Below are 57,671 nucleotides of genomic sequence, written 5' to 3' on the forward strand. Positions count from 1 at the left end.
CGACCTGGGAGTATTCCGTCGAGGATTGGCGCCGGGTCATCGACATCAACATCAACGGCGTCTTCTTCTGCAACAAGGCGCTGGTCCCGCATATGCTCGAACGCAATTACGGCAGGATCATCAACATCGCCTCGATTGCCGGCAAGGAAGGTAACCCGAACGCCTCGGCCTACAGCACCTCCAAGGCGGCGGTGATCGGCATGACCAAATCGCTCGGCAAGGAACTGGCCAAGACCAAAGTAACGGTGAACTGCGTCACGCCGGCGGCCGTGCGCACCGCGATCTTCCAGCAGATGAGCCAGCAACACATCGACTTCATGCTGTCCAAAATACCGATGGCGCGGTTCGGCGAGGTCGAGGAGGTGGCGGCGCTGATTTGCTGGATCGCGTCCGAGGAATGCTCGTTCACGACGGCGGCCGTCTTCGACGTCTCCGGCGGCCGGGCGACCTACTGAGGCGGGGCCGGACGCAAACCGCCCGACCGGATCGCGGCGCCTCAGTCGTGAAGCTCCCGCGAGATCGGCGGGCCGATCGAAAAGTCGCTGAATGTCACTTCGAAGCCCTCGCGCTGCGGCGAACAGCACATCATGCCGACATCGACCGTTTTCGACGGCGGGAAATAGGCAAGCCGCACCGGTTTCCAGTGCTTGTCAGATGCGTCGCGATACTGGACGCGGATCGTCTCGGCATGGCGGGTCAGGCGGATCCTGACCCCGCCGGGGTCGGCGGGAATGCTGGCCAGCGACCAGTCGGAGGCATCGTTGGTGACGACGACGGAAAAATACATCAGCCCGTCGGTGTATTCGATGCCGGCCTTGATCCAGTGCGTCTCGCTCAGGCGGACCATAAGCCCGGCCTGATCGTAAAGCACCTCATAGTGCCCCTTGACCGTGACTTCGGCGCTGAAATCGCCCTCGACCTCACGATAGAGGAAATGGCCATTGTCGCGCCAGAAGCCGTAGAACGTCTCGCGCCAGAAGTCGGTCTCCTCGCCGGTCCGTACATGCACCGTATTGTTGCCGAAGGCGTGGTGCGGCGGCGGATTGAGCCAGGTCAGGTCCGTATTCTCAGATGCCATCGACTTGCTCGCTGCCTGGCTGGTCTGCCGCCTTTTCTTAGCCGGCAAACGTGTAAGCGGTCTTCACCGTGGTGTAGAACTCTGCGGCATAGCGGCCCTGCTCGCGCGGGCCGTAGCTCGATCCCTTGCGCCCGCCGAAAGGCACGTGGAAGTCGACGCCCGCCGTCGGCAGGTTGACCATGACCATGCCGGCTTCCGAATTGCGCTTGAAGTGCGTGGCATGCTTGAGGCTCGAGGTGCAGATGCCGGAGGTCAGGCCGAACGGCGTGTCGTTGGCCACCGCCAGCGCCTCGTCATAATCCTTGACGCGGATGACATTGGCGACCGGGCCGAAAATCTCCTCGCGCGAGATGCGCATGGCGTTGGTGGTTTCGGTGAACAGCGCCGGCTGCAAATAGAAGCCGCGGGTTTCGCGATCGAGCCGCTCGCCGCCGAAGGCGAGATCGGCACCTTCCTGACGTCCGATGACGATATAGTCCTCGTCCTGTTTGAGCTGGCTCTGGTCGACAACCGGTCCGATCTGGGTCTTGGCATCGAGAGCATCGCCGACGACCAGCTTGGCCATCCGGCCCTTGAGCGCCTCGACGAAGCGGTCGTGGATGCCGTCCGTCACCACCAGCCGGGACGACGCCGTGCAGCGCTGGCCGGTCGAGAAGTAGGCACCGTTGATGGCGCAGTCGACGGCGACGGCAAGGTCGGCATCGTCGAGCACGACAAGCGGGTTCTTGCCGCCCATTTCGAGCTGGAACTTGCGCATGTGCTCGACGCTGGCGGCGGCGACGCGCTTGCCGGTGCCGACCGAGCCGGTGAAGGTGATCGCGTTGAGGTCAGGACTGTCGAGCATGGCCTGGCCGACCACCGAACCTTTGCCCATCACCAGGTTGAGCACACCCTTGGGCAGCCCGGCGCGGTGCAGGATGTCGACAATGGTCCAGGCGCTCTCCGGAACGAGTTCCGCCGGCTTGAAGACGATGGTGTTGCCGTAGGCCAGCGCCGGAGCGATTTTCCAAGCCGGAATGGCGATCGGGAAATTCCACGGCGTGATGATGCCGACGACGCCGACCGCTTCGCGGGTGATCTCGACGCCGACGCCGGGCCGCACGCTTGGTACCAGCTCGCCCGACAGGCGCAACGCCTCGCCGGCGAAAAAATCGAATATCTGGGCGGCCCGCACAGTCTCGCCGATGCCCTCGACCAGCGTCTTGCCTTCTTCGCGCGCCAACGCCCGGCCTATTTCATCTTTCCGCGCGGTGATCTCGTCCGACGTCTTCCTCAGCACCGCATGGCGTGCCAGCAGGCCCGATCGAGACCATGCCGGAAATGCCGCTTTCGCCGCCGCGATGGCCTGCCGAGCATGCTCCGCGCCCCCCGATGCATATTCGCCGACCACGTCGTCGAGATTGGACGGGTTGATGTTGCGGGAGCCGGCATCGCCTACCCACTCGCCATCGATGAGGTTCTTTCGAAACGGGATCATGTTGCTGTCTTCCTTGTCGTCCTTCGATCGCCGTCTATCTGGACCACCGACCGCCGCACCGCAAGGCCGAAGAAGGCAAACTTCTCCTTCTCGAAAGGCATGTGATAGGTGTCGGGGGCGGGAAAAGACGATTCTGGTGTGATGCGACGCGGATCGCACGGGAGGTAAAGTATCATGTCCGACAGCGCCTTGCCGCTGGTGATCAGCGCACCCGAACCGCGCACGCTCGACCTGATCTTCACGCCGGCTGCGCTGGCGAAATTTCGATCGAAATACCGCATCGTCGAAACATCGCCCGAAGATGTCGCAGCCTTGCCGGCTGATGTGCTTGCCGAAACCCGCTACATCGTCGGCCAGCCGCCGATCACGCCGGAGACGCTGGAGAAAATGAAGGCGCTGCGCTGCGTCTTCAATGTCGAGAGCAACCTTATCGACAACATGCCGTACGAGGCGCTGTTTTCGCGCGGCATCCATGTCGTCACCACCGGGCTGGTGTTTGCAGAGCCGGTGGCCGAGCTCGGCCTTGCCATGGCGCTCAACCTCGCCCGCGGCATCGTCGACGCCGATCTCGCATTTCGTCAGGGCAAGGAGCTGTGGGGCGGCGACGGCAACCGGACGGCGCGGCTTCTTTCCGGCGCGGATGTCGGCATTATCGGCTTCGGCGATCTTGGCCGTGCGCTCAACCGGCTGCTGTCAGGCTTTCGCACGCGGACAAAAGTCTTCGACCCGTGGCTGCCGCCGTCGATCCTGATCGAAAACGGCGTCGAGCCGGCCTCTCTCGACGACGTTCTGTCGAACAGCGATTTCATCTTCGTCGTCGCTTCGGTGACCAACGAAAACCAGGGTTTCCTTGGTGCCGAGGCGTTTGCCAGGATGCGCAAGGGAGCCGCTTTCATCCTGCTCAGCCGAGCCGGCGTGGTCGATTTCCCGGCACTGATGGACGCCGTCCGCAGCGTCCATATCGTCGCCGCCAGCGATGTTTTTCCTGAGGAGCCTCTGGCCCAGGATCACCCGGTCCGTACATTGCCGGGGTTCCTGCGCTCCGCCCATAGGGCCGGCGCGCTTGACATCGCCTTCAAGCGGATGGGCGACATGGTGCTGGAAGACATGGACCTGATCGACCGCGGCCTGCCGCCGATGCGTTCGAAGCGGGCCGAGCGTGAGACCGTTTCGCGAATGCGTTCGAAGCCGGTCGACAAGAATTAAGCCGCCTGCCGACGGTCGCACATGCTCAGACGGTGAAGGACCAAAACAGGCAGGCCAGTGTCGCTGCGGCGAAGACGACGAAGAACAGGCTTCTCAACAAGATGTTGCGGCGCAGCTCGTTGATGAACACATGGCATCCGACGACGGCTGCGACAAACAGGAAGCGCCAGTTCAGCAGTGCGGAGAGCACATCGCGCTGACCGAAAGCAAATCTCGCGGCGAGACATCCAACGATGAGCGCAAACAATACGATGACCGTCCAGAAGATCGCATCGGCGGCATGTGTCAGGACGATGCCAGCGAGCCTGATCGGCAGAATCATCATCAGCAGTGCGCTGAAAAAATAGATCGCCGCGAGCGGAATGAACGTCCCCGCATCGGCGACGTCGCTCAAGCGCTTGGCGCCGATCGCGCCATAGGGATAGCCATGCCTGGCCACCATCAGGCTGAGCGCCATCAGCAAGGCCGTCAGCACGGCGGCAAGCGCGAATGAGGTCAGGGCTTTGTTCATGGGGTTCCCGTTCCGAGCGAATCGAAGTCAGAACGTTGGTAGCCCATGGTTTGTGAATTGCTAGTAAGCATCATGTAGCGGCACGGCAGAGTTTCTCGGCGCATCACTCCGCAGCTTGCAGACGCCGCCCGTCGATAATGGTCTTGATCTCGGCGCGGCAAGAGCCGCAATTGGTGCCGGCGTGAAGGACGGCGCCGATTGCCGCGACGCTGGTACAGCCGCCGCGTACCGCTTCCGCGATCTGGTTGGCACCGACCCCGAAACAGGCGCAGACGATGGCACCGCGGTCGACGCTGTTGCCGCCCGGCCGCCCGGCGACAATCGCCAACCGCGCCTGCCGATCGGCATGGTCAGCACCAAGTTGTTCGACCGCCCAGCCGCGCGACACCGCTACCGGGGTAGGCGCCAGATAGAGCGCGCCGACCAGCCGACTGCCCGCGAAACGGGCGAAGCGATGGTGCCCGCCGGCGATGTCGTGATAGGCGAGCGTCTCGCCTTCGAGGCCGAACAGCGAGGCGGCAAACCCGATCCAGTCACGGCTGTCCTGCAGCGCAATTTCAAGCCGCCAGCCGGCGGGGCAGCGGGCGAGGCTCCAGTAATCGGCGTCGATCGATGCGGGCCGTTCTGCAAGCACGGCGAAGCCGAAGGCAGTGGCGGCGGCGAACCGCTGGATTCGGGCGGCAACGTTCTTCGAGGCCGGCTGACCTGAAATCGCATCGGTCGTCGGCGGGACAAGTGCATCGACACGCGCGCGGGCGGAGATCTGATCGGTCCAGTGCATCGGAACGAATACAGAGCCTTGGCGTTGGCGCACCGTCACCAGCGCGCGAACCAGCACCTCGCCATGGCCAGTCGAGACGCGCACGATGTCGGCATCGCCGATACCATAGTGCTGCGCATCCGCCGGGTGGATTTCGACGAACGGTTCGGCCATGTGCTGCGACAGGCGCGGGCTCTTGCCGGTCCGCGTCATGGTGTGCCAATGGTCGCGGACGCGCCCGGTGTTGAGGACGAGCGGGTAGTCCGGGTTGGTGCGGGTTTGTTCGGCTGGGCGGATGGCAATGAAGCGCGCCTTGCCGTCGGGCGTGTAGAAGCCGCCATTGGCGAAGAAGCGGATGCTGGCTGAGCTATGTCCAGCCTGAACACCCCCCTCTGGCCTGCCGGCCATCTCCCCCTCAAGGGGGGAGATTGGCGGCTTTGCCGGCTGCGCCCACTCATCAACCTGGGAGACTGGCGACAGCCGAGCAGCAGGCTGATCTCCCCCCTTGAGGGGGAGATGGCCGGCAGGCCAGAGGGGGTCATCTGCGACGGCCTCCACCTCGGTGGGGCGACCCGGAGAGGTCGAGACTTCACCACCGACCCCACCCCGTCCCGCTTGTTTCGCTTTGCTCAACGCGCGTGCCGACCCTCCCCTCAAGGGGGAGGGTGAGGCCGGCGCTGGCCATTGGAACGGCAGAAGATCCTCATAGGCCTCTGCACCGATATCGCCATACGCGCCTATATCAAAATCGCGAACGCCATCATTCTCGAAGCCCGACAGCGCCGCATGCTCGGCGAAGATGTCGGCCGGCGACACATGCGAAAACGCCTCGCCGAAGCCCATCAGCTTGGCAACTTCAGCGATGATCCACCAATCTGGCCTTGCCTCGCCGGGCCTGGCCAAAAAAGCCCGCTGGCGCGAGATGCGGCGCTCCGAATTGGTGACGGTGCCATCCTTTTCGCCCCATGCGGTGGCTGGCAGCCGGACATGGGCGTGGCGGACTGTGTCGGTCTTGGCCAGCACGTCCGAGACCACGACAAACGGGCAGGCCTTGATCGCCGCCTCGACGGCATCGGCGTCCGGCATCGAATCGACGGGGTTGGTAGCCATGATCCACAGCGCCTTGATGCGTCCGTCGGCCACCGCTTGGAACATCTCGACCGCTTTCAGGCCGGGTTTTTCGGCGGCGGTTGGGGCATTCCAGAAGCGCTGCACGCGTTCGCGGTGCTCGGGGTTTTCGATCTCCATGTGGGCGGCCAGCATGTTGGCCATGCCGCCGACCTCACGGCCGCCCATGGCGTTGGGCTGGCCGGTCACCGAGAACGGCCCGGCGCCGGGCTGGCCTATCCGGCCGGTGGCCAGATGGCAGTTGATGATGGCGTTGACCTTGTCGGTGCCCGAAGACGACTGGTTCACGCCTTGGCTGTAGACGGTCACCGTCTTCGCCGTCGCGGCAAACAGGCTGTAGAAGCGGGCCAGTTCGTCCTCACTGAGACCCGTGGCAGCCGCGATGCCGGCAAGATCGAGCGCCGAGGCGGCGAAAAGCGCTTGCCCGAAGCCGGTCGTGTGCGCCGTGATATAGGTGCGGTCCAGCGCGTTGTGCTGGCCGAGATAGGCGAGCAGCCCGGTGAACAAAGCGACGTCGCCGTCGGGCGCGATCGCCAGATGCATGTCGGCGATGTCTGAGGTCATGGTGCGGCGAGGGTCGATCAGCACCACCTTCATCTCGGGCCGCTTTTCCCGGGCGGCGGCAATGCGCTGGTAGAGTACCGGATGGCACCAGGCGAGATTGGAGCCGACCAGCACGATCAGGTCGGCAAGTTCCAGATCCTCGTAATTTCCCGGAACGGTGTCCGAGCCAAAGGCGCGGCGGTGGCCGGCGACCGACGAGGCCATGCACAGGCGCGAATTGGTGTCGATATTGGCCGAGCCGATAAAGCCTTTCATCAGCTTGTTGGCGACGTAATAGTCCTCGGTCAGCAACTGGCCGGAAACATAAAAGGCGACCGAACCGGGGCCGTGTTCGGCAATGGTTTGCGAGAAGGTCGAAGCGACAAGGTCGAGCGCTTCGTCCCAGTCGGTGCGGCGACCGTGGATCTCCGGGTATAGCAACCTGCCGTCGAGGTCGATGGTCTCAGCCAGAGCCGAGCCTTTGGAGCAGAGCCGGCCGAAATTCGCCGGGTGGTCCGGGTCGCCACGAACGGTTATTTCACCGTCCGCGGCGACCTTCGCCAGCACGCCGCAACCCACCCCGCAATAGGGGCAGGTGGTCCTCACCTCGCGCGCTTCATCAATCTGCATGGTTCACGCCGCGCGGCTGGCCAGCGCTTCCAGCGCAATGAACAGCCGCTCGCCGTCGATCCGCACCGCAATGGTGCGCACCGCGCCCTCGTCCGCGCCGAGCGCCCTGCCTGTCTCCAGCGAGATCACCCAATTGTGCAAGGGACAGGTCACCGCCGTGCCATGGACGATGCCCTGGCTGAGCGGCCCACCTTTGTGCGGACAATGGTCGTCGATGGCGAAGACTCGATCGTCGGCCGTGCGGAAGACGGCGATCTTGCCTTCGGGCGTGGCGACGCAGCGCGCGCCGCGACGCGGAATGTCCGAGAGCGTGCCTATCGATACCCAGTTCATGTGGCTATTCCTCTTTTGCGCGTGTTCTTGTCCGAAAACGCATTCCACTTTTCGGGAACACGCGCCTACTCCGCCGCCTGGGCAAAGCCGACCGAAGCCATCGGCCGGAATTCATGCTTGTCCTTGCCGGAAGCACGTTCCGACCATGGGTCGACCTGGGCGAATCTCTGCGAAAAGACGAAGCGGTCGAAATAGGCTTTGCGCTTCTCGCCATCGTCCATGATCTGACGCTTGATCTCAGCTATGCCGACGCGCTTGGCCCATTTGTAGATACGCTCGAGATAGCGGCCCTGCTCGCGATACATCTGCGTCAACGCAACGATATGCTCCAGCGCCTCGTCCTCGGTCTTGACCATGCCGAGCACCTCGGTGCCCTTGATGTCGAGGCCGGCAGCACCGGCGAAATGGATCTCGTAGCCCGAGTCGACGCAGATGACGCCGACATCCTTGCAGGTCGCCTCGGCACAGTTTCGCGGACAGCCCGACACCGCCATCTTGACCTTGGCCGGGGTCCACGAGCCCCACATGAATTTTTCGATACGGATGCCCAAGCCGGTCGAATCCTGCGTGCCGAAGCGGCACCAGTCCGAGCCGACACAGGTCTTCACCGTGCGCAGTCCTTTGGCATAGGCGTGGCCGGAGACGAAGCCAGCCTGGCCGAGATCGGCCCATACCGCCGGCAGGTCTTCCTTGCGGATGCCGAGCATGTCGATGCGCTGGCCGCCGGTGACCTTGACCATCGGGATCTCGAACTTGTCGACGACGTCGGCGATGGCGCGCAATTCGGCGGCATTGGTGACGCCGCCCCACATGCGCGGCACTACCGAGTAGGTGCCGTCCTTCTGGATGTTGGCGTGGACGCGCTCGTTGATGAAGCGCGACTGGTAATCGTCGGCGTATTCGTCGGGCCAGTCGCAGACGAGATAATAGTTGAGCGCCGGCCGGCATTTGGCGCAGCCGCAGGAGGTTTTCCACTCCAGCTCCTGCATGACGGCGGGAATGGTCTTCAGGCCCTTGGCCTTGATCAGCCGGCGGACCTCGTCATGGCCAAGCGCGGTGCAGCTGCACATCGGCTGGACCGCCGCGGGGTTGTATTTGTCGCCGATGGTCAGCACCATCAGCTTTTCGACCAGCCCGGTGCAGGAACCGCAGGACGCCGACGCCTTGGTGTGGGCGCGCACATCGTCGAGCGAGGTCAAGCCCCTGGCCGTGATCGCGCCGGTGATCTTTCCCTTGCATACGCCGTTGCAACCGCAGATTTCCGCATCATCCGGCAAGGCTGCAACGGCCGCCATAGGGTCCAGGGGGGCGCCTCCCTGGTAGGACTGGCCGAAGATGAGCGTATCGCGCATCTCGGATATGTCGGTCTGCTTCTTCTTGAGGTCGTTGAACCAGGCGCCGTCCGCCGTCTCGCCATAGAGCACGGTGCCGATAATGCGGTCGTCCTTGAGTACCAGGCGCTTGTAGACGCCGGCCGCGGCATCGCGCAGCACGATCTCCTGGCGGTCATCGCCCTCGGCGAAGTCGCCGAGAGAGAACAGCTCGATGCCGGTGACCTTGAGCTTGGTCGGCGTGTCCATGTGGACGAAAGCCGCCGCCTCATTGCCGGCCAGATGGCTAGCGGCGACGCGCGCCATCTCGTAGAGCGGCGCGACCAGCCCGTAGACCTGGCCGTTGACCTCGGCGCATTCGCCGATTGCGTAGATATCGGGATCGTTGCTGCGCATGCCGGCGTCGACGACGATGCCGCGATTGACCGCAATGCCGGCTTCCTTCGCCAGCGCCGCATTCGGCCTGATGCCCACCGCCATGACGACGAGCGTTGCGGGAATGACTGTGCCGTCGGCAAGCTCCACCCGCTCGACCTTGCCGTTGCCGGTGATCGCCTGGGTGTTGGCCTTGGTGATGACCTTGATGCCGCGCTGCTCGACGGCGCGCTGCAGGAGATATCCGGCGGCCGGATCGAGCTGACGCTCCATCAGCGTCGGCATGACGTGCAGCACGGTGACGTCCATCCCTTGCGCGTTCAGACCCGCAGCCGCTTCCAGGCCGAGCAGGCCGCCGCCGATGACCACCGCCTTGGCCCGCGACTGGGCGGCAAGCATCATCGCCCGGACGTCGTCGAGATCGCGATACGTGAGCACGCCGGGCAGATCATGGCCTGGCACCGGAATGATAAACGGCACCGAGCCGGTGGCGATGACGAGCTTGTCGTAGGGCTCGGTCACGCCATGATCGGAGGTGACGGTCTTTGCCTGCCGGTCGATGGCGACGATCTTGTGGCCCTTGTAGAGGGTGATGCCGTGCTTGATGTACCAGCCGTCGCCATGGATGATGATCTCCTCATAGGCCTTTTCGCCCGACAGAACCGGCGAGAGCATGATGCGGTCGTAGTTCACGCGCGGCTCGGCGTTGAAGATGGTGACCTGGTAGCGCCCAGGCGCCTTTTCCAGGAGGTGCTCCAGCATGCGCCCGGGGGCCATGCCGTTGCCAATGATAACGAGTTTCTCGGTCATGTCCTGATCCACTCCGGTCTCACTCAGCCGCGTAGGAAAGGCCTGAGGCTTCGTCAGACGCCGTGCGCTCCATCCGCCGGATGGAAAAATGCATCCAGGCAAAGCAGGTGGCGACGATGACGAAGAGCAGCATGAAGCAGCTCGACCAGACGCCGGTGAGGTCGTTGAGCGCTCCGAAGACGATTGGCAGGATAAAGCCGCCGAGCCCGCCAATCATGCCGACAACGCCGCCGACCGCGCCGACACTCTGCGGATAGTAAGTCGGGATGTGCTTGTAGACGGCAGCCTTGCCAAGGCTCATGAAGAAGCCGAGCACACAGGCAACGGCTATGAAGGCGAGCGGGCCGACCTCGAAATGGAAGGCGATCGGCCCGCTGACACCGCGCACGACGTAATCTGCCGAGGGGAGAGACAGAACGAGAGTCGCGGCGGCACTGACAGCGAAGGTCCAGTAGAGCACGGTGCGGGCGCCGATCCGGTCGGAAAGCACGCCGCCGTAGGCGCGGAAAATACTTGCTGGAATTGAATAGGCCGCCCCGATCATGCCGGCGGTCGCAAGCCCGAAGCCGTAGACGCCGATCAGGTAGCGGGGCAGCCACAGCGAGAGCGCCACGAATGCACCGAAGGCGAAGAAATAATAGAAGGCGAAGCGCCAGACCTGCAGGTTCTTGAGCGGGGCGAATTCCTGCAAGAAGCTTCTCGCGGGCGCTGCCTTGCCGGCGCGGCGCTCGCGGATGACCGGATCGTCGCCGGTCGTGAACCAGAAGACGGCGGCCATGACGACGAGTGCTGCCGCCCAGATCAGCGCGACCGACTGCCAGCCCCAGGAGAGAAGCACGAACGGTGCCAGGAACTTGGTGACCGCGGCGCCGACATTGCCGACACCGAAAATGCCAAGCGCCGTACCCTGCTTGCCGGCCGGGAAGAAGCGCGAGACATAGGCGACACCGACGGCGAAGGAACCGCCGGCGAGCCCAACGCCTAGTGCGGCGACCAGCATCTGCCCGTAGGTGTGCGCAAAAGCGAGCAGAAAGGTCGCGACCGCCGCCGCAAGCATGGTCGCGGTGTATACCAGCCGTCCGCCAAAACGGTCGGTCCAGACACCGAGCACCATACGGACGAGCGAGCCGGTGAGGATCGGCGTGCCGACGAGCAGGCCGAACTCCGTCTCGTTCAGCCCCAGCTCCTGCTTTATGCGCACGCCGATGATTGAAAAGATCGTCCACACCGCGAAGCAGACGGTGAAGGCGATGGTGGACATGGCAAGCGCCTGCCGGGGAGCGCTGTCCTGGCTGGGCGCGGCTGGGAGATTTGCGGTCATTTTCTGGCTCCGGTTTGCGGCGTGGGAGGCACCGCCCTTGTCTGTTCGTTCGCGACTGTCAGCGGCGCAGCATCGGCGAACTGGTTGAAACCGAGCTGTGCGCGGTCACTTCGAGACCCTTGCCGTCAGTCTTGGTGCCGGCGGGAAAGAGGAGGAGCGCGGCGGTGAACAGCGCCGCCGTCAGCGCGCTGACGGCCAGAAAATCGCGGCGCGTGAAGTCCGCGAGGGACGCGCCAGTTCCGATCCGTTTCGTCATCGTCGTCTCCGGTTGGGCGCCGCTTGGGACCAGCGCCGTCGATTGCGTCAAAACAAAAAAGCCGCCGGCCAGGTCTTCGCGTCCGGGATTCCGGGAGCGCGTGTGGACCTGAGCGGCAGCTTTGCCTGTGGCGCCCGCCATTGGACGCCGTGTCACTTGGCCCTTGCGGACCCTACATTTTGGAAAGCAGGAAGCGTGCCAATTCGACAGCGCTCTTAATTATCGAATGAAATCAATATGAACCGCAGCCGCGCGACTTTTGACCAAGCTCGGCAGCGGATCAAAGATTAGTCAAAATGCCTTGCACAGCAGCATAATGTTTGTGCAATGCGGTAGATTGCCCACTGCCGATGCAGTTGCCAATGATGATGACGAGTTTTCCTGTTATGGCCTTACTCCGCGGCTTCGACGAAGCGGTGGCGTTCGTAGAGGAATTTCAGCACCGCCTCGCGGCAGCGCAGGAAGGTGCGGTCGGAGGAAAGCTCGATGCGCCGACGCGGCCGGGCCAGCGGCACGGCAAGAACCTCGCCGATGGTGGCCGCCGGGCCGTTGGTCATCATCACGATGCGGTCGGACAACAGCACCGCCTCGTCGACATCATGGGTGATCATGATCGTCGTCGAGCCGAGCCTCGAATGGATATCCATCACCGCGTCCTGGAGATGGGCGCGGGTCAGCGCGTCGAGCGCCCCGAACGGCTCGTCGAGCAGCAGGATCTTCGGCTCCATGGCCAGCGCCCGGGCGATGCCGACGCGCTGCTTCATGCCGCCCGAAATCTCGGCCGGACGTTTGTCCTTGGCATGCGCCATCTGCACGAGATCGAGATTGCGCATGATCCATTCATGCCGCTCGGCCCGGCTCTTGCTCCGGCCAAGGACCTTCGTGACTGCCAAATTGATGTTTTCGTAGACGGTGAGCCATGGCAGCAGGCTGTGGTTCTGGAACACCACGGCGCGTTCCGGGCCGGGACTATCGACCTCCTTGTCTTCGAGCAGAACCGCGCCGGCCGAGACCTTGGTCAGGCCGGCGATCAGGTTGAGCAAGGTCGACTTGCCGCAGCCGGAATGGCCGATGATCGAGACGAATTCGCCCTTGTCGATGGTCAGCCGGATGTCCTTCAGCACGTCGCTGACCTGGCTGCCGCGGGCGAAGGATTTGTCGATGTGGTCGAGTTTCAGATAGGCCGTCATCGTCCCTCTCCTCACTTTGCCGTTGTGCCGCGGGTGACGAAGACGCTGACCGTCGCGACCAGGCGATCGAGGCAAAAGCCGGTGACGCCGATATAGGCGAGTGCGACGATGATGTCGGGCAGCCGCGACGAATTCCAGGCATCCCAGATGAAGAAGCCGATACCGACGCCGCCGGTCAGCATTTCGGCGGCGACGATGGCCAGCCACGACAGGCCGATGCCGATGCGCAGGCCGGTGAAGATGTAAGGTGCCGCGGCCGGCACCATGATCTTCACGAAGAATTCGAGCTGGTTGAGCCTGAGGATGCGGGAGACGTTGCGATAGTCCTCTGGAATGTTACGGACGCCGACGGCGGTGTTGATGATCACCGGCCAGATCGAGGTGATGAAGATGACGAAGATCGCCGACGGGCTGGAATCGCGGAACGCCGCCAGCGACAGCGGCAGCCAGGCGAGCGGCGGTACCGTGCGCAGGATCTGGAACACCGGATCAAGGCCGCGCATTGCCCAGATCGACTGGCCAACCAGCGCGCCGAGCGCGACGCCGACGACAGCCGCCAGGCCAAAGCCGATGGCGACGCGCTGCAGCGAGATCAGCACCCGCCAGGCGAGTCCGATATCCTGCGGGCCATTGTTGAAGAACGGATGGGCGATCAGGTCATAGGCCTCGTTCCACACCTGGCTCGGCGGTGGCAGGCTGGCTGTGGGCGACGAACAGGCGACCTGCCAGACGACGAGCATAATGGTGATGACGATGACCGGCGGCACCAGCGTGCTGGCCAGTTCGGCGGCGATCGCGGCCGGGTCGAAGCGGCGCCGCGCCCTGGCGGTCAAGGCGATGATTTCGGCGGGCTTGGCCGGTGCGGGGAACGGCTTCACCTTGCGGTCCTCGATGGCTTGGATAGACATTTCTCGAAAAACTCCTTGGCGGCAGGTGCAAGGCAGGCGGCGCTGCCACCGCCTGCCGCGCATCTATGTCAGGCTCAGGCCGACACCTTGATCTTCAGGCTGTCGAGATAGGCGGACGGGTTGGCCGGATCGAAGATCTTGCCGTCGAAGAAGGTTTCGGTGCCGCGCGATGATGAGGCCGGGATATCTGCCGCGGCGACACCAAGATCCTTGGCCGCCTCGCGCCACAGATCCTCACGGTTGACCTGGTCGACCAGCGCCTTGATGTCGGTGGTCGGCGCGAACTTGCCCCAGCGTATGTTTTCGGCGAGAAACCAGGAGTCGTGGCTCTTAAAGGGATAGGACACGCCGCCCTGCCAGAACTTCATGTAGAGATCGGTGCCGTTGGCGACGCGGCCATTGCCGTAATTGATGTCGCCCTTGAGGCGGCCGATTATGTCGGCGGTCGGCACGTTCATCCATTGCCGCTTGCCGATGATGGCGGCCATCTCGTCCTTGTTTTCTTTTGCCTCGCACCATTGCTGGGCTTCCATGACGGCCATCAGGATCGCCTTGGTGGCGTTCGGATACTTGTCGATGAAGGCGGCGCGCAGGCCGAGCGCCTTTTCCGGATGCCCCTTCCATAGCTCGCCCGTGGTGGCGGCGGTGAAGCCGACGCCCTGGTGGACGAGTTGCTCGTTCCACGGCTCGCCGACACAGAACACGTCCATGTTGCCGACCTTCATGTTGGCGACCATCTGCGGCGGCGGCACGACGATGGTCGATACGTCCTTGTCGGGATCGATGCCGCCGGCGGCCAGCCAGTAGCGCAGCCAAAGATCGTGCGTGCCGCCCGGGAAGGTCATGGCGGCCTTCACCTCCTTGCCTGCGGCCTTCTTGGCCGCGAAGGCGTCCTTCAGCTTTGAGGCGTCGAGGCCGACGCCGGTGCCGGCATATTCCTGGGCGACGGAAATGCCCTGGCAGTCGTAGTTGAGGCGGGCCACGATCGCCATCGGCAGCGGCTGCTTGTTTTGCGTCACCTTGCCGGTGTGCATCAGATAAGGCATCGGCGTCAGGATATGGGCGCCGTCAATGCCGTTGGCTTCGCCGCCGAGCACCAGATTATCGCGCGTCGCCCCCCAGGAGGCCTGCTTGAGCACCTCGACATCGGGCATGCCGAATTTCTCGAACAGGCCTTTCTCCTTGGCGATCATCAACGGTGCTGCATCAGTCAATGCGATGAAGCCGAGCTTGGCGCCCGTGACTTCCGGTACGGCGGTCGCCGCATGGGCGCCGGAGGGCAGCAGCGCACGCGTCGCGGCCAGCGTTGCCGCGGTGGCCGCGCTGATCCTCAGGAAATCGCGGCGGCTGATCGCCGTTTGGACGGAATGGCTATTGGTGCTTTTCGTCATCGTCATCTCCGGTTGGGCGCGGCTTGGGATCGGCGCCGTCGATTGCGTGTTCGACCAAAACAAAAAAGCCGCCGGCCAGGCCGCGCGCATCCGTCCATCCGGGATCGCGTGTTGACCTGAGCGGCAGCGTTGCCTGTAGCGCCCGCCATTGGACGCCTATTTCGTGACCCCGAGAAGAGTCTGCCTATTGCAACGCAGGAACCGTGCCAGTTTCGGAATGGATGACAAACGTCAACGAGATCAATGACATGCCAAAATCGTCGGCGCGCCGGCCCGCTGGGCGAGCAAGCCAAAGATTGTTCATTAGCGCAGTTGCACGCACATTTTTTGTGCAGCGCACAAGAATGCCGCCGAAATGATCAGACTTCGGCACGCGCCAATTTCTGGCCGGCAATGTAGGCGTCGATCTCGTCGGGATCGAAGATCTGGCCATCGAAGAAACCATCGGGACCGAGCACCAGGCTTGCCCCCGCCGAACCGACCGGAGTCGCGGCCTTCAGCGCGCCCTCGACCTTGGCATTGGCACCGGGAAGCGCTACGCCAAGCGGCTTCAACGCCGAGCGGTAGAGATCGGGGCGGTAGCAGTCGCGGGCAATAGCGAGGTTTTCCGGCGTGTGCGCGACATGCCCCCAGCGCACCATCTGCGTGTAGAACCACAGCGCATGGCTCTTCCACGGGAAGTTCGCCGCCTTGTTGAAGGGCAGAAAGAAGTCGCCGACACTCAGTTCGGCGCCGCCGCCGAGCGCCAGATGGCCGCTGAGGATCGGCATCTGCAGCGCCGGCGCAAGCCCGAGGAAGGCCGGCTGCGCCATCAGGGCCGCGAGTTCGCCACGGTTTGCCGGATCCTGGCACCAGCGCGCCGCGTGATGAAGCGCACGCAGCAGGGCTGAAAGCGCGTCCGGCTCTCTTTCCGCCCATGCCTTGCGCACGCCGACGACTTTCTCGGGGCTGGTCTTCCAGATGGCCGCCTTGACCGTGGCGATATGGCCGGTGCCGGCGACGACCGAGGCGCTGTTCCAGGGTTCGCCGACGCAGTAGCCGTCGATCCTGCCGGCGGCGAGTGCGTCGGCCATGAAGGGGGGCGGCACGATGACGATCTCGATTTCACGCGACGGGTCGATGCCACAGGCGGCGAGCCAGTAGCGCAATTCGTAATTGTGCCCGGAGTGCGGATGGACGACGGCGAAGCGAAGCGGATCGCCGCCGGCATTTGCCTGTTCGCGGATCAGCGCTCCCAACGCCCTGCCGGCCCGCGCCGGATCGAGGTCGGGTCGGGCGCCGTGCGCGGCCATGCCCGCCCAGACGGCGTTCGAAACGGTCACGCAATTGCCGCCAAGGCCGAGCGAGAACGGCACGACCGTGTCGGAGGCGAGCGGCGTCAGCCCCAGATTGCAGGCGATCGGCATTGGCCCCAGCATGTGCGCCAGATCGAAATGGCCGATGGCGATGCGGTCGCGGATGTTGGCCCAGGACGTTTCCCGGTTTAGCGTCAGGTCGATGCCTTCACGCAGGGCGAAGCCGATTTCCTTCGCCGCGACAAGGACAGCGCTGTCGAAGAGCGGCATGAAGCCAGCATTGATCCGGTGCTCGGCCGCCATCGTCAACTCTCCTCGGGATCCAGCAGGCCTGCCGCCGTTACCAGGCTCTGGGCGATCTCGGCGATCTTGCGGTTCTGGTTCATGGCGGTCTTGCGCAGCAGCGTGTAGGCCGCGTCCTCCGACAGGCCGCGCGACTTCATCAGGATGCCCTTGGCGCGATCGATCACCTTGCGGCTTTCCAATTCGCTGCGGGCTTCTTCCAGTTCGCGCGCCATGCGCGAAAACGCATTGAAGCGGCTGATTGCCATGTCAAGGATCGGCTTGACCCGCTCCTGACGCAGGCCGTCGACGACATAGGCCGACACTCCGGCTTCCACCGCTGCCTCGATCGAAGCCTGATCCGAGCGGTCGACGAACATGGCGATCGGCCGCTTCACCACGCGCGAAAGCTGGAACATGTTTTCGAGCATGTCGCGGTTGGGATTTTCGAGATCGATGACGATGACGTCGGGTTCGATCTCGGCGATCCGTCGCGCGATGCCGGCGACGTCGTGGATGACCGTGACCTGCTGATGCCCAGCCTCCCGCAATCCCGCTTCGATTATCGAAGCGCGGATGTGGTTTTCATCGATCACCAGGACAGTGAGGGATTTGCGGATCATGCCGCATTTTGCGCAGGCGAGACGATTGTGCAATGCGGCATCGCGAGATTCACGGAAACAAAGCCGGCGTCCAGGCGCCGCCTGAGGAATTGGACGCGACGGCCAGCGTCGCGGCGGTGGTGCTGGGGCGGTCGGCGACAACGAACGGGCAACACGCCTGTCCGGCGTCCGCTGCTGGCAGGTGATCACGGCGCTCTCCGTTATCTCGAGCGTGCTCGTCGGCACTGCACTACATCGGCCTGATCAAAGCCGTCGCTCGCCGACCCGCTGGTGCTGCCTTGGGTGGCCGCCGCCGTCGTCGGCGGCACCTCGATCTTCGGCGGCCGCGACGGGCTGCACCGGCACAATCAACGGCGCTGATCCCCACCGCGCTGACGACGCTGCTGACGATTTTGCAGATGCCGGAAGGGGCGTGGTAGATATTGTTTGGGTTAATCGTGCTGTTTGTGACGGCGGCTTATTTGCGGATTGTGGAGGAGAGATAGGGGGAAGCTGAGGCGGGGGATCACGACGCTCACTCCGGTCAGTGGTAACGTCCGGATTTGGCGCGCGATTCCGACCTCAGCGAACGAAGTTATGACACGCCATTCCAGTGTATGCTTGCTTCGCCAAATTGGGTGTGCGCTGCAATAGCAGCCCGAGACAGTCGCGCTTGCCGAAGGGGCTGTCGGCTTTAACGGGATTGGCGTAAGCTGCAGTTAAGGGGGTGCACACATGCACCGCATCATCGCCATAGCGATCTTAGTTCTCGCGGCCGTGTTCAGCTCCGCGCGGGCGGAGGTGTTGATCGGCGTCTCGGCTGCGATGACGGGACGGCTCGCCTGGATCGGCGAGCAGGGACAGCGCGGCGCGGAGATGGCAGTGGCCGACGTCAACACAGCGGGCGGCGTGCTCGGCCAGAAGGTGAGGCTCATCTCGGTCGACGACTTCTGCGATCCCGAGCAAGCCGTGGCGGCCGCCAAGAAGCTGGTGGCTGACGGGGTCGTGCTCGTCGTCGGGCATTATTGCTCCGGGGCCTCGATCCCCGCATCAAAAGTGTACGAGGAGGCGGGCGTCGTTGAGATATCCCCAGGCTCGACCAATCCGCAGCTGACCGAACAGGGCCGTGCCAATGTCTTTCGCACCATTGGCCGCGACGACGCGCAAGGTTTCATCGCTGGCAACTACCTTGCCGATCGCTGGGGCAACAAGAAGATTGCGATCCTCCACGACAACTCGACCTATGGGAAGGGTCTCGCCGACGAGACCAGGAAGCAGCTGAACAAGCGGGGCGTGACTGAGGCCGTTTACGACGCATACATTCCCGGGAAGGACGACTATTCGGCCGAGGTCGCTACGTTGCAGACCGCCGGCGTCTCCGCCCTATATGTGGGTGGGTATCATGCCGAGGTTGCGCTGATTGCTCGCGCTGCACACGACAGTGGCTACACGGTTCAGCTCATATCCGGAGATGCTTTGGCGACCGAGGAATTTGCCCTGATCGCCGGCCCCGCGGCAGAGGGGACCCTCTTCACGTTCCCGGCGGACCCGAGGCGAAGCCCCGAAGCGGCCGCGGTCGTTGAGCAGTTCCGTGCGGAGAATTTCGAACCCGCGGGCTACACGCTGTTGAGCTACTGCGCGGTCCAGGTTTGGGCCCAGGCAGTCTCGAAGGCAGGTTCGCTGGAACAGAAGGCCATCATTGCGGCACTGCACGAACAGGAATTCGACACCGTCATCGGCCGGGTCGATTTCGACGACAAGGGCGACCTCACGAAGCAGAGCTGGGTTTGGTACGTCTGGCGCGGCGGAGAGTACGTGCCGGTTGAATAGGGTTCGCTGATCGCCGGCGTGCCGGCTGAGATGTCTAGTCTGATGCAGACCAGTGTGGCCGGACTGTTCCGACTCGCCGAGCTTGAACGCCTCGGCATACGCGGCCGGCTGTTGCTCGCCTTTTTCGGGATCAGCGCCCTTGCGGTGCTGGCAACCGCTGCGGCGCTTTATGCCTTCCTCCAGGTTGGCGACGTCGTGGACCGAATTACCACGGATCGAGTGCCGTCGGCGCTCGCCTCCCTCCAGCTGTCGCGCCAGGCCGAACGGGTCGCTGCTGCCGCGCCATCGGTGCTGGCAGCGACAAGCAGGGCTCAGCACAGCGAGGTCTCGGCTGCCGTCGCGCTCGAGATGTCCCGCCTCGAGGCCCTGCGCACGGACCTCCGGGATGCCACGTTGGGCACAGTGCCTTTGGCCGAGATCGAGGAAGCCGCGATTGTTCTGAGGCGCAACCTGAAGGAGCTCGACTCTCTTGTTGTCGCCCGGCTCGACGTGGTCGCCCGCAAGGAGGAGCTCCTGAACCGCCTCGCCGCGACGACGACCGGAAGCCAGCGCCTTGTCGCCACCGGCATCCTAGTAATGGATTCCAGGCTCCCGCAATGGCGGGCGGTCGCGGCCGACACGTCGCTGTCGCCCGATCGACGCGCAGCGGCGATGGCCGACCTGGTCCAGGCGATTGCGGCCTACATTCCCCAGCAGAAGGCGCAGCTGGAGATCTCGGCGGTCAACGACGCGCTGGTGAAGGTCGCGAACGCGCCGACGCCTGGCGACCTGGCGTTGATCCTTTTTCCGCTACGCCGTTCGCTCACTGCTCTTGAAAAGGTTTCCACGGAGATCGACGAAAAGCTGCGGACCCGCTTCCGGCAGCGTGTTGACGAGTTCAGGGGTTTGACCGACGGCGAGGACAGCATCCCCAAGGTGCGGGAGGACGAGTTTGCTGTCCTGGCACAGGGCGAAAGGCTTCTGGCCGAGAACAATCGACTGTCGCGCAATCTCACCGCTGGCGTCGATCGCCTGGTCGCCACGGCAGATCAGGAGATCGCTGCGTCCGGTCGCGAAGCCGCGCTCGTCCAGCGCTACGGCACCGCGGTTGTACTCGGCTCCGCCTTTCTCAGCCTCCTGAGTTCGGTTCTGGTTGTCTGGCTCTATGTCGACCGCAGCCTCCTCGCCCGACTGGGGGCCGTGAGCCAAGGCATGCTCGCGATTGCGGGGGGCAATCTTCGTGCGCCGCTGCCAGCCGCGGGCAGCGACGAAATCGGGCGCATGGCCGAAGCGCTGAGACTCTTCCGGGATACTGCTGTCGAGGTCGAGGAAAAGAACCTGCGCGACGTTGCGGAAGCTCGTCAGCGGCTCATCGATGCCATCGAAAGCATCTCCGAAGGATTCGCTCTGTACGACTGGGAGGACCGGCTAGTCCTCAGCAACAGCCGCTACCGCGAATTGCTCTACACCGGTCTGGAGACCGAACTGACGCCCGGCACGACATTCGAGCAAATCATTCGCCGATCCGCTGAGCGCGGCTACATCAGGGACGCCGAGGGGCGGATCGAGGAGTGGGTCGCCGAGCGCCTCTCGCGGCACCGCAACCCTGGCGAACCTTGGGTGCAGCGGCGAGGCGACGGGCGATGGGTCATGGTCAGCGAGCGGCGGATCAGCGCCGGCGGCACGGTCGCCGTCTATTCGGACATCACTGAGCTGAAGCAAAGGGAGGAGAACCTCGCCGAGAAATCCGTGGTTCTGGAGGCGCTTTCCAGCAAGCTGGCGAAGTATCTGGCGCCCCAGGTGTATCGCTCGATATTCACCGGCCGCCAGGAGGTCAGGATCGCCAGCCAGCGGAAGAAACTGACAATATGCTTCTCCGATATCGCCGGCTTTACCGAGACCACTGACAAAATGGAATCCGAGGATCTCACCCAACTCCTCAATCACTATCTGACGGAAATGTCGAAAATTGCTTCGGATCACGGCGCGACGATCGACAAATATGTCGGCGACGCGATCCTGATGTTTTTCGGCGATCCCGAGACTCGCGGCGTCAAGGAGGACGCGCTGGCTTGCGCGCAGATGGCACTTGCAATGCAAAAGCGGATTAGCGAGCTTGCCGAAGTCTGGCGGGACATGGGGATCGAAACACCGCTGCGCTGTCGCATCGGCATCCACACCGACTACTGCACCGTCGGTAACTTCGGCAGCGAGGACCGGATGGATTACACGATAATCGGCGGCGCCGTGAATCTCGCCTCGCGCCTGGAGCAGGAGGCGCCGCCGGGGGCCATACTCATTTCCTACGAGACGTTTGCGCAAGTGAAGGACGCAATCGACTGTGAGGAACTGGGGCAAGTCCAGGTCAAGGGGATCGCCTATCCCGTCGCCACCTACCGCGTCATCGATCTGAAGGCCAATTTGGCGGCCGCTCGTCGTGCTGTTCGAACCGAGCTGCCGCACTTCAGGTTGGAACTTGAACCGGAGCTGATGTCCCCTGACGAGCGTGGCGATGCCGCCAACGCACTTCGAGACGCGCTGGATCGGCTTCGTCACAAGACTGGGTAGTAAGGCTTGGTCCACAACGACCCCTCCCAATGGACACAAGGAGTGGGATGTGGGACGCCGCTCATTGGCGCTATCGATGCGAAGGCCGCAGAACGGTCGCGGTCAGTCTTCGAACTCGGGCGGAACGTCCGCATCGGAGCCGAGACTTAACATTCACGGCATCACTGGCAAGGTCCGGATATGGCGCTTTGCTGATGTTGAGTAACGTCAGTTTTGGCCTAAACCACCCCAATCAAACAGCCACCCTCCCCTGCTCCGCCTCCGCCGCATTCGGATCGCCCGGCGCCGTCGCCCAGGCCAGCTCCACCAGCGTCACTGTCCGCCGTCCGACCCCGTCGAGCTGGCAGACGATCAGGCCCTGTTCCTCGATATAGCTCAGCAGGCGCCGGGCGCGGCGTAACGAGTGCGAGCCGTAGGCGCGGGCGATTGCCGCGTCGCTCGGGCAGGGCCAGCCCTCCTTGGCGGCGCGAGCGATCATCATGAACACGCCTTGCATGTCCTCGGGCAGCAGCGAGGCGCGCACCGAGACGTCCTGCCAGGCGTCGTCGCCTGCCATGTCGGAGCCGAGGCCGGCGCGGGCGCGCGTCAGCATGCGGCGGAACTCGGGCAGGTCCGGCACGACCGAGGCGAGGCCCTCGATGCGGCAGCGGACCACGAACTCCTGATAAAGCACGCCGATGACCCGGAAGCCGGCATCGGGTTGCGCCAGCACGGCGCGCAGCACCCGGTCGACGCGCTCGCGCCGCTCCGCCAGATCCTCGGCGCTGATCGGCGGCTCCACCGGTTCGGGGCGGATTTCCAGCGCCGCCGATTTTGCCGCCATCAGCTGATCGAGCAGGTCCGGCGACGACCGGCGCTGCGGCCGCACGGTTTCGGGCGGCGGCGCCGCCAGGATGATGGCGCGGGCATCCTCCAACGCCGCTTCCGGCAGCGGCATCAGGCGCGGGGTCGCGTTGCGCGGACTGGTATCGGTCGGGCCGATGCGCAAGCCGAGCGGACGGCGCGACAGCGCTGGGCCGAGCGCCATGAATTGCCCGCGCTCCAGGTCGCGAAAAGCCTCCGCCTGGCGGCGCTCCATGCCGAGAAGGTCGGCGGCACGCGCCATGTCGATATCGAGAAAAGTCCGGCCCATGAGGAAATTGGAAGCCTCGGCGGCGACGTTCTTGGCGAGCTTGGCCAGCCGCTGAGTGGCGATGATCCCGGCCAGCCCGCGTTTGCGGCCGCGGCACATCAGATTGGTCATGGCGCCGAGCGAGAGCTTGCGTGCCTCGTCCGAAACCTCGCCGGCGACGGCCGGCGCGAACAGCTGCGCCTCGTCCACCACCACCAGCATCGGGTACCAGTGGTCGCGGGCGACCTCGAAAAGCCCGCCGAGGAAGGCGGCGGCGCGCCGCATCTGGTTCTCGGCGTCGAGCCCCTCGAGATTGAGCACCGTGGAGACGCGGTGGATGCGCGCCCGCTCGCCGGCGCTCTGCAGGCCGCGCTCGGTATGCTCCTCGGCGTCGATCACCAGATGGCCAAAACGGTCGCCCAGCGTCACGAAGTCGCCTTCGGGGTCGATGATGGTCTGCTGCACCCAGGGCGCGCTCTGCTCCAAGAGCCGGCGCAGCAGGTGGGACTTGCCGGAGCCCGAATTGCCCTGCACCAGAAGCCGCGTCGCCAGCAGTTCCTCAAGATCCAGCGCCGCCGGGGCGCCTGCGCTCGTCTGGCCCATCTCGATCGCAACGGTCATGTCTCGACTCTCCTTGCGGAGAGGGCTTATCAACCGCATCACAGCCCGTCGAGCGCGCCATGGCCGGCGCTCCGTGTTGCGCACAGGCTGGATGTCGCGGACAATCGAGGATACGGAACGTACCGTTTCGATTCGATGAGGCTTGTCTCTTCAGGTCGAAAACCGGTACCCGCCTTTCACCGGCTGGGCCTGCCTGGCTTTCTGCGAGCCGGCGCGCGCGGCCGCCGCAAGAATGCTCTCCATCAGGTCCTTTTCGCGCAGCGGTTTGCCGAGCAGCGGCACGTCGGGGGGCCGGTCGGCGATCGCGTCGGCATCGGCATATCCCGTTATCATCACCGCCGGCCAATCGGACCGCAGATTGCGGGCGAACCGAATGACCTCCAGGCCCGAGAGCAGCGGCATGGCAAAATCGGTGACGATGACATCGAAATCGTACGGCGCCCGCTCGATCATCGCCAGCGCTTCGGCACCGCCCCCGGCACAGGTAACCGCAAAGCCGTGTTGGCGAAGCGATTGGGCCGTCAGTTCCCGTAGTACATTGCTGTCGTCGATCAGCAGGACCGATGGATAGTCCTCGCCGGCATTCCCGACGCTGTCGTCGGGATCGGACTTCTCGGCGATTTCCACCGGGCGCTCGATTGAACGCGGCATCCAGAGCTGGACGGATGTTCCACTGCCGACGGTGCTTTCAATGCGAAGCGTGCCGCCCGATTGCTTGACGAAACCATGCACCGTGCTCAGACCGAGGCCAGTGCCTTTGCCGACCGGTTTTGTGGTGAAGAACGGTTCGACGACCTTGGCGAGAATGTCAGCCGGTATGCCCGACCCCGTGTCCTTGACCGTGACCACGACATAGTCGCCCGCCGAAATATCCTCGGCTGCACTGCCTAGCGTTCGATTTTGCGCCTCCACAATTATCGTGCCGCCGGACGGCATGGCATCGCGCGCGTTGAAGACCAGGTTCATCAGCGCGAGCTCCAGCTGGCTGGCATCGACATGCGCCGGCCACACAGCGTCGTCGACAAGCCAATCGAAACGGATCAGGCCGCCCAGGACCGGGGCCACCAACCCGTTCATTGTATCGCCGAGCGCGGCGAGGCGCACGGCCTGCGGCCTCAGCGTCTGGCGGCGCGAGAAGGCAAGCATGCGGTTGACGAGCTCGGCGCCTTGTTTTGCCGACCGGCGTGTCAGTTCCAGAACCTGCCTGGTCTGTCCGTCGAACTCGGCATGGCGCTCGAGCAATCCCAATCCGCTGAGAATTGCGGCAAGCAGATTGTTGAAATCATGCGCCAGGCCGCCGGTAAGCTTGCCGATCGCGTCGAGGCGCTGCGACTGCAGCAGCTGGTCCTCAAGCTCGCGCCGCTCGGTAACGTCCAGCAATGTGCCGAGGATCTCGGGCTTCCGGCCGTCGGAGCCATTCGACAGGACGCCCTGGTCGAGAAAAATCCGGTAATTGCCGTCGGCGCATTGCCAGCGGAATTCGCAGGTGTAGGAGCCGGTGGCCTTGGCTGCGAGCAGGACCTCCCTCACTCTCGGCAGATCGTCGGGATGAACGCGGCTCAGGCCGAAGCCTGGATCGGCGGTCAGCCGTTCCGCAGGAAAGCCGGTCAGGCGTTCGACCCCTTCGGTGACAAAGCTGGCGCCGAACGGCGGCTCCGCCGCCCTTGCGTGGAAGCAGACCGGAAGAGAGCTCAAAATGGCATGCTGCCGCTCCTGTGCGCTGCGCAGCGCCCGCTCGGCCTCGAGCTTTTCCTTCTGCGCCTGCAGTGCCTGGGCCAGCAGCCGTTGCTCGGCAGCCGCCTTTTGCTGGATTTCGAGCGTCTTCTCATGAAGTTCGACGAACACGGCAACCTTGGAACGCAGCATGGCCGGGTCGAAGGGCTTGAACACGTAATCCACCGCGCCGGCGTCATAGCCGCGCAGCATGTGCGCGTCTTCCTTGTTGATGGCGGTGAGAAAAATTATCGGCGTTCGCCTGGATTGCTCGCGCTGGCGGATCAATCCCGCGGTCTCGTAGCCATCCAGCCGGGGCATCAGCACGTCCAGCAGGATGACTGCGAAATCCTCCTTCAGCAGTGCGCGCAACGCCTCTTCGCCCGACTGCACGCAGACGACTTCACCGATAGGGGCCAGAACCTCGCCGATCGCCAGCAGATTGCGCTCGTCGTCATCCACGGCCAGGATGCGCGCCTTTGCCGGCCCCGCTGCCGGCGCCATGACCTCCAGCTTCCTTGCTCCGTTTCTCGACAGCTTCTGCATCGAGCGGCCGTCAGTTCACTGCCATGAGCGTCTTTTCCGGACCATGGACACGGGATCGCGAACGGCCGATCCAGACACGCAGCAATGCCAACAGCAGATCGAGATCGACAGGCTTGGCGATGTAGTCGGAGGCGCCGGCGTCGAGGCACTTCTGCCGGTCGCCCTTCATTGCCTTGGCTGTGACCGAGATCAACGGGATATGGGCGATCGCCGGCATGCTGCGGATCTGCCGCATCGTCTCGTAGCCGTCCATTTCCGGCATCATGATATCGATCAATGCGGCATCGATGTCCGGGCTCTGCTCCAGAAGCGCGATACCTTCCCGGCCGCGCTCCGCATGCAGCACCTGGATGTCATAGGTCTCGAGAACGCTGGTGAGTGAATAGATGTTGCGGATGTCGTCGTCGACGATGAGGACCTTTGCGCCGGCGAGGTCGAACTTGTCCGGCTGTTCGGCTGCCGCACCATCGTTTTCGTGGCCTCGCCCGGGGAGTGTTGCCGACATCAGGAGAGCCAGCTGCGCGAAATTCTCCGCCCGCGGAACATCCGCCAATGCCGGATGCAAGGCGAGCGACTGTTGCAGCGCTTCCGGATGAGGCGCAAAGAACAGCAGTCGCGACACCGACTGCCCGAACAGGACGGCAATCTCATCCAGCATCTGGGCGTTGTCCTTGGCCGAGCGGCCAAAGCCGAGCACAACGGCATCATAGTTGGCGATGCCGATTTCGTCCGCATTCGCCGCGACGCGGCCGATCGCCGTAACCGAGGTGACGCCGTCGCGGATCGCCTCGATCAGCGAAAGGCGGCGCTCGGGATCGGGATCGGCAATCAGGACGCGGCTCTGGACGCGGAGCTTTCTGGAATGAATATCCTGGAAGACCTTCATCAGTTCGTCCGACGATACGGGCTTGGTTGAAATGCTGGATGCACCCTTGCGGGCAAGCACCTCGATGTCTTCGGCGCCCGAGATGACATGAACGGGAATGTCCTTGGTTTTCGGGTCATGGCGAAGCAGATCGAACAACACCCAGCCGTCGATATCCGATAGTCCGAGATCGAGCGTAATCGCGTCGGGAACCAGCTTGCGTGCCAAAGCCAGCGTGCCGGAGCCCGCGGTCGACAGGACGCCTTTCAGCCCGGCCGAACGTGCAAGGCCGAGCAGCAAACCGCCGAAGGTCGGGTCGTCCTCGACGATCAGCACGACCCGATCTTCCGACGAGATCGTGTCGCGGTCATCGAGCAATTCGGAGGACGGCGGGCTCGGTTGCGCTGTCGTCGCGGCCACCTCCATCGCCGGCAGCAACGCCGCTTGCGGGGCCAAGGCCATCCGGGGTCCGTCGAATGGAATGACCAGAGTGAACGTCGAACCCTTGCCCGGCGTGCTCTCGACCCGCAATTCGCCGCCGAGCAGCCGGGCAATCTCCCGGCTGATCGAGAGCCCAAGCCCGGTGCCGCCATATTTGCGGCTGGTGGTGCCGTCGGCCTGCTGGAAGGCTTCGAAAATCAGCTTCTGCTTGTCCTGCGGAATACCGATGCCGGTATCGCTGACCACGATCGCGAGCGCCTCCATCGGTTGCGCCGAGCCGTTGTGACGGCCCGTCTTTTCGGCCCGGAAATTCAAGCGGACCTCGCCTTGCGAGGTGAACTTGAAGGCGTTCGACAAAAGGTTGAGCACGATCTGCTGCAAGCGCTTCTCGTCGGTGCGGACGGTCTCCGGCAGCTCGGGGTCGACATTGATGGTGAAGCCAAGTCCCTTGTCGGTCGCCAGCTGCCGGAAGGTTCGCTCCATATGCTGGCGAAGATGCACCACGGGCATATCGTTGATATCGATCGAGACGGTGCCCGATTCGATCTTCGACAGGTCGAGGATGTCGTTGATGAGGCTCAAGAGGTCGGTGCCGGCCGAATTGATGGTGCGCGCGAACTCGACCTGCTTGTCGTTGAGATTGCCCTGCTGGTTGGTTGCGAGCAGGTTTGAAAGGATGAGCAGCGAGTTCAGCGGCGTGCGCAGTTCGTGGCTCATATTGGCGAGGAATTCCGACTTGTATTTCGAGGTAAGCGCCAGCTGCTCGGCCTTCTCCTCCAGCGCCCGCCGCGCCATCTCGATTTCCAGGTTCTTGTTCTCCACCTGCTTCTTTTCGTTCTCGAGCAGCTGCGCCTTTTCCTGCAGCTCCTCATTGGTGGCGTGCAGCTCCTCCTGCTTCTTGGTCAGTTCGGTCTGACGCGCCTGCAATTCCGAGGTCAGCAGCTGCGACTGCTTGAGCAGGCCTTCGGTGCGCATGGTGGCGGCGATGGTGTTGAGAACGATGCCGACGGATTCCATCAGCTGGTTGAGGAACGACTGGTGCGTGTCGCGGAATTCGCTGAACGAGGCGAGTTCGATGACGGCCTTCACCTCGTCTTCGAACAGAGCCGGAAGAATGATCACGTTCGCCGGCGCGGCATTGCCAAGGCCGGAGGTAACGCGCAGGAAATTCGGCGGCACATTGTCCAGCATGATGGCGCGCTTGTCGGCGGCACTCTGCCCGACAAGCCCTTCACGCAGATCGAGGCGTTGCTTGATTTCCGCCTTGCTTTCGGCGCCATAGGAGGCGGCGAGCTCCAGATAGAATTCATCCTCGTCGCGGTTGGTCACATAGAACACGCCATATTGCGCATTCACCAGCGGGGCGAGTTCGGACATGATGAGGCGCGAGATCGTGGCCAGGTCGCGCTCGCCCTGCAGCATGCGCGAGAAGCGGGCGAGATTGGTCTTCAGCCAGTCCTGCTCGGCATTCTTCAGCGTCTGGTCCTTCAAATTGCGGATCATCTCGTTGATGTTGTCTTTCAGCGCCGCCACCTCGCCGGAGGCCTGGACGCTGATCGAGCGGGTCAGATCGCCCTTGGTCACCGCCGTCGACACCTCGGCAATGGCGCGCACCTGGGTCGTCAGGTTGGCCGCGAGCTGATTGACATTGTCGGTCAGGTCGCGCCAAAGGCCGGCAGCGCCGGGCACCCGGGCCTGGCCGCCGAGCTTGCCTTCGATGCCCACTTCGCGGGCGACGTTGGTCACCTGGTCGGCGAAGGTCGCCAGCGTCTCGATCATGCCGTTGATGGTGTCGGCGAGCGAGGCGATCTCGCCCTTGGCATCGACCGTCAGCTTGCGCTTGAGATTGCCTTGCGCGACCGCGGTCACGACATCGGCGATGCCGCGCACCTGGTTGGTCAGGTTCGTCGCCATCAGGTTGACGTTGTCGGTCAGGTCCTTCCAGGTGCCGGCAACGCCCTCGACCCGCGCCTGGCCGCCGAGCTTGCCCTCGGTGCCGACCTCGCGGGCGACACGCGTCACTTCGCCGGCAAAGGAGTTCAGCTGGTCGACCATGGTGTTGATCGTCGATTTCAGCTCCAGGATCTCGCCCTTGACGTCGACGGTGATCTTCTTCGACAGGTCGCCGCGCGCCACTGCGGTGGTCACCTCGGCGATGTTACGGACCTGGCCGGTCAGGTTCTCGGCCATCGAATTCACATTGTCGGTCAGATCCTTCCAGGTGCCGGCAACGCCGCGCACCTGCGCCTGGCCGCCGAGCTTGCCTTCAGTGCCGACCTCGCGCGCAACGCGCGTCACCTCCGAGGCAAAGGAATTCAGCTGGTCGACCATCGTATTGATGGTGTCCTTGAGCTCGAGGATCTCGCCGCGCACATCGACCGTGATCTTCTTCGACAGGTCGCCCAGCGCCACCGCAGTCGTCACCTCGGCGATGTTACGCACCTGGCCGGTCAGGTTGGCAGCCATCGCATTGACATTGTCGGTCAAGTCCTTCCAGGTGCCGGCAACGCCGCGCACCTGCGCCTGGCCGCCGAGCTTGCCGTCCGAACCGACCTCGCGCGCCACGCGCGTCACCTCGGAGGCGAAGGAATTCAGCTGGTCGACCATCGTGTTGATGACGTCCTTGATCTGCAGGATCTCGCCCAGCGCATCGACGGTGATCTTCTGGGTCAAATCGCCGGTCGCAATTGCCGTCGCCACCTTGGAGACGTCGCGCAACTGCACGGTCAGATTGCCGGCCATGGCGTTGACGTTGTCGGTCAGGTCCTTCCAGGTGCCGCCGACACCCTCGACATGCGCCTGGCCGCCGAGCTTGCCTTCCGACCCCACTTCGCGCGCCACACGCGTCACTTCCGAGGCGAAGGAATTGAGCTGGTCGACCATCGTGTTGACGGTATCCTTGAGCTCGAGGATTTCGCCCTTGACGTCGACGGTGATCTTCTTCGACAGGTCGCCGCGGGCAACGGCGGTCGTCACCTCGGCGATGTTGCGGACTTGGCCGGTCAGGTTGGCGGCCATCAGGTTGACGTTATCGGTCAGGTCTTTCCAGGTGCCGCCGACTCCTTTCACCTCGGCCTGGCCGCCGAGCTTGCCTTCGGTTCCGACCTCGCGCGCCACACGCGTCACTTCCGAAGCGAAGGAATTGAGCTGGTCGACCATCGTGTTGATGGTGTCCTTGAGCTCGAGGATTTCGCCCTGCACGGCGACGGTGATCTTCTTCGACAAGTCGCCCGAAGCGACGGCGGTCGTCACCTCGGCGATGTTGCGGACCTGGCCGGTCAGGTTCTCGGCCATCGAATTGACGTTGTCGGTCAGGTCCTTCCAGGTGCCGGCGACGCCGCGCACCTGCGCCTGGCCGCCGAGCTTGCCCTCGGTGCCGACCTCGCGGGCGACGCGCGTCACCTCGCCGGCAAATGAATTCAGCTGGTCGACCATGGTGTTGATAGTCGATTTCAGCTCGAGGATCTCGCCCTTGACGTCGACGGTGATCTTCTTCGACAGGTCGCCCAGCGCCACAGCCGTCGTCACCTCGGCTATATTGCGCACCTGGCCGGTCAGGTTCTCGGCCATCAGGTTGACGTTGTCGGTCAGGTCCTTCCAGGTGCCGCCGACACCTTCGACGCGCGCCTGGCCGCCGAGCTTGCCTTCTGTACCGACTTCGCGCGCGACGCGCGTCACTTCCGAGGCGAAGGAATTGAGCTGGTCGACCATCGTGTTGATGGTGTTCTTGAGTTCGAGGATTTCGCCTTTCACGTCGACGGTAATCTTCTTCGACAGGTCGCCGGAAGCGACGGCGGTCGTCACCTCGGCGATGTTGCGCACCTGCCCGGTCAGGTTCGTCGCCATCGCGTTGACGTTGTCGGTCAGGTCCTTCCAGGTCCCGGCCACACCTTTCACGCGGGCCTGGCCGCCGAGCTTGCCTTCGGTGCCGACCTCGCGCGCCACGCGCGTCACTTCCGAGGCGAAGGAGGCCAGTTGCCCGACCATGGTGTTGACGATCTTGCCGATGCGCAGAAACTCGCCGCGCAGCTGCCGGCCGTCGATTTCGACCATCATCGTCTGCGACAGGTCGCCTTTGGCGACCGCGCCGATGACGCGCGCCACTTCGGCCGTCGGCTGAACCATGTCCTCGATCAGATCGTTGACGGAACGGACGCTCGATTCCCAACTGCCGGTGGCGTTGCGGACACGGCCGCGTTCGCCGATCCGGCCATCCTTGCCGACGACCTTGCTGAGGCGCTCAAACTCGCGCGTGACCTGATCGTTGAGTTCTACGATTTCGTTGAAAGTGTCCGCGATCTCGGAATCAAGGCCGGCGTAGACATTGTCGATACGAACGGAGAAATCACCGCTCCGAAAAGCCTTCAGCGCGTTCAGTATTTGACGGTGGTCCAATTGCCTTGTGGATGCAAGCACGCTCACAGCGCCCCTCCCAGCTCACGGATTTCTTGAATGTCCTGGTGAAACTGTCCCCTGCGGCCGACACAACTCCCCGCAAGCGCAAGAACGCGGCATGCTCGATTTGGTTCCAGACGAAATTGCCGCTATGCGGCAGGAATTTCGCAGCCGCATTCACGATACGACGAGCAACAAAGATCCATAATGATTGTATCGATCAATATTTCTGCCCAACGGAACATCTCGAAAAAACTCTCGTTGGTATAGATCGCGATAGAGCGATGCAACTCGATGGAGACACTAAGATGATGAAAATTCTCTCTGCATCCCTACTTGCTATCGGCCTGGCCACATCTGCCATGGCACAATCCATGGGCTCCGGGACTGGTAGCGCCGATGGCAATACCGGCGTCAACACAGGCACTTCCGGCGGCAACACCGGGACCGGCAGCGCAACTACCCCGAACACGATCGATCCGAACGCAACGAATGCTACCACGCCGCAGACAAACGGTATGGAGGACCGCTGTAAGGATACGGCGAGCAGCGATACCGACAACAACACCCCCAGCGGCGCCATGACGTCGGATATGCAGAACTGCAACAAGTAACGGAGTTTTGCGCAGCGGTCATTTCAGCCCGCTGCCTGGTCCAGACCGGTGCTCGCGGTTCAAACCACAGCCAGAACAATGCACAGACCGGGCACGGGCTCACTACTTCTGAATGGATCGGCGAGCCCAAGTAGGGCGGCCGATTACACTAGTCTCAGCTAGGTTCTGCGATAGGCGGCGGCCAGCCCGGACGGGCGGGCGGCCGTTCTGCTGATTTTCGTGGAGAGAACTGGTGGAGCCAATCGGAATCGAACCGACGACCTCTTGAATGCCATTCAAGCGCTCTCCCAACTGAGCTATGGCCCCACTCCGGCAGTTCACCGGCGCCGTTTCCGGCGAAGAGATCCGGCGCGGGTTCTAGACCGCGCCGTCAGTGCAGGCGGCTTCTAACCCCGCCTTCAGTCAATATCAAGCCTTCAAGAACCGCTTTTTCTAGGCAGCGCCGCGAAAGCCGGCGAATGCGGTTCGCTCAGACCTCGTCGTCGTCTTCGCCGACGCCGATCATGTCGGCAACGTCGTCGTCTTCTTCCTCCTCGTCGGCGAGGAACGTGTCATCCTCGTCATCGCCAAGGTCAACGTCGTCTTCGTCATCGCCGAGATCGGGAAGCTCGTCGGCCTTCGCGTCCTCGTCCGCCTCTTCGAGCGAGACGACCTCGACGCCCTCTTCCTCCTCGGCGTCCACTTCCTTCTCGGCAACTTCCTCTTCCTCCTCGAGAGCGGCGATCTTGCCTTCTTCGAAATAGGAGCGCGGATAGCTCTTGCCCGTGTAAGGCGAGACGATCGGGTCCTTGTTCAAGTCATAGAATTTTCGACCCGTCTCCGGGTCGATGCGTTTGGTGCCAAGTTCGGGTTTTGCCACAGCAAGCCTCGTCGATGAAAGTTTGGTCCCCTTAACCAGAGTTTACGGCGCTGTCAAAGCGAAAAGCCGGCGTCCCAAAAAGCTTGAATTCGAAGGCCTTCATACCAAGGGGATGACCATTTCGGTACGCCATGATAGGAGACCCCGCAAACCAGCAGAAAATGGCCGGCCGCCGGCGTTTCCAGGAAAGAACCATGTCGCACACTGCCGCCCCGAAGCAGGCCACCGCCCGCAAATCATCTGGCCTTTCAGGCGCGGCACGGGTGCCGGGCGACAAGTCGATCTCGCACCGCTCGTTCATGTTCGGTGGCCTGGCCTCCGGCGAAACCCGTATCACCGGGCTGCTCGAAGGCGAGGACGTGATGCGTACGGGCGCTGCCATGAAGGCCATGGGCGCCCATATCGAGAAGCATGGCGCTGAGTGGGTGATCCGCGGTACCGGCAACGGCGCGCTGCTGCAGCCGGAAGGCCCGCTCGATTTCGGCAATGCCGGCACCGGCTCACGCCTCACCATGGGCCTGGTCGGCACCTATGACATGGAAACCACCTTCATCGGCGACCCCTCGCTGTCCGGCCGGCCGATGGGCCGCGTGCTCGAACCTTTGCGCCAGATGGGCGTGCAGGTGCTGAAGGCGACGCCCGGCGACCGCATGCCGATCACGCTTCATGGGCCCAAGCACGCCGCGCCGATTACCTACCGCGTGCCGATGGCATCGGCACAAGTCAAGTCGGCGGTGCTGCTGGCCGGGCTGAACACGCCGGGGATCACCACCGTCATCGAGCCGGTTATGACGCGCGACCATACCGAAAAAATGCTCAAGGGGTTCGGCGCCAATTTGTCGGTCGAGACCGACGAGCGCGGCGTGCGCCACATTTTCATCGAAGGCCAGGGCAAGCTCACGGGACAGACGATCGCGGTGCCGGGCGACCCCTCCTCGGCCGGCTTTCCGCTGGTGGCGGCGCTGATCGTGCCGGGCTCGGACATTACAATCGAAAACGTGCTGATGAACCCGACCCGCACTGGACTTCTGTTGACGCTGCAGGAAATGGGCGCGCGCATCGACATAATCGATCCGCGCAACGAAGGCGGCGAGGATGTTGCCGATCTGCGCGTGCGTTACTCCGAGCTGAAAGGCGTCACCGTACCGCCGGAACGGGCGCCGACGATGATTGACGAGTATCCGGTGCTTGCCGTGGCGGCCAGCTTCGCCGAGGGCGAAACGCTGATGCTTGGCCTGGAAGAGCTGCGCGTGAAGGAATCCGACCGGCTGTCAGCAGTGGCCGAAGGGCTGAAGCTCAACGGCGTCGACTGCACCGAGGGCGAGGCTTCGCTTGCGGTGCGTGGAAAACCTGGCGGCAAGGGATTGGGCCAGCACCCAAATGGACAAGGCACCATCGTCCAGACCCACCTCGACCACCGCATCGCCATGAGTTTCCTGGTGATGGGGCTGGCGACGGAAAAACCGGTGACCATCGACGACCAGGCGATGATCGCAACGAGCTTTCCGGAATTCATGGGACTGATGAAGGGGCTGGGCGCGGAGATCGAGTAGCTTGATGGCAATCAATAGCCTTGGGGGTTGGGGCCAAACTGGAACGTCGGCGGGACAGCGCCCCCCTCTGTCCTGCCGGACATCTCCCCCACAAGGAGAGAGATTGGCAGCTTCGGCGCTCCGCTCAATCCTGCGACGTAGACAATCGGCGAAAGCCGCGATGGCCGCCGATCTCCCCCCAAGTGGGGGAGATGTCCGGCAGGACAGAGGGGGGCGCGAAGGATCGCCACGCCTATCTGGATCATTGCGCTTTTCGATTCCGGTGGGCGGCCAATGACCTCAACTTTCACCATCGCCATCGACGGACCTGCCGGTGCCGGCAAAGGCACCCTTGCCCGGCGGCTGGCCGATCACTACCGGCTGAACCTGCTCGACACCGGTCTTACCTATCGCGCGGTGGCGCATGCGCTGCTCCGGCTCGGCCTGCCGCTCGACAATGTTTCGGCCGCCGAAACCGCGGCCCGGCAGGTCGATCTGGCAAAGCTCGACCGGGCAGTGCTTTCGGCACACGCCGTTGGCGAGGCGGCTTCGAAAGTGGCAGTGATCCCGTCGGTGCGGCGCATCCTGGTCGAGAAACAGCGTGACTTCGCAAGAACACCGCCTGGCGCGGTGCTCGACGGCCGCGACATCGGCACCGTCGTCTGTCCCGATGCCGACGTAAAACTCTATGTCACGGCCAGTGCCGAGGTGCGGGCAAAGCGGCGGCTGGATGAAATCGAGAGCATCGGCGGCACTGCCAATTTCGATGAAATCCTTGCCGATATCGTGCGCCGCGACGAGCGCGACATGGGCCGCATGGACTCGCCCTTGAAGCCGGCGGCCGATGCGCACTTGCTCGACACGTCGGAAATGGCTATAGAGGCCGCGTTTCTGGCAGCTCAGGCGATCATCGACAACGTCCTGGCCAAGAGAAACGAAGCCTGAGCCGGGTTTTCCTGCCGCCGCCGATTGCCGGCGACAACAAGAATTCCCATATCGGGTATGAACCAGCCTGCCAGCATTCTTCATGCGCCGGAATTGCCGCTCAAGGGCGGCCAAGGGCTTTTTGCCCGGAACGCCGGCAGGCCAACGCAACGCTAACCCACGGCGCCCGCCCCGCGACAGATTGCGGGGCATTCCAGGAGAAACTATGTCAGTTGCAAATCCCACTCGCGATGATTTCGCGAGCCTGCTCGAAGAATCATTTTCCGCCGGCCATTCCGGCGAAGGCCAGGTCGTCAAGGGCATCATCACTGCCATTGAAAAGGACATGGCCATCATCGACGTCGGCCTCAAGGTCGAAGGCCGCGTGCCGCTGAAGGAATTCGGCGTCAAGGGCAAGGACACGACGCTCAAGGTCGGCGACACGGTCGAGGTCTATGTCGAGCGTATCGAGAACGCGCTTGGCGAAGCCATGCTGTCGCGCGAAAAGGCCCGCCGCGAAGAGAGCTGGGTCCGTCTCGAAGAGAAGTTCACCAAGGGCGAACGCGTCGAAGGCGTCATCTTCAACCAGGTCAAGGGCGGCTTCACCGTCGACCTCGACGGCGCCGTGGCTTTCCTGCCGCGCAGCCAGGTCGATATCCGCCCGATCCGCGACGTCTCGCCGCTGATGCACAACCCGCAGCCCTTCGAGATCCTCAAGATGGATCGCCGCCGCGGCAACATCGTGGTGTCGCGCCGCACCGTGCTTGAGGAAAGCCGCGCCGAGCAGCGTTCGGAAATCGTGCAGAATCTCGAAGAAGGCCAGGTGGTCGAAGGCGTCGTCAAGAACATCACCGACTATGGTGCGTTCGTCGACCTCGGCGGCATCGACGGCCTGCTGCACGTCACCGACATGGCATGGCGCCGCGTCAATCATCCGACCGAAATCCTCAATATCGGCCAGACGGTCAAGGTGCAGATCATCCGCATCAACCAGGAAACCCACCGCATCTCGCTCGGCATGAAGCAGCTCGAGAGCGATCCGTGGTCCGAGATCGGCACCAAGTTCCCGATCGGCAAGAAGATCAAGGGTACCGTCACCAACATCACCGACTACGGCGCGTTCGTCGAGCTGGAGCCGGGCATCGAAGGCCTCATCCACGTTTCGGAAATGTCGTGGACCAAGAAGAACGTGCATCCCGGCAAGATCCTGTCGACGACGCAGGAAGTCGACGTGGTGGTGCTCGAAGTCGATCCGGCCAAGCGCCGCATCTCGCTCGGCCTCAAGCAGACGCTGGAGAACCCGTGGGAGGCCTTCGCGCGCAGCCACCCGGTCGGCAGCCAGGTTGAGGGCGAGGTCAAGAACAAGACCGAGTTCGGCCTGTTCATCGGCCTCGAAGGCGACGTCGACGGCATGGTCCACCTTTCCGACCTCGACTGGACCCGTCCTGGCGAGCAGGTGATCGAGGAGTACAATCGCGGCGACATGGTCAAGGCGCAGGTGCTCGACGTCGACATCGACAAGGAACGCATCTCGCTCGGCATCAAGCAGCTGGCCAAGGATACGGTCGGCGAAGCAGCGACGTCAGGCGAACTGCGCAAGAACGCAGTTGTCACCTGCGAGGTTATCGGCGTGAAGGATGGCGGTCTGGAAGTGCGGCTGGTCGACAGCGGCATCGAGACCTTCATCAAGCGCTCCGATCTCAGCCGTGACCGCGACGAGCAGCGCCCCGAGCGCTTCACCGTCGGCCAGAAGGTTGACGCCCGCGTCATCGCCTTCGACAAGAAGACCCGCAAGCTGCAGGTCTCGATCAAGGCGCTGGAAATCGCCGAAGAGAAGGAAGCGGTCGCTCAGTACGGCTCAACCGATTCCGGCGCTTCGCTGGGCGATATTTTGGGTGCCGCGCTGAAGAAGCAGGGCAGCTAAGCCAACATCGCGCCTCGCGCGGGTTATAAACGAAACAAAAAGCCCCGCCGGAACGATCCGGCGGGGCTTTTTGCTTGTGACCTTGCTTGCGACGGACCGCAGGCTCAGGCCCGGCCGTAGAGTGGCACCAGCGTGCCGCTGATCGCCATGTTGGCCGGCGAGGCAAGGTAGGCAATGGCCTCGGCCGCCGCCTCAAGGCTGACCCATCTGCTGAAATCTGCGTTCGGCATGTCAGCCCGGTTGGCCGGCGTGTCGAGTGTCGAAGGCGCCACGGCGTTGACCAGGATGCCGTTGCCCTTCAGCTCTTCGGCTATCGCCACGGTCATCGCGGCGACTGCCGCCTTGGCGGCGGCGTAGGCCACCTTGCCGGAGCCGCGCCGCGGATCGAGCCCGGCTCGCGCGGTGACATTGACGATGCGGCCCGGCACGGAAGATCCCAGCATCGAGCGTATCGCCGCGCGGCAGCACAGAAAGGTGGTGCGGGCATTGGTGTCCATCATCTCGGCGAAGGAGGCGGGTTCGATCTTCTCGACCGGCGCCGCGGTGAAGCCGCCGGCAAGATGCACCGATGCCCATAAATCTGGAACGCTGGCATAGAAGGCATCGACCTTGGCAGGGTCGGCAAGGTCGACATTGTGCGCCAGCCTGACGCGGTCATGCGCCGGAAAGGGAAAATGCGCAGGCGCGGCAGCGTGGGCATTGGGCACATGGCAGATCGCGCCCTGCTCCAGCAGTTTTCCTACGACCGCGCCGCCAAGGGCACCGGTGCCGCCGGTCACCACGATATGTCTGCCGTCCAGTGTTTCCGTCATATTCGACCGCTCCGTCATTGCGCGCCGCCGATGCGGAAGGTCGCGCCTTTCGCGCGATCACTCAACCGAAATCTCGATGACGTAAGGTCGTCCAGTCGCCCGCGCGCGCCCAAGCGCGTCCGCCAAGCCGCCGGTGCCGGAAATCCGCTCGGCGGCAATGCCGTAGGCTTCGGCCAATTTACAGAAATCCGGCGGTGCCGGGGAGACGCCGACCGGCTCGACGCCGACGTCGAGCATCGAGGTTTCGATCTCGCGGTAGCCACGATTGTTCCAGACTGTGAAGATCACCGGCGCCGCCGCGTCGAGCGCGGCGCCCAGTTCCGGCAGGGTGAACTGGAAGCCGCCGTCGCCGGTGAGGCAAACGACCGGCGCCTCAGGCCTGGCAAGGACGGCACCGATCGCCGCCGGCGGGCCATAGCCGAGCGCGCCGAAGCCGGTGGCGGCGTTGAACCAGCCGCCCGGCCGGTCATGATCGTAATAGAGGTTGGCGGCGTAGACCGGCTGGGTCGAATCGCCGACGATGATCGCGCCAGGCAGCGCATCGCGGATCGTCTCGACGGCGCGCAGTTGCGCCTGCATAGCCGGGCCGATCTCGGCAAAGGCCGCTTGCCGCGTCGCGGCGGCGCGAGCTGAACCATCATCCAATGACGTCTCGTGCGTGCCGATTTCGGCAAGCAGCGCCTTGAGCGCCGCTCCGCAATCGGCCTGGATCGAAATCCGCGCAGGCCGGCGGGCAAGCTGGTCGGCGCCGATGTCGATGCGGATCAGGTTGGCGGGCAGGACAAAACCGCCGTCGCCATAGCCATCATAGTCGGTCGGACCGAATTCGGTACCGGCCGCAATGACCAGATCGGCGCCGGCCATCAGCCCACGCACCGCCTTCAGGCTGGGGCTGGCCGGCACGCCAAGCGGATGGCGATAGAGCAGGCCGCGCGCATTGGCGGTCTGGACGACCGGCGCTCCCAGCCTCTCGGCCAGGTGCTGCAATGGCGCTTCGGCAGCTTTGGCGCCGCCGCCGGCGAGGATAAGCGGCCAGCGGGCAGACGCGCATAGCCTTGCCGCCTCGGCAATCGCCGCTACATCCGGCTCGGGCGGCGCTGAATTCCGCAGCAGCGGCAGGATGCCGTTGGCCGGCATGGTCATGACATCGGTCGGGATCTCGATATGCACCGGACCCGGACGCGAGGATGAGAACAGCGCAAAGGCGCGGGCTAGCACGCCGGGCAGTTCGCCGGCCTCGGTGACACGGTGCGAAAACAGCGCCACCTTCTCCATCATGCCGCGCTGGTCCGGCAGTTCATGCAGATGGCCAAGGCCTTTGCCCAGCGTCGGCGTGGCGTTGACGCCCGAGATCACCAGCATCGGCACCGAATCGGCGCGCGCCTGACCCATGGCGGTGATGGTGTTGGTCAGCCCCGGCCCGGTGATGACGAAGGCGATACCCGGCCTGCCGCTGGCGCGCGCATAGCCGTCAGCCATGAAGCCGGCGCCCTGCTCGTGGCGCGGCGTGACGTGACGGATCTTCGATCGCGCAAGCCCGCGATAGAGCTCGACCGTGTGTACGCCGGGAATGCCGAAGACGGTGTCGACGCCGTGCGCTTCGAGCAAGGTGATGAGCGCTTCGCCGATGGTCGTCATTGTCTTAGCACCGGGCGCGTGAGGCAGGTAGGGCCGCCCTCGCAGGCAATGCACAGCGCATCGGCCTCGAATGTCGAGACCGTACAGCCGGCGGCTTGCATGGCAGCCGCCGTCTTCGGAAAACCGGCAACGGCGATAACCTGGCGCGGCGCGGTCGGCAGCACGTTCAGGCTGAGCCCATTCGAGGCGAAGAATTCGTCGGCGTCGCCCTCGACCAGCCGAATGCCGCGTTCGCGCAGCATCTGGTGGAAGGCGACCGGCAGGAGGGGCGCATAGACCAGCGCCAGATCGTCTGCGAGCGGGCTGATCACCGACATCAGATGCAGGCAGGCCTCCTCGCCGTGCCAGAGCGGCAGGTCGAAGCCATAGACCTGGATGCCCTTGGGTGAAAGCAGGTTGGAGAGCTGCTGGATGCCGTGCTGATTGGTGCGCACGCCGCGGCCGACGGCCAGCGTGTTTGCATCCACCCACACGCAGTCGCCGCCCTCGACCTGGCCGGGAGCCTCGATACGGCCGAGGATGGGGATGCCCATCCGCCGGTAGGCTGTCTCGTGCAGGCCGGGCTCTGGCCGGCGCAGCGCCTTGCCCATGGTAAGGATGACCGCGCCATGGTCGGTCATCAGTGACGGATCGTGGGTAAAGACCGAATCGGCAAGCCCGTCATCGGCGTCGCTCAGCCATTCGATTTCGGCGCCTGAGACAGAAATCAGCCTGGCCAGTGCATCATGCTGGGCTGCCGCTTTTTGTGGATCGAAGCCGGGGCCATAGTGCCACTCCAGCGCTTCGGCCCGACGCATGGCGCTGGCGGCGGAGCGCATCAGCACGCGCTGCAGCGGCCCGGCCATCGACTGCGACCCGTATGCTTTGCCCACTAAGTTCTCCTGAAACGCGCCCCTCCTGCCAATAGCCACTCGGCAGGCCGTGATCAATGGTCCAAAAACTGCGGTTGACGGAGGCAAGCGGAACGGTCCATCTTGAGAATCGGAACGCTGTCCAGTGACGGGTAATGGGTAAAAAATTCCAGCAAGCACTGCCTCGGCTGCTCCGCGGGGCGCCGCGACGATGACGGCGCCGGCCACCGCCCTGAAGCATACGGCGCAGAACGGCGCTGCCGAAGCCATCCACGTCGAGAACCTGCACAAGAGTTTCGGCAAGCTGCATGTATTGAAGGGCGTTTCGCTGTCGGCGCGCGATGGCGAGGTGATCGCCATCATCGGCGGCAGCGGCTCGGGCAAATCGACGCTGCTGCGCTGCATCAACTGCCTGGAGAACCCGACCAGCGGCATCATCCGGGTCAATGGCGAAGAGATAAAGCTGAAGGCCGACAGCTACGGCCACACCGTGCCCGCCGACCGCAAGCAGATCGAACGCATCCGCTCCAAGCTTGGCATGGTCTTCCAGAACTTCAATCTGTGGAGCCACATGACGTTGATCGAGAACGTCATCGAGGTTCCCGTGCATGTGCTCGGCGTCAAGCGCGATGTGGCGATCGGCGAGGCGGAAAAATTGCTCGCCCGCGTTGGCCTGGCCGAAAAACGCGACGTCTATCCTGCCTATCTGTCGGGCGGCCAACAGCAGCGCGCCGCGATCGCCAGGGCGCTGGCCATCAATCCGCGCGTCATGCTGTTCGATGAGCCGACTTCGGCGCTCGACCCGGAACTCGTCGGCGAGGTGCTGAAGGTGATCGGCGACCTGGCGCGCGAAGGCCGCACCATGGTGCTGGTCACCCATGAGATGAAGTTTGCCCGCGAGGTCGCGACGCATGTCGTCTACCTCCACAACGGGCTGGTCGAGGAAGAAGGGCCGCCGGAACAGATCTTCGGCGCACCAAAATCCGAAAGGCTGAAGCAGTTCATCCGCAACATCAGTTAAACTGTGGGCGGACGAAAACCGGGAACAACAACAAAACTGGGAGTCATGACGATGAAGATTATTCTCAAGACCTTTGCCGCAGCGCTGCTGCTCGGCGTTGCCGCGATGGGCGTGGCCAAGGCCGATCCGGTCAAGATCGGCGTCGCCGCCGAACCCTATCCGCCCTTCGCCTCGCCGGACGCTTCCGGCAAATGGGTCGGCTGGGAGATCGAATTCATCGATGCCGTCTGCGCCGAGGAGAAGCTCGACTGCGTCATCACCCCCGTCGCCTGGGACGGCATCATTCCGGCGCTGACGACCAAGAAGATCGATCTTATCGCCGCCTCGATGTCGATCACCGCCGAGCGCGAGAAGACGATCGCCTTCTCGGACAAATATTACAACACCCCGACTGCGATCATCGGGCCGAAGGACCAGAAGTTCGGCTCAACACCGGAGGACCTCAAGGGCAAGATCATCGGCGTCCAGGTCTCGACCGTACACGCCGACTACGCCAAGAAGCACTTCGCCGACGCGGCGGAAATCAAGGAATACCAGACCCAGGACGAGGCCAACCAGGATCTTGCCGCCGGCCGGGTCGACGCGGTGCAGGCCGATTCCATTGCCCTCGACGCCTTCCTGAAATCGGACCAGGGCAAGCAATGCTGCGATCTGAAGGGCATGGTCGCGCCGGATCTGGCCATTCTCGGGCCCGGCGTCGGCGCCGGCGTCCGCAAGGAAGACTCCGAGTTGAAGGAAAAGATCAACGCCGGCATCAAGGCCATCCGCGCCAACGGCAAATATGACGAGATTTCGAAGAAGTACTTCGACTTCGACATTTACGGTGCCGACACGCAGTCGAACTGACGGCCTCATCCATGAGCGATTAACCACGCGGCCCCGATAGAGCCGCGTGGTTCGTCGAAATCCATCGACGCGAGCTTCCGCGGGCGGAGATCGCCGGCGGTTTTAGCGCCAGCAATTCGAGGGCGACGCTGATCAACGCATTTGTTCCGGCTTGGGCCGCCTCTGCCATCGCGCTTCTCTCGCCCGTGCCGCCGGGCTGGGGTGGAACGCTCATCGTCGGGCTGCTCCATACGATCGAGATCGCGGTCGGCGCCACCGGTCTCGGCCTTTTGATCGGCATCGGCGGCGCCTCCGGCAAGCTGTATGGTGGTCCGGTGGTGCGCGATCTCCTGGCAGTCTATACGACCGTCGTGCGCGCCGTGCCGGAGCTGGTGCTGATCCTTCTGCTCTATTACGCCGGCACCGACCTGATCAATCAGATGCTGACGGCAATGGGCTATCAGCGCATGGACATTAGCGGGCTGGCGGCCGGCATTGCCGTGCTCGGCTTCGTCCAGGGCGCCTATTCGACCGAGGTGATCCGCGGCGCGATCCTTGCCATTCCGCAGGGCCAGATCGAAGCCGCGCGCGCCTATGGCATGTCTCCCGGCCTGCTGCTGCGGCGCATCACGCTGCCGGCGATGCTGCCGTTCGCCATACCCGGCCTTGCCAATCTCTGGCTGATCGCCACCAAGGACACCGCCCTGCTGGCGGTCGTCGGCTTTTTCGAGCTGACATTGGCGACACGGCAGGCGGCCGGCGTCACCAAAGCCTATCTGACATTCTTTATCGCCGCCGGCGCGATCTACCTTCTGTTGACGCTGGTTTCGAATCTGATCATCGGCCGTATCGAGACATGGGCCCGCCGCGGCATGCCGTCGCTCAAGGAGGCCCGGTGATGGCTGACCCGGCGATGACTGGCGAAGCGGCGGCCGTCGAGATAGCCGCACGCGCTTCGCTGTGGCTGAAGCCGCATCGTATCGTGCTGATCCTGATCGCGCTGGGGCTGGTTTTGGCGGCGGCCGTCTTCATGCGCTGGGACTGGCTGCCTAAATATTACGGGATAGGACTGCTCGGCATCTGGCGCGCGCTGTGGATTCTTGCCGTCACTTGCACGCTGGGTTTCCTGCTCGCCGTGCCGCTCGGGCTGGCGCAGGCTGCGGGCTCGTTCTGGTTCGCGGCACCCGCCAAGGTCTTCTGCACCGTCATCAGAGGGACGCCGCTGCTGCTGCAGCTCTGGTTGCTCTATTACGGGCTGGGCTCGCTGTTTCCACAATATCCATGGATTCGCGAGTCTTGGATGTGGCCCTATCTGAGGCAGGCATGGCCCTATGGCGTCCTCGGGCTGACGCTGTCCTTCGCCGGTTATGAGGGCGAGGTGATGCGAGGCGCTTTCGCCGGCGTGCCGAAAGGCCAATTGGAAGCCGCCCGCGCCTTCGGCATGAGCCGCTGGAGGATTTTCCAGCGAATCTGGCTGCCGCAGGCCTTCTACCGCGCGCTGCCGACACTGACGGGCGAAACCGTGCTGCAGCTGAAATCGACGCCGCTGGTGGCGACCATCAGCGTGATCGACATATTCGCCGTCTCTTCAAAGGTGCGTCAGGATACCTACCTCACCTATGAACCCTTGCTGCTCCTGGCGTTGATCTATATGGCGATCACCGGCATCCTCGTCTTCACCCTGGGCAAGATCGAGGCGCGGATTCCGAACAAGGTTGGTTAGGTGAATGGTGAATGGTGAATAGTCAGTAGTGAGTAGCCCGTAGTGTTACCGGCTAAGTCCCACTCACCATTCACTATTCACCATTCACCCATTCCCTCAGATATCCATGGCAATCACAATGCAACTCAGTCTCGACCAGGCGACAGGGCTGTGCCGGATGGCGGCACTTGGCGCCGGCGCCAACGAAGAGGCGGCGCAGTCGCTGGCTGCCTCGATCGTCGCGGCCGAGGCGGAAGGACTGTCGACCGTCGGGCTGTCGCATTTCATCGATTATCTCGAAGCGCTGGAAGCCGGCCGTATCGACGGCAATGCCGATCCGGTGATCACCAGGCCGGCGCTCGCGGTTTATCTCTCTGATGCCCGCGGCGGACTGGCGCATACCGGTTTCGACCGCGCGATCGATGACCTCGCCAAGGCGGCGCGACTGTTCGGCGTCGCCATCTTTTCGCAGAAGAATGCCTATACGTGCGGCGCGCTCGGCTATTTCACCGGGCGCCTTGCCGCGCAGGGGCTGGTGTCGTTCGCCGCGACCAACGGCCCGGCCGTGCTTGCCGGCTCGGGCTCGGTCAAGCCGGTCTACTGCACCAACCCGATGTCCTTTGCTGCACCCGCCGCGGACGGGGCGGCGCTGGTCATCGACCAGTCGTCGAGCGCCACCGCCTTCGTCAACATCCGCAAGGCGGCCGAGGACGGCAAGAAGATACCCGAAGGCTGGGCACTGGATGCCAGCGGCAATCCGACCACGGACCCGGCAGCTGCCATGAAGGGCGCCATGCTTGCCTTCGGCGGCCAGCGCGGCGCCAACATCGCGCTGATGGTCGAGGTGCTGGCTGCGGGCCTGTCGGGCGCCAACTGGTCGCTCGATGCGCCATGGTTCAGCGGCGGGCCGGACAGTCCGGGGACCGGCCTGTTCGTGCTTGCCGTCGAGCCCAAGCTGCTCGATCCGGACTTCGAAAAGCGGATGAAGGATCAGCTCGACCGGCTGCGGCGGCGCTATGGCGTGCATGTGCCGGGGCGTGCCCGGGCCGAGGCCGCGGAGAAGGCGGCGGCGCGCGGCATAAGCGCGCCGAAAGCCGTGGTGCAACGCATTTCCGAATTCGCCGCGCGCTATTCGTCCTGAAGAAATTCGTTTGTCCGATGAGCGGCTGACGAGGCCGGCCGATCCGGCAGCGCGAGCCTACTTCCCGCAATGATGATCGTTGATGACGTTCACCGCATTCGCGTCCGGTCCTACCCTGTTGTAGGAGCAGGGTTCGGCGGCCGTCGTGAACAGGTGGTTGTCATAGTAGCGCGGGCCACCGAACAGAATGTCGATGATGTCGCCGTTGGCGGGAACGTAGCGTTCGGGTTGAGCTTGGTGGTGATGCCGGTTTGCCGCGAATGCCGAGGCACCAATGCTGCAGCCTGTTGCGAAAGCCAGAGCGAAGATCGCAACGCGTTTTGTCGTCATCGGCAATATCCTCCATTCGGAATCAAATCATACATCTAAAATCGCCGACCGAACAAAGGTTCCTGTTCCTAATGGAGTTGCCGTAAAGCCGGGCCTCGCCGGCGTTTTCTGCCATTTCGAACGGATACCGGAAATCATGCTTTCAACAGTGCCGGGCGACCTATGGTCGCCCTTTGCCTTTGGCGCGAAACCGACTATGAAACGGCTTCAATCAAACCATCTGGATAGCCCCCCGGAGCGAGCCATGACCGAAATCCTGCAGACCCCAAAGCTCGTCGTCGTGTTCGGCGGCTCCGGCTTTGTCGGTCGTCATGTCGTGCGGGCGCTGGCCAAACGCGGCTACCGCATCCGGGTTGCCTGCCGCCGGCCCGATCTCGCCGGCCACCTGCAGCCGCTCGGCAATGTCGGGCAGATCCAGCCGGTGCAGGCCAATGTCCGGGTGCGCTGGTCGGTCGACCGCGCCGTGCAAGGCGCGGACCATGTCGTCAATCTGGTGGCGATCGCGCATGAGGCCGGCCGGCAGAAATTCACTGCCGTCCACGAGTTCGGCGCGCGCGCTATTGCCGAAGCGGCGCGCGCCGTCGGCGCCGGCCTCACCCACATCTCGGCTCTGGGAGCGGATCTCCACGCGCAATCGGACTACGCGCGTACCAAGGCGCTCGGCGAAAAGGCCGTTCTTGAGACGAGCCAGGACGCCGTGATCTTGCGGCCATCGATCAATTTCGGGCCGGAGGACGGTTTCTTCAACCGCTTTGCCAACATGGCTCGCTTTTCCCCAGTGCTGCCGCTGATCGGCGGGGGGCAGACGAAATTCCAGCCGGTCTATGTCGGCGACGTCGCCGAAGCGGTGGCGCACTCGGTCGACGGCAAGGTCCAGGGCGGCCGGATCTATGAACTCGGCGGGCCGCAGGTGCTTACCTTCAAGGAATGCATGCAAGAGCTGCTTGTCATCATCGAACGCAAGCGGTTTTTGCTGCCCGTGCCATGGTGGCTGGCGAACCTCCAGGCATCAATTCTCGGGCTGCTGCCCAATCCGTTGTTGACCAAGGACCAGGTCCTGCTGTTGCGCCAGCACAATGTGGTGTCGGAAGCCGCCGTCAAGGACAACAGGACGCTCGCCGGCCTCGGGATCCAGCCACGGTCGATCGGAACCATTCTGCCCAGCTATCTCTGGCGCTACCGCGCCGCCGGCCAGTTCCAACGCAAGTCCGCCGCATAACACGTACGGACGTGCGGTTGCCTACGAGCCGCGCCGGGTGACCTGCATCGGCAGGCCGCCTTGCGGCTGCGTCGTCAGCTTCTGCACCGGCCAGGGGCGGGTTTCCGCGGTGGCGTCGAAACGGTAGCGCGACAGCATGATCGCCAACGCGATGATCGCCTCCTGCATGGCGAAGCTGGCGCCGATGCAGACGCGGGGGCCGGCGCCGAACGGCAAATACTGGAAACGATCGATCTTTTCGCGGTTTCCCGGATGGAAGCGTTCCGGCATGAAAGCGTCGGGCCAGTCCCACAATTTCCGATGGCGGTGGACGACCCACGGCATCACCAGCACCGCGGCACGTCGCGGTATGTAGAGGCCGTTCCAGGTTTCGGGCTCGATCGGTTCGCGGTTGATCGACGGCGCCGGCGGATAGAGCCTGAGCGCCTCGTCGAAGGCGGCGCGGGTGAGCGGCATGGCGTCGAGCCATTTCGTCGGGTCGGGCTCACGCGCCAGCACGGCATCGATCTCGCGCTCGATCTTTTCGCGCTCCCACGGCGCTTCGGCAAGGCAGTAGAGCGTCCAGCCGAGCGCCCTGGCCGTAGTCTCGTGGCCGGCACCGATAAAGGTGATGATGTTGTCCTCGACCTCGGCCCGGGTCAGCCCGCCCGGTCCCTCCGCCTTGAGCAACAGGGTGAGAAAATCCTGCGGCGCGGTGTCCGGAGCGCGCCTCAGCCGCGCCTCGCGCATCTGCACCGTGTCGGTGACGATCTTGCGGAAGTAGGCCATGGTCTTGCGGCCGCGGATGCGGGTCAGGCGCGGCAGCCAGTCGGGCGCACGCAAAAGGTCGAGCGGATCGACCCGGCCCATCGTCTCGAACAGGCGGTCGATCTCCTTGGCGAAGCTACCGGGCTCGCCCGATATCTCGCCCGAAAACAGTGTCTCGGCCAGGATGTCGAAGGTGAGCAGCGTCATGTCGTGGGCGATGTCCGACGTGCCACCTTGCTCGTAACGGGTGATGAATTCGAGCGTGCGTTTCAGCATCGGCTCGGCGAAGCCGAAGATGTGGCGCGGCGTGAACACCGGCGCCATCGCCTTGCGCGAACGCCGCCACACTTCGCCCTCGGCGGTCAGCAGCCCGTCGCGCAAGATCGGTCGCAGGATCAACTGGCGCACCGTGGCCATCTTGTAGTTCTTGGCGTTGTCGACAAGCACATGGCGGATGAGGCCGGGATCGTTGGCGATAACCAGCGGCCCGCCGACGCCGGTCACCGAAATCCAGGGCTCGTTGTAGGTCGGCTCGCCCCACAGTTCGAGCGGATTGCGGTAGACGATGCGGATCATCTCCAGCGTCGAGGGCGGCGCTGTGCGCGGCTTCGGCGCCGGCGGGACGAAGGGGACGGGCTGACTGTCCATGGCTTGCTCCGCTGACACCTCAATGTAGTGGCGGGCAAGGCAGGCGTCCATGTGACCGGACGACAAGGCGAAGCATCCGCTCTCTGGAATGTGACCGGGGCACCGGAAAGTGCCTGCTTGCTGTGTCCGGCTGCGTGTCTTAGGTGGCAGCACCACAGATGCCACTAACCGGCGGGAGCCTGCCTTGAAGCACCAGTTGAACGTCATCATCGGCAGCACGCGGCCGGGCCGCGCCGGACCGGTTTTCGCAAGGTGGCTGGAAAGCTTTGCGCGCGAGCATGGGAAATTCGAGCCGGTGCTCACCGACATCGCCGCCTTCAACTTGCCGGTGCTGGACGAGCCGCATCATCCGAGACTCGCCAAATACGAAAACAGCCACACGAAAGCGTGGTCGAAGGCAATCGACGCCGCCGACGCATTCGTCTTCGTGGCGCCGGAATACAATTATTTCGCAGCCCCCGCGATCGTCAACGCGGTCGACTACCTGCTCAGGGAATGGCGATACAAGCCGGCCGCCATTCTCAGCTATGGCGGTGTCTCCGGCGGCTTGCGAGCGGCGCAGGCGGTCAAACCGTTGCTGACCTCCGTCGGCGTCATGCCGATTCCGGAAGGCGTGGCGCTGCCGATGTACCAGAAGCTGCTCGACGAGACCGGCGCCTTCCTGCCCAGCGACCAGGTGCTCGGCGGGGCCAGGACCATGCTGGACGAGCTGTTCCGCTGGAGCGAAGCGCTGAGGCCGATGCGCGCCAGCTAACAACGCGAACGGCCGAACTGGCCGATGCCGTAACTTGCTCATGCCATAAAGAGATGGAATGCTCCGGCAAATGACCGGGCCGGGGCGGTTCGATTTGCGTTTTCTGTTTGCCTTGCTGCTGATCCTCTCGACGGCCTCCGCTGCAATGGCGGAGCGGCGCGCTGCGCTGGTCATCGCCGAGAACGACTACCGGCTGATCCGGCCGCTCGCCAATCCCGTCAATGACGGTGAGGTCATGGAAACGGTGCTGAGGAAGCTCGGTTTCGAGGTCTTCCTCGAAACCAACCGCGACCTGCGGCGCATGCGCCGGGCGCTTGACGATTTCCGCGAGGATGCCAAAGGCGCCGACGTGGCACTGGTGTTCTTCTCCGGCCACGGCGTCGAGATAGCCGGCGAGAATCGGCTCCTGCCGGTCGATGCAGACGCGTCGTCGCTCGCTACGCTGGAAAGGACCAGCCTGCCGCTGGAGGAGATCCGCGCGACCGTCGCCGCCACCAGCAAGGTCGGACTGATCGTGCTCGATGCCTGCCGCAGCGATCCGTTTGCGGCTACGGGCGGCGAAGGCCGCGGCGCAACGGCGCTGGTAAAAGAGGTCAGCGACAAGATCCGGCCGGGTCTTGGCCGCATCGGGCGGGCAGAAAACATCCTGTTTGCCTTCTCGGCAGCACCCGGCGAGACCGCCGCGGATGGGACGGGCCAGAATTCGCCGTTTACCGCGGCGCTGACGAAATACCTCGGCACCGATGGGCTCGAGATACGCTCCGTACTGACGCTCGTGCAACAGGAGGTCTACGACCTCTCGCGCGGCAAGCAATTACCCTATGTCGAGAGCGGCCTGCCGCAGCTGTTCTTTGCCGCCTCGGCCAAGGAGAAATTGCCGGAACGCGAACGCTTGTTGCTGGCCATGGCCGAGGTGACGCCTCAGATGCGCGGCGAAGTGGAGAAGATCGCCAGCGACGCCGATATGCCGCTGGCGCCGCTCTATGGCGCGTTGATCAGTTCCGATACCGGCCACCTCTCCGCTGACAGTCTGAACGCCAGGCTGCGTGAGGCAGCCGACGCCTTCGTCAAGGTGCGGAGCGAAATGCAGACGCTTGGCTCCGACGATCTGCGGGTGGCAGCGTTGCGCCGGCAGGCCGAAGAGCAGCTTTCGCTGGGAGCGTTCGATGCCGCGCGTAAAAAGCTCGCCGAGGCAGCCGAGATCGACAATGTCTCGCGCAACGCGCTGAAGGCCAATTTCGTCAGCCGCACGCTCTCCGAGGCCGCAACGCGCTATCTGTCCGGCGGGGCGGCGCGCGCCGACCTCGACTACGCCACAGCCATCAGGGACTATGAGTCCGTGCTGGCGCTTTATGGCGAAGCCGGACAGGTGGTGCTGTCGCTCGACGACGCCGACCGCTTGATCCGCACGCTGGACGAGCTCGGCAAGCTCTATACCACGGTCGGCAATATCGATGCGGCTGGCCGTGCCTTCGAGGCGCTGCAAGCAGATCTCGAGCGGCGGTCGCATCATGAAACCGATCCCAACGTGAAGCGCGACTTCGCCGTCAGCCACGTCAAGCTCGGCAACGTGCGGATGGCGCAAGGCAATCTGCCGTCAGCGCTGCAGAATTATGAGACCGCCAAGACCATTCTGCAGGGCCTGACCGAGGCAGAACCGGACAATCTGGAGTGGTTCGGCGACCTCGCCATGGCCGACGACAAGATCGGCAACGTATTGGCGACGCAAGGCGATCTGGCCGGCGCCGCAGAGGTCTACCAGGAAAGCCTGTCGATCAAGAAGCAGCTCGCCGCCGGAGAGCCCGACCGTGCCGAACTGCAGCGCGACCTGACCATCACCTACGATGAGATCGGTCACCTTGCCCATATCGCAGGCCAACTGGACAACGCACAGGCGGCCTATGAAGAGAGCCTGAAGGTGCGGCTGGCGCTGGCGGCGGACAAACCGGGAGACGCCGACCGGCAGCGTGACGTCTCGGTCAGCCACGATACGATAGGCGACCTGCTGCGCGAACGCGGCGACGCCGCCGGGGCGCTGGCGGCCTACAAGGAAGGTCTGGCGATCATCAAGCAACTGGCGAAACGCGATCCGGACGACACTGAGTTGAAGCGCGACCTGTCGGTCGGCAACGCCAAGATCGGCAATGCGCTGAGCGACCAGCAGAATTGGCCGGCGGCACTTTCGGCTTATCGTGAGGCACTTTCGCAGGCCAGCGCGCTCGCCGCCGGCGACCCGAACAACACCGAATGGCAGCGCGACCTGTCCGTGTGCATCGAGAAAGTCGCCGGCGTCCTGGCGATACAGGGCGACCACAAAGGCGCGCTGAAAGCCTATCTGGACAGCTACGCGATTGCGCAGAGGCTGGCCAAGCTCGATCCCGCCAATTCCGACTGGCAGCGGGACTTGTCGATAACGCTGTCCGAAGTCGCCACGCTGCGCCTCAGGCAGCGCGACGTCAGGGGCGCCCGGCAAGCCCTTCAGGACAGCCTGGCCATTCGCGAGAAACTTGCCCGGTCCGATCCGGACAACGCCACCTGGCAGCGCGACCTGGTGGTCGCCTATATCGACTACGCCCAAGTCGCAAAGGACCCGAAGGCTGTGCTTTCCAAGGCGCTCGACATGACGCTCGAGCTCGACCGGAGCGGGCGGTTGGCACCGCGCCACAAGTTCATGATCAAGTTTTTACGTGAGCGGCTGGCCAGGATCGAAGCCAGGCGCCGGTAGCCGGCTCACGCGATGGTCATTCCGTTCCGAAATGCCTGCAAACCTTGGAAAAACCGCCTTTTGCGCCTATATCTACGACATTAGAAATGCGCGATTCGAAGCCGATTTTTCGCGCTCTGCACACGGCATCAATCAGACAGGTTTTCATGAGCGACCAGACCGACATCGCCAACGGCGTTGAAGCCGAATACGGCGCCGATTCCATCAAGGTTTTGAAGGGCTTGGATGCCGTTCGCAAGCGGCCGGGCATGTATATCGGCGATACCGACGACGGCTCGGGCCTGCACCACATGGTCTATGAAGTCGTCGACAACGCCATCGACGAAGCACTGGCCGGCCATGCCGACCTAGTGACGGTGACGCTCAATCCGGACGGATCGGTGACGGTCATCGACAATGGCCGCGGCATTCCGACCGATATCCACACCGGCGAAGGCATTTCAGCGGCCGAAGTGATCATGACGCAGCTGCATGCCGGCGGCAAGTTCGACCAGAACTCCTACAAGGTCTCAGGCGGCCTGCACGGCGTCGGCGTGTCGGTCGTCAACGCCCTGTCGGCCTGGCTGAAACTGAAGATCCGCCGCAACGGCCAGATCTACGAGATGAGTTTCACGCATGGCAATGCCGACGCGCCGCTGCGCATCACCGGCAGTTATGAACAAGACAAGGTCCCCGGCACCTATGAAGGGCGCAGCGGCAGCGAAATCACGTTTTTGCCGTCGTCCGAGACTTTCACCATGGTCGAATTCGACTACGGTACGCTGGAGCATCGGCTGCGCGAGCTCGCCTTCCTGAACTCCGGCGTGCGCATCGTTTTGACCGATGCCCGCCATGCCGACATCGTGCGCCATGAATTGCACTACGATGGCGGCCTCGAAGAGTTCGTCCGATATCTCGACCGGACGAAGAAGCCGTTACTCGACAAGCCGATCTCGATCCGCGCCGAGCGCGACGGCATCACGGTCGAAGTCGCCATGTGGTGGAACGACAGCTACCATGAAAACGTGCTGGCCTTCACCAACAACATCCCGCAACGCGACGGCGGCACGCATCTGGCAGGCTTCCGCGGTGCGCTGACGCGCCAGATAACCGGCTATGGCGACTCCTCGGGCCTGACCAAGAAGGAAAAAGTGGCGCTGATCGGCGATGATTGCCGCGAAGGGCTGACCGCGGTGCTGTCGGTCAAGGTTCCCGACCCGAAATTCTCCTCGCAGACCAAGGACAAGCTGGTGTCGTCCGAGGTCCGCCCGGTGGTCGAAGGGCTTGTCAACGAAGCGCTCGGCACCTGGCTCGAGGAGCACCCGACCGAGGGCAAGGCGGTCATCGAGAAGGTCATCCAGGCCGCTGCCGCGCGCGAAGCCGCGCGCAAGGCACGCGACATCACCCGCAAGAGTTCGCTCGGCGTTACCTCGCTGCCCGGCAAGCTGGCCGATTGCCAGGAGCGCGATCCGGCGAAATCCGAGATCTTTATCGTCGAGGGCGACAGCGCCGGCGGCTCGGCCAAGGGCGGCCGCTCGCGCCAGAACCAGGCCATTCTTCCGCTGCGCGGCAAGATCCTCAATGTCGAGCGCGCCCGCTTCGACCGCATGCTCGGCTCCGACATGATCGGCACGCTGATCACCGCGCTCGGCACCTCGATCGGCAAGGACGAGTTCAACGCCGACAAGCTGCGCTACCACAAGATCATCCTGATGACCGACGCCGATGTCGACGGCGCCCATATCCGCACCTTGCTGCTGACCTTCTTCTTCCGCCAGATGCCGGAACTAATCGAACGCGGTCATCTCTACATCGCGCAGCCGCCGCTCTACAAAGTGACGCGCGGGAAGAGCTCGCAATACATCAAGGACGAAGCCGCCTTCGAGGAATTCCTGATCGGCTCCGGGCTGGAAGAAGCGTCGCTTGCGCTCAGCACAGGCGAGGTGCGGGCCGGGCAGGACCTGCGCAGTGCCATCGACGACGCCTTGGCTGTCCGCCAGCTCATCAACGGATTGCACACGCGCTATAACAGAGGCGTGGTGGAGCAGGCAGCGATTGCCGGCGCGCTCAACCCGGAGATCTTCACCGACCTCCGTCGCGCCAACGAGACGGCCGAGCGCGTTGCCCGTCGTCTCGACATTATCGCCGAGGATACCGAGCGCGGCTGGATCGGCCGCATGTCGACCTCGAACGAGGGCATTGGCGGCTATGTCTTCGAGCGAACGGTGCGCAGCGTCAAGGAGTTCGCGCATCTCGACCTGGCGCTGATCAATTCCGCCGACGCACGCCAGCTCGACCGCTATGCGCCGCGCCTGGCGGAAATCTACGGCGAGCCACCGGTGCTGCGCCGCAAGGATGTCTCGGAAACCATTTCGGGGCCGCTGGCATTGCTCAATGCCGTGTTTGCCACCGGCCGCAAGGGCCTGACCATGCAGCGCTACAAGGGCCTTGGCGAAATGAACGCCGAGCAGCTCTGGGAAACGACGCTCGACCCGAATGTGCGCTCGCTGTTACAGGTCAAGATCAATGACGCGACTGATGCGGACAGCTTGTTTTCACGACTGATGGGCGACGAGGTCGAGCCAAGGCGCGAATTCATCCAGGAAAACGCGCTGTCGGTTGCCAATCTGGACATCTGAGCCGCCATCCAGATACCCGCCAGCAGGCATGAAGTGTATTGGTGCGCCTTGGCGCACCAATACGACTGCTGCAACGCAACAAAGATCACCAGGACCGCCGGAACGGAAAGGCTTTCAAGGCATTGTAGTTGATCACAATCGCCGCAGGAGGCATCCATGGGACGTGGCATTTTGCTCTGGCTTCTCGGAGTCCCAATTCCGATCATTATTCTGATCATGCTGTTCGCACGGTAGGGAGGCTTCGATGCAGTCCACCGTAACAGCTGTCGACGTTTCCGCCCCGACGGAATCCGCTTCCACTGCTGTCAGCTGGGGGCCAATCGTCGCCGGCGCCTTTGCTGCGTCGACGCTTACCTTCATCTTGATGCTGCTCGGCTCCGGGCTTGGGCTGAGCATGGTGTCGCCATGGTCCGGCTCGGGTGCGTCAGTCACCACTTTCGCCGTTTCCACCGCCGTCTGGCTGATCGTCGTGCAGTGGCTGTCGTCGGCCCTGGGCGGCTACCTCGCCGGACGCCTGCGCACCAAATGGGTCGGCATCCACACCGATGAAGTCTTCTTCCGCGATACCGCTCACGGCTTCCTGGCCTGGGCGCTGGCGACGCTGCTCGTCGCCGGCGTGCTCGGCACGGCGCTTTCGGCCGCGATAGGTACCGGTGTCCAGGCTGCTTCGACTGTGGCATCGGGCGCGGCAATGGGCGCTTCGGCAGGTGCTGCTGCAAACGCGGGTAGCGCCTCGACTGACAACGCCACATCGTATTTCGTCGATACGCTGTTCCGCCCGGCCGATCCGGCAAGGCTCGCTGCCGCCAATCCGGAGAGCGACGCCGCGGCAACGGCGCAGGCATCGCGCATTCTGATCGCGAGTGCCGCAGCAGGCGAAATATCGGCCGACGACAAGACCTATCTGTCGCGGCTGGTGGCCGCCCGCACAGGCCTGTCCGAAGCGGATGCCACCGCTCGCGTCGATGCGGTAATCGCCAGAGCGCAGGACGCCAAGGTCAAGGCCCAGCAGGCGGCCGACACTGCCAGAAAGGCAGGCGCCACCTTCTCGCTGATTGGCGCGCTGTCGCTGGTCGTCGGGGCCTTCATTGCCAGCGCGGCTGCAGCACTTGGCGGCAGGCAGCGCGACGACGAGGAAGCGATTTTCCTGACCAGTCGTTGATCGGTGACTAAGCGAACTCGGTCCGCTTCGGGAAGATTACGCCCGAAGGGGACCTTGCTTTGAACTGCCGCCGCGGCATTGTCGTGCGCTGCTCGCCGCCTACAGCTCAGCTTCCAGTTTGCGGCCGAGATCGACCGCATCGCGCAGCACGGCAAGGTGCGAGCGCGGCTGTACGCCGGCCGGCGCGTTGACCTCGACGCCGCTCGCCGTCAGCGACCAGTAGAGCCTGTGCGTGAAGACGCGGCCGCCCGAGCCGCGCAGCTCGACCTGGATGTTTTCCACGCCGGGACCAAAATTTTCCGTCATCCGCCCTGAAATCGGGTCGCCGGTCAGCCAGCCATTGCCCCTGTCGAAAATATTGGTCCAGCGCGTCGCGGCAAACACCGCGCCATGATGCACCGCCCGCTGCGGCTTGCCGGAATGGCTGCGCCCTTCCTGGTAGAGCATGGTCCCGCCCGCCGCCCTGTCGGCGATCGGCGGGCATGCCGAAAACAGGCGCTCGGCGATGCCGCGCCTGAATTCGGCGAGGTTGTAGGTCACCAGAAACTCGCTGTGGGTCAGCGGACTGCCGAGCGTGACGAAATCGCTGATCTTCCACGGCAGCGGATGATCGGCGTCGCCGACGCGAAGCTGCCGGTAGAGCTCCCATTGGCTGCGCCGGAATGCGGGGAGGTCATCGAGGCTGTCGGGCCAAGCGGAGGCAGCGGCGGCCAGCGTCGCCTTGTCGACGGCGTGGATCGCCTTCAGCCTCGCTTTGTCGCGAATGGCTTCCAACTTTCTAGGCCTGAAATCGGCCCACAATATCTGCAACAGATCATAGGCGATGATCGACCCGAGGCTGTGCGAGACCAGCACGATGCGGTCATAGGCATCGTCCATCATGAGACGCTTCAGCAGCTTGAGGCCACGCTCGCGGACCAGCGCCCGCTTCTCGACCGTTGCCGCTTCGGCCCGCACGTAGGCGGCGACGTCGCCGAAATAAGGCAAGCCAAACTGGTCCACCGACCAGATGACGAACGACGCCAGAACCGTGACAAGCACACCGGTCGTCCAGGAGATGTAGCCTTGCCAGGTCGACGTTGCGAGCGCCAGCGCCGCGCCGAGGACGACGATGGTGGCCAAAAGCGTGACGACGTAGAGTTTGAGCACATCGCGCGGAATATCGGCCGGCTTGCGCCAGAGCAGGGTCGTCACCCAGGCAGCAAGGCGGTTTCGGGTCGTGCCCTGGGTGATGTCGGCCCAGTAAAGCTCGTAGAAATCGGTGCGGCGGCCATCGACATCATAGGGCGTGGTGATCCGGCGGAGTTCGTGCGAATTGGTCCGGCTGTCGGGCGTGATCCAGCTCTGGTTGATCTTCGCACCCATCGGGTCGGCCGGATCGGGGACATGGGCATAGAACGGTGCACGGGCCGGATCGTGGCTCCATACGGCCTGGACAAACTCCCTCAACGTGTCCATGGGCCGCTGCTCGCCCATGCCGTGCACGACCACTACCGCCTGGCTGCGCTTGCGTGGCGCCTTCTCTGCTGCGGTCAGATCGGCGGCCGGCGATGCAGCAGAACCAGGGTCGGGCACCAGCACCTCCACGATGACGCCGTTAGCAAGACGACGGGTCGGCATCGTAGCTTCAGAACCGGTAACAGCCAAGAAAAAGCCCGGCGCGGAGCCGGGCTGTATTCGACGATCGGCAGTGAGTTGGCAGCGACGCCGTTTCAGTGATCCATCGCTTTGACGATCTCCTCGGTCATCTTCTTGGCGTCGCCGAGCAGCATCATGGTGCCGTCCTTGTAGAACAGCGTGTTGTCGATGCCGGCATAGCCGGAGCCGAGCGAGCGCTTGACGAACAAGCAAGTGCGCGCCTTGTCGACGTCGAGGATTGGCATGCCGTAGATAGGTGAGGACTTGTCGTCACGAGCCGAGGGATTGGTGACGTCATTGGCCCCGATGACATAGGCGACGTCGGCCTGCGCGAACTCAGAGTTGATGTCTTCCAGCTCGAACACTTCGTCATAAGGCACGTTGGCTTCGGCCAAGAGCACGTTCATGTGGCCGGGCATGCGGCCGGCAACCGGGTGGATGGCGTATTTGACGTCGACGCCGTTGGCCTTGAGCTTGTCGGCCATCTCGCG

At 63.7% G+C, this 57,671-nt stretch carries 43 protein-coding genes, 1 tRNA gene and 1 pseudogene (2 of these 45 running past the window's edge); 20 read left to right on the top strand and 25 right to left on the bottom strand.

Annotated features, from left to right (window positions below; translation table 11 throughout):
- Positions 1–455: the 3' portion of an SDR family NAD(P)-dependent oxidoreductase gene (locus tag NKI18_RS01880; RefSeq protein ID WP_352614424.1), read on the top strand. It extends 298 nt beyond the left edge of the window; the window shows 455 of its 753 coding nt (coding positions 299–753); the start codon falls outside the window, past its left edge; its stop codon occupies positions 453–455.
- 41 nt (positions 456–496) lie between these two features.
- Here the strand turns inward: NKI18_RS01880 and NKI18_RS01885 are convergent, their stop codons facing one another.
- Together NKI18_RS01885 and NKI18_RS01890 are read right to left on the bottom strand one after the other, a co-directional pair.
- Complete coding sequence (locus NKI18_RS01885) at positions 497–1,078, bottom strand: DUF1349 domain-containing protein (protein ID WP_352614423.1); 582 nt, start codon at positions 1,076–1,078, stop codon at positions 497–499.
- 37 nt (positions 1,079–1,115) lie between these two features.
- On the bottom strand, positions 1,116–2,552 hold the full coding sequence (locus NKI18_RS01890) for an aldehyde dehydrogenase family protein (protein ID WP_352614756.1): 1,437 nt from the start codon (positions 2,550–2,552) through the stop codon (positions 1,116–1,118).
- 177 nt (positions 2,553–2,729) lie between these two features.
- Here NKI18_RS01890 and NKI18_RS01895 point away from each other — a divergent pair, with 177 nt between their 5' ends.
- Positions 2,730–3,761, top strand: a complete 1,032-nt coding sequence (locus tag NKI18_RS01895; protein WP_352614422.1) for a hydroxyacid dehydrogenase — start codon at positions 2,730–2,732, stop codon at positions 3,759–3,761.
- 25 nt (positions 3,762–3,786) lie between these two features.
- On the opposite strand, the gene NKI18_RS01900 is transcribed toward NKI18_RS01895, so the two are convergent.
- From NKI18_RS01900 to NKI18_RS01940, 9 genes are all read right to left on the bottom strand, one after another.
- Complete coding sequence (locus NKI18_RS01900; RefSeq protein ID WP_352614421.1) at positions 3,787–4,272, bottom strand: hypothetical protein; 486 nt, start codon at positions 4,270–4,272, stop codon at positions 3,787–3,789.
- A gap of 103 nt (positions 4,273–4,375) precedes the next feature.
- Entirely contained in the window at positions 4,376–7,333 is a 2,958-nt protein-coding gene (locus NKI18_RS01905; RefSeq protein ID WP_352614420.1) for a nitrate reductase, read from the bottom strand.
- Between the two features lie 3 nt (positions 7,334–7,336).
- Entirely contained in the window at positions 7,337–7,666 is a 330-nt protein-coding gene (gene nirD, locus NKI18_RS01910) for a nitrite reductase small subunit NirD (protein WP_352614419.1), read from the bottom strand.
- 65 nt (positions 7,667–7,731) lie between these two features.
- Positions 7,732–10,182, bottom strand: a complete 2,451-nt coding sequence (nirB, locus tag NKI18_RS01915; protein ID WP_352614418.1) for a nitrite reductase large subunit NirB — start codon at positions 10,180–10,182, stop codon at positions 7,732–7,734.
- Positions 10,183–10,201: 19 nt separating this feature from the next.
- The gene (locus NKI18_RS01920; protein ID WP_352614416.1) at positions 10,202–11,503 is read right to left on the bottom strand and encodes an MFS transporter; all 1,302 of its coding nucleotides are present in this window, start codon (positions 11,501–11,503) and stop codon (positions 10,202–10,204) included.
- 58 nt (positions 11,504–11,561) lie between these two features.
- Positions 11,562–11,900: a hypothetical protein gene (locus tag NKI18_RS01925; RefSeq protein ID WP_353018704.1), complete on the bottom strand. Its 339-nt coding sequence runs from the start codon at positions 11,898–11,900 to the stop codon at positions 11,562–11,564.
- 251 nt (positions 11,901–12,151) lie between these two features.
- Entirely contained in the window at positions 12,152–12,949 is a 798-nt protein-coding gene (locus tag NKI18_RS01930; protein WP_352614413.1) for an ABC transporter ATP-binding protein, read from the bottom strand.
- 11 nt (positions 12,950–12,960) lie between these two features.
- Positions 12,961–13,857, bottom strand: coding sequence for a nitrate ABC transporter permease (gene ntrB / locus NKI18_RS01935; RefSeq protein ID WP_352614411.1), 897 nt, complete (start codon positions 13,855–13,857; stop codon positions 12,961–12,963).
- A gap of 74 nt (positions 13,858–13,931) precedes the next feature.
- Positions 13,932–15,248: a CmpA/NrtA family ABC transporter substrate-binding protein gene (locus NKI18_RS01940; RefSeq protein ID WP_352614410.1), complete on the bottom strand. Its 1,317-nt coding sequence runs from the start codon at positions 15,246–15,248 to the stop codon at positions 13,932–13,934.
- On the opposite strand from NKI18_RS01940, the gene NKI18_RS01945 reads away from it, so the two are divergent.
- Positions 15,235–15,363 (top strand): hypothetical protein, encoded by a 129-nt coding sequence (locus tag NKI18_RS01945; protein ID WP_352614408.1) that lies wholly within the window; start codon positions 15,235–15,237, stop codon positions 15,361–15,363. The two genes, NKI18_RS01940 and NKI18_RS01945, sit on opposite strands and share 14 nt — an antisense overlap.
- A gap of 244 nt (positions 15,364–15,607) precedes the next feature.
- Here the strand turns inward: NKI18_RS01945 and NKI18_RS01950 are convergent, their stop codons facing one another.
- Both NKI18_RS01950 and NKI18_RS01955 read right to left on the bottom strand, forming a co-directional pair.
- A complete protein-coding gene (locus NKI18_RS01950; RefSeq protein ID WP_352614407.1) occupies positions 15,608–16,846 on the bottom strand; it encodes a CmpA/NrtA family ABC transporter substrate-binding protein in 1,239 nt (412 codons plus the stop codon).
- 2 nt (positions 16,847–16,848) lie between these two features.
- Positions 16,849–17,448: an ANTAR domain-containing response regulator gene (locus NKI18_RS01955; RefSeq protein WP_023676288.1), complete on the bottom strand. Its 600-nt coding sequence runs from the start codon at positions 17,446–17,448 to the stop codon at positions 16,849–16,851.
- 127 nt (positions 17,449–17,575) lie between these two features.
- Between NKI18_RS01955 and NKI18_RS01960 the strand changes: the two are divergent.
- From NKI18_RS01960 to NKI18_RS01970, 3 genes and pseudogenes are all read left to right on the top strand, one after another.
- Positions 17,576–17,933: pseudogene (locus NKI18_RS01960) on the top strand (ABC transporter permease); the annotation flags it as partial.
- A 229-nt stretch (positions 17,934–18,162) separates the two neighbouring features.
- The gene (locus NKI18_RS01965; RefSeq protein WP_352448431.1) at positions 18,163–19,257 is read left to right on the top strand and encodes a branched-chain amino acid ABC transporter substrate-binding protein; all 1,095 of its coding nucleotides are present in this window, start codon (positions 18,163–18,165) and stop codon (positions 19,255–19,257) included.
- Positions 19,258–19,287: 30 nt separating this feature from the next.
- Positions 19,288–21,804: an adenylate/guanylate cyclase domain-containing protein gene (locus NKI18_RS01970; RefSeq protein WP_502900643.1), complete on the top strand. Its 2,517-nt coding sequence runs from the start codon at positions 19,288–19,290 to the stop codon at positions 21,802–21,804.
- A 232-nt stretch (positions 21,805–22,036) separates the two neighbouring features.
- Here the strand turns inward: NKI18_RS01970 and NKI18_RS01975 are convergent, their stop codons facing one another.
- The 3 genes from NKI18_RS01975 to NKI18_RS01985 all read right to left on the bottom strand — a co-directional run bounded on the left by NKI18_RS01975 (position 22,037) and on the right by NKI18_RS01985 (position 31,517).
- A complete protein-coding gene (locus NKI18_RS01975; protein ID WP_352614404.1) occupies positions 22,037–23,536 on the bottom strand; it encodes a helicase HerA domain-containing protein in 1,500 nt (499 codons plus the stop codon).
- A gap of 150 nt (positions 23,537–23,686) precedes the next feature.
- Positions 23,687–25,753, bottom strand: a complete 2,067-nt coding sequence (locus NKI18_RS01980; RefSeq protein WP_352614403.1) for a PAS domain-containing hybrid sensor histidine kinase/response regulator — start codon at positions 25,751–25,753, stop codon at positions 23,687–23,689.
- Positions 25,754–25,805: 52 nt separating this feature from the next.
- On the bottom strand, positions 25,806–31,517 hold the full coding sequence (locus NKI18_RS01985) for a HAMP domain-containing protein (protein WP_352614754.1): 5,712 nt from the start codon (positions 31,515–31,517) through the stop codon (positions 25,806–25,808).
- 32 nt (positions 31,518–31,549) lie between these two features.
- Between NKI18_RS01985 and NKI18_RS01990 the strand changes: the two genes are divergently transcribed.
- Positions 31,550–32,110 (top strand): hypothetical protein, encoded by a 561-nt coding sequence (locus NKI18_RS01990; protein WP_353018710.1) that lies wholly within the window; start codon positions 31,550–31,552, stop codon positions 32,108–32,110.
- Positions 32,111–32,340: 230 nt separating this feature from the next.
- Here NKI18_RS01990 and NKI18_RS01995 read toward each other — a convergent pair.
- A tRNA-Ala gene (locus NKI18_RS01995) sits at positions 32,341–32,416 on the bottom strand.
- 163 nt (positions 32,417–32,579) lie between these two features.
- A complete protein-coding gene (locus NKI18_RS02000) occupies positions 32,580–32,969 on the bottom strand; it encodes a TIGR02300 family protein (RefSeq protein WP_023676282.1) in 390 nt (129 codons plus the stop codon).
- Positions 32,970–33,163: 194 nt separating this feature from the next.
- Between NKI18_RS02000 and aroA the strand changes: the two genes are divergently transcribed.
- From aroA to rpsA, 3 genes are all read left to right on the top strand, one after another.
- Positions 33,164–34,522 (top strand): 3-phosphoshikimate 1-carboxyvinyltransferase, encoded by a 1,359-nt coding sequence (gene aroA, locus NKI18_RS02005; protein WP_352614399.1) that lies wholly within the window; start codon positions 33,164–33,166, stop codon positions 34,520–34,522.
- Positions 34,523–34,795: 273 nt separating this feature from the next.
- Positions 34,796–35,446, top strand: a complete 651-nt coding sequence (cmk, locus tag NKI18_RS02010) for a (d)CMP kinase (RefSeq protein ID WP_352614397.1) — start codon at positions 34,796–34,798, stop codon at positions 35,444–35,446.
- Positions 35,447–35,651: 205 nt separating this feature from the next.
- The gene (gene rpsA / locus NKI18_RS02015; RefSeq protein WP_023676278.1) at positions 35,652–37,349 is read left to right on the top strand and encodes a 30S ribosomal protein S1; all 1,698 of its coding nucleotides are present in this window, start codon (positions 35,652–35,654) and stop codon (positions 37,347–37,349) included.
- 104 nt (positions 37,350–37,453) lie between these two features.
- Here the strand turns inward: rpsA and NKI18_RS02020 are convergent, their stop codons facing one another.
- From NKI18_RS02020 to NKI18_RS02030, 3 genes are read right to left on the bottom strand one after another with little or no spacing between them, the layout of a single operon-like run.
- Positions 37,454–38,161 carry an SDR family NAD(P)-dependent oxidoreductase gene (locus NKI18_RS02020; RefSeq protein ID WP_023676277.1) on the bottom strand — a complete coding sequence of 236 codons (708 nt, stop codon included), beginning with the start codon at positions 38,159–38,161 and terminating at the stop codon, positions 37,454–37,456.
- A 57-nt stretch (positions 38,162–38,218) separates the two neighbouring features.
- Positions 38,219–39,799, bottom strand: coding sequence for a 5-guanidino-2-oxopentanoate decarboxylase (locus NKI18_RS02025; protein WP_352614395.1), 1,581 nt, complete (start codon positions 39,797–39,799; stop codon positions 38,219–38,221).
- Entirely contained in the window at positions 39,796–40,644 is an 849-nt protein-coding gene (locus NKI18_RS02030) for a dimethylarginine dimethylaminohydrolase family protein (RefSeq protein ID WP_352614753.1), read from the bottom strand. Before NKI18_RS02030 ends, NKI18_RS02025 begins: the two co-directional genes overlap by 4 nt.
- A 217-nt stretch (positions 40,645–40,861) precedes the next feature.
- Between NKI18_RS02030 and NKI18_RS02035 the strand changes: the two genes are divergently transcribed.
- The 5 genes from NKI18_RS02035 to NKI18_RS02055 all read left to right on the top strand — a co-directional run bounded on the left by NKI18_RS02035 (position 40,862) and on the right by NKI18_RS02055 (position 45,339).
- A complete protein-coding gene (locus tag NKI18_RS02035) occupies positions 40,862–41,671 on the top strand; it encodes an ABC transporter ATP-binding protein (RefSeq protein ID WP_352614394.1) in 810 nt (269 codons plus the stop codon).
- Between the two features lie 51 nt (positions 41,672–41,722).
- Positions 41,723–42,517 (top strand): transporter substrate-binding domain-containing protein, encoded by a 795-nt coding sequence (locus NKI18_RS02040; RefSeq protein WP_352568373.1) that lies wholly within the window; start codon positions 41,723–41,725, stop codon positions 42,515–42,517.
- Between the two features lie 212 nt (positions 42,518–42,729).
- Positions 42,730–43,395: an ABC transporter permease gene (locus NKI18_RS02045; protein WP_352578586.1), complete on the top strand. Its 666-nt coding sequence runs from the start codon at positions 42,730–42,732 to the stop codon at positions 43,393–43,395.
- The gene (locus tag NKI18_RS02050; RefSeq protein WP_502900644.1) at positions 43,395–44,219 is read left to right on the top strand and encodes an ABC transporter permease; all 825 of its coding nucleotides are present in this window, start codon (positions 43,395–43,397) and stop codon (positions 44,217–44,219) included. The genes NKI18_RS02045 and NKI18_RS02050 overlap by 1 nt, the downstream gene beginning before the upstream one ends.
- Positions 44,220–44,337: 118 nt before the next feature.
- Complete coding sequence (locus NKI18_RS02055) at positions 44,338–45,339, top strand: Ldh family oxidoreductase (protein WP_352614392.1); 1,002 nt, start codon at positions 44,338–44,340, stop codon at positions 45,337–45,339.
- A gap of 57 nt (positions 45,340–45,396) precedes the next feature.
- Here the strand turns inward: NKI18_RS02055 and NKI18_RS02060 are convergent, their stop codons facing one another.
- Positions 45,397–45,669, bottom strand: a complete 273-nt coding sequence (locus NKI18_RS02060; protein WP_352614391.1) for a hypothetical protein — start codon at positions 45,667–45,669, stop codon at positions 45,397–45,399.
- Positions 45,670–45,913: 244 nt separating this feature from the next.
- Between NKI18_RS02060 and NKI18_RS02065 the strand changes: the two genes are divergently transcribed.
- Positions 45,914–46,888, top strand: coding sequence for a complex I NDUFA9 subunit family protein (locus NKI18_RS02065; protein ID WP_352614390.1), 975 nt, complete (start codon positions 45,914–45,916; stop codon positions 46,886–46,888).
- Between the two features lie 21 nt (positions 46,889–46,909).
- Here NKI18_RS02065 and NKI18_RS02070 read toward each other — a convergent pair whose 3' ends face one another.
- Entirely contained in the window at positions 46,910–48,283 is a 1,374-nt protein-coding gene (locus NKI18_RS02070; RefSeq protein WP_352614389.1) for a cytochrome P450, read from the bottom strand.
- Between the two features lie 184 nt (positions 48,284–48,467).
- Here NKI18_RS02070 and NKI18_RS02075 point away from each other — a divergent pair, with 184 nt between their 5' ends.
- The 4 genes from NKI18_RS02075 (at position 48,468) to NKI18_RS02090 (ending at position 55,542) form a co-directional block, all read left to right on the top strand.
- Positions 48,468–49,037: an NADPH-dependent FMN reductase gene (locus NKI18_RS02075; RefSeq protein WP_352614388.1), complete on the top strand. Its 570-nt coding sequence runs from the start codon at positions 48,468–48,470 to the stop codon at positions 49,035–49,037.
- A 58-nt stretch (positions 49,038–49,095) separates the two neighbouring features.
- Positions 49,096–51,762 carry a caspase family protein gene (locus NKI18_RS02080; RefSeq protein WP_352614387.1) on the top strand — a complete coding sequence of 889 codons (2,667 nt, stop codon included), beginning with the start codon at positions 49,096–49,098 and terminating at the stop codon, positions 51,760–51,762.
- Between the two features lie 146 nt (positions 51,763–51,908).
- Positions 51,909–54,380 carry a DNA topoisomerase (ATP-hydrolyzing) subunit B gene (gene gyrB / locus NKI18_RS02085; RefSeq protein WP_352614385.1) on the top strand — a complete coding sequence of 824 codons (2,472 nt, stop codon included), beginning with the start codon at positions 51,909–51,911 and terminating at the stop codon, positions 54,378–54,380.
- 244 nt (positions 54,381–54,624) lie between these two features.
- The gene (locus NKI18_RS02090) at positions 54,625–55,542 is read left to right on the top strand and encodes a hypothetical protein (protein WP_352568378.1); all 918 of its coding nucleotides are present in this window, start codon (positions 54,625–54,627) and stop codon (positions 55,540–55,542) included.
- 99 nt (positions 55,543–55,641) lie between these two features.
- On the opposite strand, the gene NKI18_RS02095 is transcribed toward NKI18_RS02090, so the two are convergent.
- Both NKI18_RS02095 and NKI18_RS02100 read right to left on the bottom strand, forming a co-directional pair.
- Positions 55,642–57,162, bottom strand: coding sequence for a hypothetical protein (locus NKI18_RS02095; protein WP_352614384.1), 1,521 nt, complete (start codon positions 57,160–57,162; stop codon positions 55,642–55,644).
- Positions 57,163–57,254: 92 nt separating this feature from the next.
- A protein-coding gene (locus NKI18_RS02100) for an NAD(P)(+) transhydrogenase (Re/Si-specific) subunit beta (RefSeq protein ID WP_352454727.1) crosses the window boundary here: on the bottom strand, positions 57,255–57,671 show its 3' portion. Its footprint extends 981 nt past the window's final position; the window shows 417 of its 1,398 coding nt (coding positions 982–1,398); its start codon lies beyond the right edge, outside the window; its stop codon occupies positions 57,255–57,257.

This window comes from Mesorhizobium sp. M0800, assembly GCF_040320095.1.
Lineage (GTDB): Bacteria > Pseudomonadota > Alphaproteobacteria > Rhizobiales > Rhizobiaceae > Mesorhizobium.

Excerpts from the sequence above, each read along its gene's own strand:
- NKI18_RS01885 (WP_352614423.1), bottom strand. The coding sequence starts at position 1,078 with ATGGCATCTGAGAATACGGACCTGACCTGGCTCAATCCGCCGCCGCAC.
- NKI18_RS01895 (WP_352614422.1), top strand. The coding sequence starts at position 2,730 with ATGTCCGACAGCGCCTTGCCGCTGGTGATCAGCGCACCCGAACCGCGC.
- NKI18_RS01900 (WP_352614421.1), bottom strand. The coding sequence starts at position 4,272 with ATGAACAAAGCCCTGACCTCATTCGCGCTTGCCGCCGTGCTGACGGCC.
- NKI18_RS01905 (WP_352614420.1), bottom strand. The coding sequence starts at position 7,333 with ATGCAGATTGATGAAGCGCGCGAGGTGAGGACCACCTGCCCCTATTGC.
- nirD (WP_352614419.1), bottom strand. The coding sequence starts at position 7,666 with ATGAACTGGGTATCGATAGGCACGCTCTCGGACATTCCGCGTCGCGGC.
- nirB (WP_352614418.1), bottom strand. The coding sequence starts at position 10,182 with ATGACCGAGAAACTCGTTATCATTGGCAACGGCATGGCCCCCGGGCGC.
- NKI18_RS01920 (WP_352614416.1), bottom strand. The coding sequence starts at position 11,503 with ATGACCGCAAATCTCCCAGCCGCGCCCAGCCAGGACAGCGCTCCCCGG.
- NKI18_RS01925 (WP_353018704.1), bottom strand. The coding sequence starts at position 11,900 with ATGGCGGGCGCCACAGGCAAAGCTGCCGCTCAGGTCCACACGCGCTCC.
- NKI18_RS01930 (WP_352614413.1), bottom strand. The coding sequence starts at position 12,949 with ATGACGGCCTATCTGAAACTCGACCACATCGACAAATCCTTCGCCCGC.
- ntrB (WP_352614411.1), bottom strand. The coding sequence starts at position 13,857 with ATGTCTATCCAAGCCATCGAGGACCGCAAGGTGAAGCCGTTCCCCGCA.
- NKI18_RS01940 (WP_352614410.1), bottom strand. The coding sequence starts at position 15,248 with ATGACGAAAAGCACCAATAGCCATTCCGTCCAAACGGCGATCAGCCGC.
- NKI18_RS01950 (WP_352614407.1), bottom strand. The coding sequence starts at position 16,846 with ATGGCGGCCGAGCACCGGATCAATGCTGGCTTCATGCCGCTCTTCGAC.
- NKI18_RS01955 (WP_023676288.1), bottom strand. The coding sequence starts at position 17,448 with ATGATCCGCAAATCCCTCACTGTCCTGGTGATCGATGAAAACCACATC.
- NKI18_RS01965 (WP_352448431.1), top strand. The coding sequence starts at position 18,163 with ATGCACCGCATCATCGCCATAGCGATCTTAGTTCTCGCGGCCGTGTTC.
- NKI18_RS01970 (WP_502900643.1), top strand. The coding sequence starts at position 19,288 with ATGTCTAGTCTGATGCAGACCAGTGTGGCCGGACTGTTCCGACTCGCC.
- NKI18_RS01975 (WP_352614404.1), bottom strand. The coding sequence starts at position 23,536 with ATGACCGTTGCGATCGAGATGGGCCAGACGAGCGCAGGCGCCCCGGCG.
- NKI18_RS01980 (WP_352614403.1), bottom strand. The coding sequence starts at position 25,753 with ATGGCGCCGGCAGCGGGGCCGGCAAAGGCGCGCATCCTGGCCGTGGAT.
- aroA (WP_352614399.1), top strand. The coding sequence starts at position 33,164 with ATGTCGCACACTGCCGCCCCGAAGCAGGCCACCGCCCGCAAATCATCT.
- cmk (WP_352614397.1), top strand. The coding sequence starts at position 34,796 with ATGACCTCAACTTTCACCATCGCCATCGACGGACCTGCCGGTGCCGGC.
- rpsA (WP_023676278.1), top strand. The coding sequence starts at position 35,652 with ATGTCAGTTGCAAATCCCACTCGCGATGATTTCGCGAGCCTGCTCGAA.
- NKI18_RS02020 (WP_023676277.1), bottom strand. The coding sequence starts at position 38,161 with ATGACGGAAACACTGGACGGCAGACATATCGTGGTGACCGGCGGCACC.
- NKI18_RS02025 (WP_352614395.1), bottom strand. The coding sequence starts at position 39,799 with ATGACGACCATCGGCGAAGCGCTCATCACCTTGCTCGAAGCGCACGGC.
- NKI18_RS02030 (WP_352614753.1), bottom strand. The coding sequence starts at position 40,644 with ATGGCCGGGCCGCTGCAGCGCGTGCTGATGCGCTCCGCCGCCAGCGCC.
- NKI18_RS02035 (WP_352614394.1), top strand. The coding sequence starts at position 40,862 with ATGACGGCGCCGGCCACCGCCCTGAAGCATACGGCGCAGAACGGCGCT.
- NKI18_RS02040 (WP_352568373.1), top strand. The coding sequence starts at position 41,723 with ATGAAGATTATTCTCAAGACCTTTGCCGCAGCGCTGCTGCTCGGCGTT.
- NKI18_RS02050 (WP_502900644.1), top strand. The coding sequence starts at position 43,395 with ATGGCTGACCCGGCGATGACTGGCGAAGCGGCGGCCGTCGAGATAGCC.
- NKI18_RS02055 (WP_352614392.1), top strand. The coding sequence starts at position 44,338 with ATGCAACTCAGTCTCGACCAGGCGACAGGGCTGTGCCGGATGGCGGCA.
- NKI18_RS02060 (WP_352614391.1), bottom strand. The coding sequence starts at position 45,669 with ATGACGACAAAACGCGTTGCGATCTTCGCTCTGGCTTTCGCAACAGGC.
- NKI18_RS02065 (WP_352614390.1), top strand. The coding sequence starts at position 45,914 with ATGACCGAAATCCTGCAGACCCCAAAGCTCGTCGTCGTGTTCGGCGGC.
- NKI18_RS02070 (WP_352614389.1), bottom strand. The coding sequence starts at position 48,283 with ATGGACAGTCAGCCCGTCCCCTTCGTCCCGCCGGCGCCGAAGCCGCGC.
- NKI18_RS02080 (WP_352614387.1), top strand. The coding sequence starts at position 49,096 with ATGCTCCGGCAAATGACCGGGCCGGGGCGGTTCGATTTGCGTTTTCTG.
- gyrB (WP_352614385.1), top strand. The coding sequence starts at position 51,909 with ATGAGCGACCAGACCGACATCGCCAACGGCGTTGAAGCCGAATACGGC.
- NKI18_RS02090 (WP_352568378.1), top strand. The coding sequence starts at position 54,625 with ATGCAGTCCACCGTAACAGCTGTCGACGTTTCCGCCCCGACGGAATCC.
- NKI18_RS02095 (WP_352614384.1), bottom strand. The coding sequence starts at position 57,162 with ATGCCGACCCGTCGTCTTGCTAACGGCGTCATCGTGGAGGTGCTGGTG.